This is a genomic window from Anaeromyxobacter sp. K (assembly GCF_000020805.1).
GTDB classification, from domain to species: domain Bacteria; phylum Myxococcota; class Myxococcia; order Myxococcales; family Anaeromyxobacteraceae; genus Anaeromyxobacter; species Anaeromyxobacter dehalogenans.
In genome coordinates this window covers 956,077-1,013,747 of sequence record NC_011145.1, presented here as the reverse complement: position 1 = coordinate 1,013,747, position 57,671 = coordinate 956,077, and the positions used below count along the sequence as shown (strand labels likewise).

Here is a 57,671-nt window from a genome sequence, read left to right as displayed (position 1 = left end):
TGCGTGCGCCGCCTCCAGCGGGCCCTGTCCTGGAACGGGCCGCTAGGTCGGCGCTCCGGGCGTTCGCGGCGGTGCTCGCTCCGCAAGGCCCGGGACGTGGATGGATGGCCGGAACCGGGGCCGTGGGATCGATGAAGCCGACGCACCGGACGGGCCAGCCGCGGGATCGGTTCCAGCGCCGGCTGCGCCGGTCCCTTCGCAGCGGCTGTCCACGGCGGTGCAGGTCTAAGATCCTGGGGACGTGCCGAACGCTTGCTGCGCTGCGCTCCGGCGCGAACGCCCGGATCGCCTCGGGGGCGGCCTGACGTGAATGGGAGGCGGTGGTGGGGACGCTGTCGCCGGGGGAAGTTCTCGTACTGATCCCTCGAAGCCGCCCCCACGGACCCCGTCCGCAGCGCGGACGCCCTCGCCCGCGACCGCGACTGTCAGCGCAGGCGCAGCACGCGACGATCACGGATCGTGCGCGTGGTCAGCCGGCGTGCGCGGCGAGCATGTCTGAGGCCGCACGTCGCGTTAGCGGTACGTGCGGCCGAGTTTGCGAGCGCGCCCAGGTGCATCGAACGCCGTCCGCGCGCGTCCTACGACCGAAGCCCCGCGCCGAGCATTCCGCCTCCACGTCGCGTGAGCGGGCGAGGGCGGGAGCGCACACGAGGACCCGCACCCACGGCCACCCGGCTTCGAGTCACGCGACCGAGATAGACGCACGAACGACGACGGGCGCGGCCCCGGAGGACCGCGCCCGCGAAGCGCTTCGATGACGAGTCGCGGACTACTTCGCGACCTTGGCGTCCTCGACGATGACCGGGTACGCGTAACCCGCGCCGAAGTCCTTGTCGACGCGGACGGTGCCCTTCACGGTCACCACCTCGCCGACCGAGGTGCGGTCGGTGGTCGTGACGGTGAGGTCGTTGTCCTTGCCGGCGGTGCCCGACCCGTCGCGCAGGTGCAGCCAGTTCTTGCCCATGATGCCCTCGTTGTACTTCACCACCTTGCCGCGGATGGTGACGGGCTTCTCCTTGAGCGTGACCTTCTGCGCGTGCACCTCGGCCACGGTGCGCGCGTCGGTGCCGCTGGCCTTCGGGACCTTCACGTCGCCGACCTCGGTCGGGCCGGCCGCGGCGGCCGCGTGCTGCGCCGCCATGTCCGGCTGGGCGCCACCGCCCATGCCGCCGCCCATGCCCGGGGGCATGCCGGCCGGCGCCGCGCCGCCCATGCCGGGCATGCCGGCCGGCGCGGCCGCGGCCTCGCCGCCGCCGAGCGTGCCGAAGTAGACCACGTCGAACTTGCGCTGCAGCGTCTTCGACTCGAAGCCGTTCATCGGCATGGCGCCGACGATCGAGACCTCGGCGCCGACCTTCACGTCCGACTGCGGGACGGCGGCCCAGGCGTCGCCGCTGGCGGTCTGCAGCTTGAGGTAGACGTACGGAGGCGCGTCGAGGCGCTCGAGGACCTTGCCCGCCACGGGCGCGGCGGGCGCGCCGGCCGGCTGGGCGGCGGCGGGCTGCTGCGGGGGCGGGGGCTGCTGCTTCTTGCATCCCGCCACGGCGAGCGCGGAGAGCAGGACGACCGACAGACGACGCATGTGAAGTGACCTCCGTGAATCGAGATTTCGCGTTCCCCCGGTCTGAGGGCGCCGTAGCATAAACCCAAGCCGGGCCGAATTCGATCCCGAAAAGCTCCGGATGGGGCGTCCACCCGACGTGGGAGGCCGGGGGCTCGCCCGCTCAGCCCCTCAGCTTGTAGCCGGACCGCAGGAGCGCGTAGGCGCCGCCCACCGAGACCGCCGCCAGCAGCGCCAGCAGCGCCGCCCCCACCCACGGCGCGGCGTCGGAGATCCCGAGCATCCCGAACCGCACCCCGTCCACCATGTAGAAGATCGGGTTGAGCGCGGTGAGCCGCCGGAGCGCCGGCGGGAGCATCTCGATCGAGTAGAAGACGCCGCCCAGGAACGTGAGCGGCGTGATGAAGAACGTCGGGAAGAAGTTCACCTGCTCGAACGTGCTGGCCCAGATGGCCGTGATCACGCCGAGCGCCGCGAACACGACCGCGACCAGCACCAGCAGCGCCACCGCCGTGAGCGGGTGCGCGAGCTGGAACCCGCCGAACAGGCCGGCCACCCCCCACATCACCCCGCCCACCAGGATGCCGCGCAGCACCGCCGCGCCCATGAAGCCGGCCAGCACCTCGCCGTAGGAGAGCGGCGAGACGAGCAGGTCCACCATGGTGCCCTGCAGCTTCATCACGAACAGCGACGAGGCGCTGTTGAGGTAGGCGTTCGTGACCACGCCGAGCGTGACCAAGCCGGGCACGATGAAGCGCGCGTAGGGCACGCCCTCGACGTCGGCGAGGCGGGCGCCCAGCGAGTAGCCGAACACCACGAAGTAGAGCGTGGTGGTCACGAGCGGCGAGAGCAGCGTCTGCCCCGGCACGCGCAGGAACCGGCGCACCTCCTTCGCGAACAGCGTCCGCAGCCCCAGGGAGATCATCGGCCCCCCCGCGCCTGTCCACCGGCCAGGAGCCGGACGAACACGTCCTCGAGCGTGGTGCGCCGCGTCTCCACGTCCTTCACCCCCAGGCCTGCCGCGGCCGCGGCGCGCAGCGCCGGGCCGAACCCCTCGCCGGCCGGCACCTCCACCGCCACCGCCGCGCCGCCCTCCTCCAGCTTGCCCCCCAGCGCCGCGAGCGACGGCGGGACCACCGCCCGCGGCACGTCCAGCACCAGCCGCAGCGTCTTCGCGCCGTGCTGGCGGAGCAGCTCGTCCTTGCGCTCCAGCGCCAGGAGGCGGCCGCGGTCGATCACGCCCACCCGGTCGGCCAGCTCCTCGGCCTCCTCGAGGTAGTGCGTGGTGAGGACCACGGTGGTCCCGCGCGCGCGCAGCGTACGGACGTACTCCCAGAGCGACCGGCGCAGCTCGACGTCCACGCCGGCGGTGGGCTCGTCGAGGAACAGGACCTTCGGGTCGTGCACCAGCGCCTTGCCGATGAGGAGGCGGCGCTTCATGCCGCCGGAGAGCGCGCGGCTGTTCACGGTGCGCTTCCCGAGCAGGTCGAGCGCCCGGAGGATCTCCACCAGCCGCTCCTCGGCGAGCGGCACGCCGAAGTAGCCGGCCTGGATGCGGAGCGTCTCCTCCACCGTGAAGAACGGGTCGAAGTTGATCTCCTGCGGGACGAGGCCGATGGCGCGGCGGGTGTGGCGGTAGTCGCGCACCACGTCCTTGCCCAGCACCCGCACCTCGCCCTCGGTGGCCCGGAGCAGGCCGGCGATGATCGAGATGAGCGTGGTCTTGCCGGCGCCGTTCGGGCCGAGCAGGGCGAAGATCTCGCCGGCGCGGATCTCGAGGTCCACGCGCTCCAGCGCGGTCAGTCCGCCGAACTGCTTGCGGACCCCGCGGATCTCCACGACGGGTTCCATGGGTCGCGCGAATCTAGCGTGCCCCGCGGGCGTCCGCTCGACTTCCTGCATGCGCGTCCGTGCGCCGCCCGTGCGCAGGAACGCCGCCCGTCGTATGGTGGTCGCGGCGAGCCGCCCCGCCCCCCGACGGATCGAGCAGATGCCACCGCCCGGCCACGACCAGATCCAGCGCGAGGAGCTGTCCCGGCTGTTCGGGCAGCTCGTCGGCGCGCGCCTGCTGCTGGTGCCGCTGCTGGTCGGCACCGGCGCCTGGATCGCCTGGGAGGAGCCGGCGGGGTGGCGGCGCGCGCTGCTCGGCGGGCTGCTGGTGCCGGTCGCGGCGTTCTTCATCGTCGAGTACGTCCGCTTCCGGCGGCGCGGCGGCCTCGCGCCCGGCCAGGTCCGGCTCAACCTCTCGGTGGCGGTGATCGCGCAGATGCTGCTCACCGCGGCGACGGGCGGCCTCCAGAGCCCGTTCGTCTACGTGTCGGTGCTCCTCGCGGTCATCGTGAACGTGTTCGTCCGCCCGCCGGTGTCCTCCTGGCTCACCGCGTTCCAGGTGGTGGCCGTCTGGGCGCTCGCCGCGGTCGGCGCCGCCGGCGCTGCGCCGCTCGAGATCGAGCTCCTCGGCGGGGCGGCGCGGCGGCCGGTGCCGGTGGGGCTGTGGCTGCACGCGGCGCTCCTCACCATCGTGCTGGTGGCGATCGCGTTCGCGGGACGCGCCGGACGCAAGGTGTTCGAGGCCATCATCCGGCGCGCGCTCGCCGCGCAGCAGGACTCGCTCCGCGCGTACGCCGAGCGCGCCGAGGAGCTGACCGCCCTCTCCGGCGAGATCGCGCACGAGCTGAAGAACCCGCTCGCCAGCGTGAAGGGGCTGGCCGGCCTGCTCGCGCAGGGGGTCGGCCCGGGCAAGCCCACCGAGCGGCTCGCGGTGCTCCGCCAGGAGGTGGACCGGATGCAGACCATCCTGGACGGCTTCCTCAACTTCTCCCGGCCGCTGGTGCCGCTCGTGCTCGACGACTGCGACGTGGCCGCGCTGGCGCGCGAGGTCGCGGCGCTGCACGAGGGGCTGGCGCGCGAGCGCGGCGTGGCGCTCGAGCCGCGCGGCGCCGGGGTCCGCGCGCGCTGCGATCCCCGCAAGGTGAAGCAGATCCTGGTGAACCTGGTGCAGAACGCGCTCGACGCGAGCCCGGCGGGCGCCGCGGTGGAGCTGGAGGCGACGCCGGTGCGCGGCGGCGGGGCGCGCATCCTCGTGCAGGACCGCGGCCCGGGGCTCGACCCCGCGGTGCGCGACGCCGCGTTCTCGCCCGGCTTCACCACCAAGGCGAGCGGCTCCGGGCTGGGCCTCACCATCGCCCGGTCGCTGGCGCGGCAGCACGGCGGCGACCTGGTCCTCTCCCCGCGCACGGGCGGCGGGATGGTGGCCGAGCTCACCCTGCCCGCGACCCCCGCCGGCGCGGGGACGGGAGCGGTGGCATGAGCGAGCAGCCGGAGCGGCGCGGCGGGGCGCGGGTGCTGGTGGTGGACGACGATCCGGGCGTCCGCTACACGCTGCGCGAGATCCTCGCGTCGGAGGGGCTGGAGGTGGAGGAGGCGACCGACGGCGAGGCGGCGCTGGAGAAGCTCGGCGCGCAGCCGTACCCGCTCGTGCTCACCGACCTGCGCATGCCGCGCCTGGACGGCATGGCGCTGCTCCGCAAGATCACCGCCGGCCACCCGGCCACGCGCGTGGTGGTGATCACCGCGCACGGCTCGGAGCGGCAGGCGGTCGAGGCGGTGAAGGCCGGCGCCTACGACTACTTCAAGAAGCCGTTCGAGACCGAGGAGCTGCTGGCCGTGGTGCGCCGCGCGGTCGAGGCGGTGCGGCTCGCCGACGAGAACGAGCGGCTGGCCGGCGAGCTGGCCCTGTCGCGGTCGATGGTGTTCTCCTCGGAGGCCATGCGCCGGCTGGCGGTGCTGGTGGGCCGGGTGGCGCCGCGCGACGTCACCGTGCTCATCACCGGCGAGAGCGGCACCGGCAAGGAGCGCGTGGCCGAGGCCATCGTGCGCGCCTCGCGCCGGGCCGGCGGGCCGTTCGTCCGGTTCAACTGCGCCGCGCTCTCGCCGGAGCTGGCCGAGGCCGAGCTGTTCGGCCACGTGAAGGGCGCGTTCACCGGGGCGGTGCGGTCGCGGCCCGGCCTGTTCGGCGAGGCCGACGGCGGGACCATCCTGCTCGACGAGGTGGGCGAGCTGGCGGCGCCGGCGCAGGGGAAGCTCCTGCGCGTGCTGCAGGAGGGCGAGGTCCGGCCGGTGGGCGACGAGAAGGCGCGCACCGTGGACGTGCGGGTCATCGCCGCCACGCACCGCGACCTGCAGGAGCTGGTGCGCGCCGGCCGCTTCCGCGAGGACCTCTACTACCGGCTCGACGTGGTCCACCTCTCCATCCCGCCGCTCCGCGATCGCCCCGAGGACATCCCGGTGCTGGCGCGCCACTTCCTGGAGCGCTTCGCCGATCGCTTCGGCGCGTCGCCGCTGCACGTGCCGCCGCCGCTGTTCGACCGCCTGGCGGCGCACCGCTGGCCGGGCAACGTGCGCGAGCTGGAGAACGCCATCGAGGGGCTGGTGGCGCTCTCGCCCCCCGACGGCCTCGACCTGTCGCTCCTGCCGGGCGAGCCCGCCGCCGGCTCGCCCGAGGCGCCGGCGGCGGAGAGCGCGCCGCTCCCGCTCAAGCAGCGCGTCGAGGCGTACGAGCGCGGGCTCATCGTCGACGCGCTGCGCGCCGCGCACGGGAACCGGAGCGAGGCGGCGCGCCGGCTGGGCATGTCGCGCGTCACGCTGCACGACAAGCTCCGCAAGTACGGGCTCGCCGGGGGCGACGAGGAGGCGGGCGAGCGCTAGGGCTGGCGGCGCCGGCCCCGCGGGCGCGCGCGCGTGCCCCAACTTCCCTCCCCGCCGGAGGCGCCGCCGGACGCGCGCGCGCCGCATCGTGCCGGTGATGGCGCCTGCCCTCACCCTCGCCGCCGTGCTCCTCGCCGCCCAGCCGGCCGGCGAGCTGCGCGTCCCGGATCTCCGGCCGCCCGCGCCCGAGACGCTCCCGGGCGGCGTGCGCGTCCTCGATCGCGGCCCGTTCGGCACCGGGGAGCTGGCCGGCTCCGGCGCCGGGCTGCTGCTGGGGGACGCGGCCGTGATCGCGGCCACCTACGCCACCTTCAAGCTCTTCACCACCGGCACCGTCTCGGCGTCGGTGGGCAACTTCCGGCGGGCCGCGTTCGGGCTCGCGGCGGTCACGCTGTTCGTGCCGCCGCTCGGCGCGGTGCTGGGCGGGATGCTCGGGCGCAACGGGCCGTCGGCGGGGAGCGCGTGGAAGGCGTTCGCGCTCTCGCTGGTGGGGCACGCCGCGGCGCTCCTGGTGGGCTACCTCGCCGCGCCGGCCTACTGGGCGGTGCTGCCGGTCCAGCTCGCCACCATGACCACCGGGACCTCGGTGGGACTGCACTGGGGCCCCCGGGCGCGGACGCTCGACGCGCGCGACGCGCCGCGGCCGGGCGGCGGCGACCAGGCCGCGGCGCCGGCGCCGGTGGCGTTCCGCGGCCCGCCGGTCTGCCCCGACCCCGGCGCCTGACCTCCGGCGCCCGCCCGCCACCCGGCGGTGCTCCCGGCACGCGCCCCTGCCGCGACCTGGGCAGGATTCACCGGGAGGGGTTATGTTGCGCGCGCCCGAAACGGCCCTTGGAGGGTGGCACCGATGTCGAACGGCGCTTTCCGCATCCCCGATCCCCGCAACGAGCCGGTCCTCTCCTACGCGCCCGGCACCCCCGAGCGCGCCGCGCTGAAGGCGCGCCTCGCCGAGCTGTCCTCGCGGGAGCTCGAGATCCCGCTGGTCATCGGCGGGCGCGAGGTGCGCACCGGGCGCATCGCCGAGGTGCGCGTGCCGCACCGCCACGGCCAGCGCCTGGCGCGCTTCCACCAGGCCGGGCCCGCCGAGGTCCAGGCCGCCATCGAGGCGGCGCTCGAGGCGCGCAAGACCTGGTCCGCCATGCCGCCGCACGAGCGCGCCGCGGTGCTGCTCAAGGCCGCCGACCTGCTGGCCGGCCCGTGGCGCCAGACGCTGAACGCCGCCACCATGCTGGGCCAGTCGAAGACGCCCTACCAGGCGGAGATCGACTCGGCCTGCGAGATCATCGACTTCTGGCGCTGGAACCCGCACTTCATGGAGCGGATGCACCACGACCAGCCGGTCTCGCCCCCCGGCCAGTGGAACCGCACCGAGTACCGCGCGCTGGAGGGCTTCGTCTTCGCGGTCACGCCCTTCAACTTCACCTCCATCGCGGCGAACCTGCCCACCGCGCCGGCGCTCATGGGCAACACGGTGGTGTGGAAGCCGGCCTCGAGCGCGATCTACTCGGCCTGGCACGTGATGAAGGTGCTGGAGGCGGCCGGCCTGCCCCCCGGCGTCATCAACTTCGTGCCCGGCCCCGGCCGCGCGGTGGGCGATCCCGCGCTCGGCAGCGCCGACCTCGCCGGCCTGCACTTCACCGGCTCGACCGGCGTGTTCCAGCAGATGTGGCGCACCATCGGCGAGAACCTGCCGCGCTACCACGGGTACCCGCGCATCGTGGGCGAGACCGGCGGCAAGGACTTCGTGTTCGTGCACCCCTCCGCCGACGTGGACGCGGCCGCCACCGCGCTCGTCCGCGGCGCGTTCGAGTACCAGGGCCAGAAGTGCTCGGCCGCCTCGCGCGCCTACGTGCCGGAGAGCCTCTGGCCGCAGCTCCGCGAGCGGCTGCTCGGCATGGTGGCCGAGATCAAGATGGGCGAGGTGGAGGACTTCACCACGTTCATGGGCGCGGTCATCGACCGCGGCGCGTTCGACTCGATCCGCAAGCACATCGGCGTGGCGCGCGCGTCGTCGCAGGCCAAGATCCTGGCGGGCGGCGGCTGCGACGACTCGAAGGGCTTCTTCGTCGAGCCCACCGTCATCGAGACGGTGAACCCGCACTTCAAGCTCATGGAGGAGGAGATCTTCGGGCCGGTGCTGACCGTGTACGTCTACGCGGACATCCGCCTCGACGAGGCGCTCGAGCTCTGCTCCACCACCTCGCCGTACGGGCTCACCGGCGCGATCTTCGCCCGCGATCGCGACGCGGTGGCCGACCTCACCCGGCGCCTCGCCGACACGGCCGGCAACTTCTACGTGAACGACAAGCCGACCGGCGCGGTGGTCGGCCAGCAGCCGTTCGGCGGCGCGCGCGCCTCCGGCACCAACGACAAGGCCGGCAGCATCGCGAACCTGTACCGCTGGGTCTCGATCCGCTCGATCAAGGAGACGTTCGACCCGGCGGTCCGCTTCGAGTACCCGTACATGCGCGAGAAGTAGCGCGGCGCGGACCGGCCGGGCTTGTCCCGGCGCCGGCTTCGGGCTACTTCCTCGCCCCCGTGAGCCTCGTCTCCGCCAGCCGGCTGTCGCTCGCGTACGGCCCCAAGGTCCTGTTCGATCGCGCCGCCTTCTCCATCGGGCCGCACGATCGCATCGGGCTGGTGGGCGCGAACGGCACCGGCAAGTCCTCGCTGCTGCGCATCCTGGCCGGCCAGATCGCGGCGGACGAGGGGGACCTGGTGTTCCGCCGCGGCGCGCGGGTGGGCTACCTGCCGCAGGACGTGTCGGAGCTGGCGGACCTGCCGCTGGTGGACGCGGTGCTCGCCACCGTGCCCGGGCGCGCCGCGCTCGAGGACCGGCTGGCCGGCGCCGAGGCCGCGCTCGCCGCGGCGGCCACGCCGGAGGAGCAGCTCGAGCAGTCGCAGGCGCTCGCCGAGCTGCACGAGGAGCTGGACCACTTCGAGGAGCACTACGGCCGGCGCCGGGCCGAGCGGATCCTCTCGGGCCTGGGCTTCCAGCCCGGCGACCTGGACCGCCCCGCCCGCACCTTCTCCGGCGGCTGGAAGATGCGCGCGGCGCTGGCCGGGCTCCTGCTGCAGGCCCCCGACCTGCTGCTGCTGGACGAGCCCACCAACCACCTCGACGTGCCGACGCTCACCTGGTTCGACGCGTTCCTGCGCGGCACGCGCAAGGCTGTGGTGCTCATCTCGCACGACCGCGACTTCCTGAACCGGCAGATCGACCGGGTGCTGGCGCTCGAGCCGGAGGGGCTGCGCGCCTACGCCGGGAACCACGACGACTACCGCCGCCAGCGGGCCGAGGAGGAGGAGCGGCTGCTCGCGCAGGCGGAGCGGCAGGAGGCGAAGCGCGCCCAGCTCGAGGCCTTCATCGAGCGGTTCGGCGCGAAGGCCACCAAGGCGCGGCAGGCGAAGTCGAAGGAGAAGCTGCTCGAGAAGATGGAGGAGGTGCAGGTCCTCGAGCACCGCGCCACGCTGCGCTTCCGGTTCGCCGAGGCGCCGCGCTCCGGGCGCGAGGTGCTGCGGCTCGAGGGCGTGCGCAAGGCGTTCGGGCCGCGGGTGGTCTACCGCTCGCTCGACGCGGCCATCCAGCGCGGCGAGCGGGTGGGCGTGATCGGGCCGAACGGCGCGGGCAAGTCCACGCTGCTGAAGCTGGTGGCGGGCGAGCTCGCGCCGGATGGCGGCGAGGTGAAGCTCGGCCACGGCGTGCTCGCCGGCTACTACGCCCAGCACCACTTCGAGCGGCCCGAGCACCCGGAGGACGCCGCCGGCGCCATGCGCACGTTCGGCACGCTCGCCCCGGACCGCACCGTGCTCGACACGCTCTGGGACCTCGTGCCGGACCGCGGCGAGGCCTACGTGCGCAGCGTGGCCGGGTCGTTCCTGTTCTCCGGCGACGACGTGGAGAAGCGCGTGGGCGTGCTCTCCGGCGGGGAGCGCGCGCGGGTGGCGCTCGCGAAGCTCCTGCTCGTGCCGGCGAACCTGCTGGTCCTCGACGAGCCCACCAACCACCTCGACCTCGACTCGTCCGAGGCGCTCATCGACGCGCTGAAGGGCTACGACGGGACGCTCCTGTTCGTCTCGCACAACCGGAGCTTCCTGAACCAGCTCGCGACGGTGATCTGGGAGGTGAAGGACGGCGGGATCGTCCCCTGCCCCGGCAACCTCGACGACTGGCTGTACCACCAGCGCCAGCTCGAGGCGGCCGGCGCCGCCGACGGCGCCCCCGGGGCGGCGGGCGGCAAGGGCGGCGACGGGGCCGCGCGGGCCGCGCCGGCCAGCGAGAAGGAGCGGCGCCGCGCCGAGGCGGAGGCGCGCAACGCGCGCGCCCGCCGCGAGAAGCCGGTGCGCGACGAGATCGCCCGCCTCGAGGCGCGCATCGCCGAGCTGGAGCGGGACGAGAAGGAGACCACCGCCCGGCTCGCCGATCCGGCGCTGTACCAGGACTTCGCGCAGGCGAAGCCGCTCATCGAGCGGCAGGCCGCCGCCCGGTCCGAGCTGGAGACGCGCTACGCCGAGTGGGAGGCCGCCCAGGAGCGGCTCCAGGCGATGCAGGAGGGGTGAGCGGGACGGAGACGACGACACCCCGCCCACCCGCGGGAGCGCGGGCGAGCGGGGCGCGGGGAACCCCGTGATCCGTCGGGCTACTGCTTCGCCGCGGCGAGCGCGGCGTCGTAGTCGGGCTCCTGCCCGATCTCCGGGACGAGCTGCCGGTAGACGACCTTGTCGGACTCGTCGAGCACCACCACCGCGCGGGCGGTGAGGCCGGCCAGCGGGCCGTCCTGGAGCAGCACGCCGTAGTCCTTCGCCATGTGCTTCCCGCGGACGAGCGAGAGCGGGACCACGTTCTGCAGGCCCTCGGTGGTGCAGAAGCGCTTCTGCGCGAACGGCAGGTCGGCGGAGACGACCAGCACCACGGTGTTGGGGAGCTTGCCCGCGTTCTCGTTGAACTTGCGGGTGGAGGTCGCGCACACCGCGGTGTCGAGGCTGGGGACGATGTTCAGGATCTTCCGCTTGCCCTTCCACTCGGCCAGCGTGACGTCCTTCAGCTCGCCGGTGGTGAGGGTGAAGTCCGGCGCCTTGGCGCCGACGGCGGGCAGCTCGCCGTTCGTGTGGATCGGGTTCCCCTTCAGCGTCACCTGGGCCATGTCGGTCTCCTCGGGATGGGCGGACGCGCCGCGCCCGCGTGGACGGTTCACTGCCGGTCATGAGCGCCGGGGCCTCGGCCCGCGGCGCCAGCCGGATTCGGATGCTCGGTGCCCCGAATCTAGTCCGGCTGCTGAACGCTCGCTTACCCGTTCGACGCCCGCAGCCCCTTCCGGGACCGCGGCGCGCACGGTCAGCCGCGCGGCAGGCCGCGCAGCAGCGGCGAGGGCGTGCCCGGCGCCGCGATCCAGAGCTGGTGGGCGGCCCGGGTCACGGCCACGTGGAGCCGGCGGCGCGCCTCGTCGGTCTCGGGGTAGGCGCGGGCGGTGGCGTCCGGCACCACCACGTAGTCGAACTCGAGCCCCTTCACGCCGTCGACGTCGGTGAGGTCCACCCCCGGACGGAACGTGAACGCGCCGTCGAGCGAGAGCCTCGCCTCCGGCATGTCGGCCAGCAGCCGGTGCAGGCTGCGCGCGACCTCGGGCCCGCTGCACACCACCGCGGCGGACGCGCCGGGCTCCCGCTCCACCAGCTCGCGCAGCGCGCCCGCCAGGAACAGGTGGGCGTGCGCCTCGGTGGGGAAGTCGAAGCGCGACACGGGCGCGCCGCGCCGGCCGGCGCGCGGCCGCTCCGGCGGGGCGATCGGCCCGAGCACGGCGTGGGCCAGCGCCGCCACCGGCTCCGGGCAGCGGTAGGTCGTCGCCAGGCGCACCGTGGCCGCCGCCGGCGCGCCGAGCGCGGCGAGCGCCTGCGGCCAGCCGGCGTAGGACGCGAAGGTCTGCTGGCTCTCGTCGCCGGCGAGCGTGACGCTGGTGCCGGCGAGGTGGCGCCCGAGCACGTGCAGCTCGAAGAGCGTCACGTCCTCCGCCTCGTCCACCACCAGGTGCGCCGCCTTCCGCGCCGGCGCGCCCGCCCGCAGCGCCGCGAGGAACAGCAGGATGGGCAGGTCCTCGACGTCGAGCGTGCCGGCGGCGGCCTCGGGCGTGTCCTCGTCCACCGCCTTCCCGTCCAGCGTCTGGAGCCGCTCCGGGTCCACGCCCGCCAGCAGGTCCTCGGTGGAGGAGGAGAGCTGCAGCCGGGTGTGGCGGAGCGTCTCGTCGACGGCGGTCGCCGGCAGCGTCCCCGCGGCCGCCTTCACCACCGCCTCCAGGAACCCGCGATCGACGAACAGGTCGCCGAGCTCGCGGCGCAGCCGCGCCAGGGCCGGCCGCTCGCGGGCGACGTGCGGCCGGCGGCGGAGCAGCTCGTAGAGCGCCGGGTGGCGCTTCAGCCGGGCCACGAGCGGCGGCGTCTCCGGGAACAGGCGCGGCGGCGGGGCGCCGAACACGCTCTGGAACGCGCCGCGCGACCAGGACTCGAGCGTCCGGACCGGCGACCGCTCCAGGCCGAGCGGCTCGAGCAGCCGCGCCGCGAGCCGGGCCAGGCCGAGCTCCGGCACCACCACCTGCAGCCGCGCCGGCGGGAAGCGCCGCGGGTCCTCGAACGCGATCCGGGCGAGCCGGTGCAGCGCGACGGTGGTCTTGCCGCTGCCGGCCGAGCCCAGCACGAGCAGCGGCCGGTCCGCGGGCGCGGCGACCGCCTCGTACTGGTCCGGATCGAGCAGCGCGGTGATGTCGGCCGGACCCGCGCGGCCGGCCGCGCCGGCCCCGGTGCCGAGCGCGCCGGCGCGCGCCGCCGACCCCGCCCCGCCGCCCAGCGCCGCCGCCTCGGCCGCCAGCGCGCGCCACCGCCCGCCCTCGCGCACCAGCGTCAGCGGGCCGGCCGCGATCCGGGTCAGCACCCCGCGCTCCACCACCACCACCCGCCGCGCCTCCACCGTGCCGGTGGCGACGCGGCCCGGGAACGCCTCCTCGAACTCCTCGCCCTCCCGGTAGCGGTAGAAGATCCCGGCCACCGGCGCGAACCGCCAGTCCACCACGCGCACGCCGGCGGGCCGGTCCACGAACGTGTGGCGGCCGAGGAAGTAGTCGCGCCGCTCGCCGCCCTCGTGCACGCGCAGGTGCGCGAAGTACGGCGCGGCGGGGTCCGGGAGCTGGTCCGGGCGGACGCGCTCCATCACCGCGCGCAGGAGCCCCATCTCCTGGAAGACCGTGGGCAGGTCCTTGGGCGTCGCCTCCAGCGCCTCGTCGCGCAGGTCCCGCAGGCGCCCGACCAGATCGCCCTCCCCGCGCGCCGGCGCGAGCCGGGCCGCGAGCGCCCGCTGCACGGTGGCGAGGAGCGCCTCCTCCTCGGCCACGATGGCGCGCGCCGCCGCGGTGAGCGTGTCGCCCTCGAGATCGGGCGCGGGGCTGGCAGGGATCGCTCGCAAGCGGTCTAGCTTAAGCGGGCTCTCCGACGGGCGCACGACGCGCCCGCGCGCAGCGCTTGCGCGGCCGCGCGGCGCCGCCTGCCCACCGGAGCAGCACCGCTCACGGAGCGGCCAGGAGGACGGATGTGACGGACCCGAAACGTCCCGCCCGGACCGCTGCGTCCGCGGCGCGGGTCCATTAGCTTCGCTCGCGAGCTGCCGGGTCACGGCGGCGGCTCCCGGGGCGCGCGACCGGACCGCCCGGCGCGCGCCCCACCTCCGCTCTTTTCCGCCCCCGCGGGCGGCCGCTCCGTTACCTTCCCGCCATGGAAACCTCCCTCAGGCGCGCCGCCGCGCCGGCGGGCGCCGTGGCCGAGCGGACGGTGCTGCGAAACGGCGGCACCGTGCGCGACGCCGTCGCCGTCGAGGAGCCGCTCGAGATCCGCGTGGACGGCGACCGGCTCGCGACGACCATGCGGACGCCCGGCGCGGACGGCGACCTGGCGCTCGGCTTCCTGTTCGCCGAGGGCATCATCTCCGGCGTCGAGGACGTGGGAACGGTCATCCACTGCGGCCGGCCCGGCGAGGAGGGGTACGGCAACGTGATGGACGTCCGGTCCGCCGCCGGCATGCGCATCGACCCCGAGCGGATCCTGGAGGGCCGCCGGTTCGTCCCGGTGAGCGCCGCCTGCGGCGTCTGCGGCCGGCTGAGCATCGACCACCTCATGGAGCGGATCCGCACGCTGCCCGCGGGCGAGCCGGTCGCGCCGGCGCTCGTGGCGGCCGGCATGGAGATCCTGGCGCGCAGCCAGCCGGTGTTCGAGCGCACCGGCGGGCTGCACGCCGCGGTGCTGGTGGGCCGCGACGGCGCGCCGATCGCGTCCGCGGAGGACGTGGGGCGGCACAACGCAGTGGACAAGGTGGTCGGCGCCGCGCTGCGGGCGGGGCGCGTCGGCCCGCGCGCCGCGGCCGGGCCCGCGCCGGCGCTGCTCGCGGTGAGCGGGCGCGCCGGCTTCGAGATCGTGCAGAAGGCCGCGGCGGCCGGCGTGCCGGTGATCGCGAGCGTGTCGGCGCCGTCCAGCCTGGCCGTGGACCTGGCCCGCGCCGCGGGCGTGACGCTCTGCGGCTTCGTGCGCGGCGAGCGCATGAACGTCTACGCGAACGGCGAGCGCCTCGGGCTGACCGGGCCCTGAGCGCACGCGCCCTGGCGGCGCGGGGCCGGTTGCCGCTGCACCGGCCGAGACGGAGCTTCAGCGCAGGAGATCCCTGCGATGCCGAAGCTTCCCGTCCTCTCGGACTGGCCCGTGCTCCGCCAGCTCCACGACCGCGATCCGTCGGGCCTGGGCTCGACGGCCGCCTCGCCGCGCACCCGCTCGCTCGCGCCACGCACCGCGTCGGCGGATCGCGTGGCGCGGTCCGTCTGCCCGTACTGCGCGGTCGGCTGCGGGCAGCTCGTCTACGTGAAGGACGAGAAGATCATCGACATCGAGGGCGACCCCGACTCCCCGGTCTCGCAGGGCTGCCTCTGCCCCAAGGGCGCGGCCACGTTCCAGCTCGTGGCCGGCGCGCACCGCCTGGAGCAGGTGCTCTACCGCCGGCCCGGCGGCACGTCGTGGGAGACCCTGCCGCTCGAGCAGGCCATGGAGATGGTGGCCCGGCGGGTCAAGAAGGCGCGCGACGAGACCTGGCAGGAGCGGATCGAGGAGCAGGGGGCCGAGCACCACGGCGATCAGGTGCGGCGCACGCTCGGCATCGCGCACCTCGGCGGCGCCACGCTCGACAACGAGGAGAACTACCTGCTGAAGAAGCTCTTCACCGCGCTCGGCGTGGTGCAGGTGGAGAACCAGGCGCGGATCTGACACAGCTCCACGGTCCCCGGTCTGGGGATCTCGTTCGGCCGCGGCGGCGCCACCACGTTCCCCGGCGATCTCCAGAACTCCGACTGGATCGTCGTGCAGGGGTCGAACATGGCGGAGTGCCACCCGGTGGCCTTCCGCTGGGTGATGGAGGCGAAGAACCGGGGCGCCACCGTCATCCACGTGGACCCCCGCTTCACCCGCACCAGCGCGGTGGCCGACCTGCACGTCCCCATCCGCCCGGGCAGCGACATCGCGTTCCTGGGCGGGATCATCCACCACGTGCTCGAGCACGACCTCTGGTTCAAGGAGTACGTGCTCGCGTACACCAACGCCTCGACGATCATCGACGAGAACTTCCGCGACACCGAGGAGCTGGAGGGCTTCTTCAGCGGCTTCGACGCGCAGTCGAACAGCTACTCGTGGGAGACCTGGAAGTACCAGGGCGTGGACGGCGTCGTGCCCGCCGCAGGCCACAAGCTCGTGTACGGCGAGAAGGGCGCCGGCCGCAGCGACCTGCGCGGCACGAAGATGCTCGAGCGCGAGACCGACCCGACGCTGCAGCACCCGCGCTGCGTGTTCCAGCTCCTCAAGAAGCACTTCGCCCGCTACACGCCGGAGCGGGTGGAGGAGACCTGCGGGATCCCGCAGGCGCTCTTCCTCAAGGTCGCCGAGACGCTGGCCCGGAACTCCGGGCGCGAGCGCACCGGCGCGTTCTGCTACGCGGTGGGCTGGACCCAGCACACCGTGGGCGTGCAGTACATCCGCACCGCGGCGATCCTGCAGCTGCTGCTCGGCAACATCGGGCGGCCGGGCGGCGGGATCATGGCGCTGCGCGGCCACGCGTCGATCCAGGGCTCGACCGACATCCCCACCCTGTTCGACATCCTGCCCGGCTACCTGCCCATGCCGCACGCCTCGCTGCCCGACCGCGGCCTCGACCAGTACGTCAACAACAACGCCTCCGCGACGCACTGGTGGAGCGAGTTCCGCAAGTACGTGGTCTCGCTGTGCAAGGCCTGGTTCGGCACCGCCGCCACGCCGGAGAACGACTTCCTCTTCGACCTCCTGCCCCGCCTCACCGGCAACCACTCGCACATGGTGACCGTGTCCGAGATGGCCGACGGGAAGCTGAAGGGCTACTTCGTGATGGGCGAGAACCCGACCGTCGGATCGATGCACGGCGCCCTGCACCGCAAGGGCCTGCGCGAGCTCGACTGGCTGGTGGTGCGCGACTTCACGCTCACCGAGACGGCGGAGTTCTGGCGGACCGCCCCGGAGATCGCGCGCGGCGAGGTGCGGCCGGAGGAGATCCGCACCGAGGTGTTCTTCTTCCCGGCCGCCACCCACACCGAGAAGGACGGCTCCTTCACGAACACGCAGCGCATGCTGCAGTGGCACCACCGGGCGGTGGAGCCGCGCGGGGACTGCCGCAGCGAGTTGCACTTCACCTACCACCTCGGCAGGCGCCTCAAGGCGCTCTACGCCGGGTCGGGCGATCCGAAGGATCGGCCCATCCAGGCGCTGACCTGGGACTACCCGACCCGCGGCCCGCAGGAGGACCCCGACGCCGAGGCGGTGCTGAAGGAGGTGAACGGGTTCACGGTGGCGGACGGCAAGCCGGTGCCCGGGTTCGCCGAGCTGAAGGACGACGGCTCCACCGCGTGCGGCTGCTGGATCTACTCCGGGTGCTTCAAGGACGGGGTGAACCAGACCGCGCGCCGCCGGCCCGAGCGCGAGCAGCACTGGGTGGCGCCGGACTGGGGCTGGGCCTGGCCCGCCAACCGCCGCATCCTCTACAACCGCACCTCCGCGGATCCCGAGGGCCGGCCCTGGTCCGAGCGGAAGCGCTACGTCTGGTGGGACGAGGACAGGCGGCAGTGGACCGGCTACGACGTGCCGGACTTCGTCAAGGACCGGCCGCCTTCCTACCGCCCGCCGCCCGGGGCCCGCGGCACCGCCGCCATCTCCGGCGACGACGCGTTCATCATGCAGGCGGACGGCAAGGGCTGGCTGTTCGCGCCGTCCGGCCTCCTCGACGGTCCGTTCCCGACGCACTACGAGCCGGAGGAGTCGGTCCTCGAGAACCCGCTCTACCCGCAGCAGTGCAACCCCGCGCGCATGGAGTGGCACCGCCGCGACAACCCGTACCACGCCGCCTGGGGCGACCCGCGCTTCCCGTTCGTGCTCACCACCTACCGCCTCACCGAGCACCACACCGCCGGCGGGATGAGCCGCTGGCTGTCGTGGCTGTCCGAGCTGCAGCCGGAGATGTTCTGCGAGGTGTCGCGCGAGCTCGCCACCGAGCGCGGCCTGCGCAACGGCGGCTGGGCCACCATCACCACCGCGCGCGGCGAGATCGAGTGCCGGGTGCTGGTCACCGACCGCGTGCGCCCGCTGAAGGTGAAGGGCGGGCGGACGGTCCACACCATCGGCCTGCCCTACCACTGGAGCTTCGTGGGCCGGGTCACCGGCGATCCCGCGAACGAGCTGATCGGCTTCGTGGCGGATCCCAACGTCAGCATCCAGGAGTCGAAGGCGTTCACCGGCGACATCCGCCCCGGCCGCCACTCGCACGGCCGCCGCTCGGTCACCGACGGCGTGGCGCTGCGCGAGCCCGAGCCGCGGATCCACGCACCGCGGGACCTCCCTGGCCTGCACGCGAAGCAGCGCAGCCCGCCGGTGGAGCCGCCCGAACCCCGCTGATCGCCGCAAGGAGGCGTCCCGTGCAGGAGATGGGGTTCTTCACCGACACGACGCTCTGCATCGGCTGCAAGGCCTGCGAGGTCGCGTGCAAGCAGTGGAACCAGCTCCCCGACGACGGCTTCTCGCTGACCGGGATGAGCTACGACAACACCGGCACCCTGGGCGCGTCCACCTGGCGGCACGTCGCGTTCGTCGAGCGGACCGAGCCGCTGCCCGGCCAGGGCAGCCCGCGCGACGGGATCGAGGCGGGCGCGGGCGCGTTCGCCGAGCTCCGGCCGCTCGGCCAGCCCGCGCCGACGTCGCTGCTCCACGACCTGGCCCCCACCCACCTCGCCGACGTGCCGGTCGCGCTCGGCCCGTCGCAGCAGGCGCTCGGGAAGTTCGCCTGGCTGATGATGAGCGACGTCTGCAAGCACTGCGAGCGCGCCGGGTGCCTGGAGGCGTGCCCCACCGGCGCGATCCTCCGCACCGAGTTCGGCTCGGTGTACATCCAGCCGGACGTCTGCAACGGCTGCGGCTACTGCGTGTCGGCCTGTCCGTTCGGCGTGGTGGACCGGCGCGAGGACGACGGGCGCGCCTGGAAGTGCACGCTCTGCTACGACCGGCTCGAGGGCGGCATGGTGCCGGCCTGCGCCAAGGCCTGCCCCACCGCCTCGATCCAGTTCGGCTCGCTCGCGGACCTGCGCGAGCGGGCCCGGAACCGGGTCGAGCAGCTCCGCGCGCGCGGCGTCGCCGACGCCCGCCTGTACGGCGAGACCGCGGAGAGCCAGCCCGGGACCGAGGGGCTGCACGCGTTCTTCCTGCTCTGCGACCGGCCCGAGGTGTACGGGCTCCCGCCGGATCCGGTGGTGCCGACCGCGAAGATCGTGGCCAGCTGGCGCGCCATGGCCACGGGGGTGCTGTCGCTCGCGGCGCTGGCGCTCGGGGCGGTGCTCTCGGCGAGGAGGGCGTGATGATGGGGACCCGCACGGATCCCGCCCGCGAGTCGGCCCGCCCGCGCGACGGGCGCAACGTGGACCCGCGGCTGGGCGAGCTGCTGGGAGAGGGCTCGGGCCAGCAGGTGCGCGAGCTGGAGGGGGCGGCCACCGGCCACGACCGGCCGGCGGAGCGCGCCTGGGGGGAGCCGCCCGCCGAGGCGCTCGCGGCGCCGGAGGGGCCGAGCTACTACGGCCAGCCGGTCCTCAAGGAGCCGGTGTGGCGCTGGGAGATCCCGGCCTACTTCTTCGTGGGCGGGCTGGCGGGCGCGTCCGCGGTGCTGGGCGCCGCGGCGTCGATCGCCGGCGGCGAGGGCACCGCCGCGCTGGTGCGCCGCTGCCGGCTGGTGGCCGCCGGCGGCGCCGCCGCGAGCGCGGTGCTCCTCGTCCGCGATCTGGGCCGCCCCTCGCGCTTCCTCAACATGCTGCGCGTGTTCCGGCCCACCTCGCCCATGAACATGGGCACCTGGGTGCTGACCGGGTTCGGCGCGCTCTCCGGCGCCGCCGCCCTGCCCGCGCTCGTGGCGACGCCGCGCGCGCTCGAGCGCTCCGCCGGCGTCGCCGCCGCGGGCGCGGCGGTGCTGGGGCTGCCGCTGGTGGGCTACACCGGCGTCCTCCTCGCCAACACCGCGGTGCCGGTCTGGCAGGCCACCCGCAACACGCTCCCGGTGCTGTTCGCGTTCTCCGGGGCGGTGAGCGCGGGCGGCCTGTTCGACCTGTGGCGCACGCCCGGGCCGGGCGGGGAGATGGCCCACCGGTTCGGGCTGGTGGCGAAGGGGGCAGAGCTGGCCCTGTCGCGCGCGCTGCACCGCGAGGCCGGGGCCGTGCCGCGGGTCGAGCGGGCGCTCCGGCGCGGCCGGGGCGGGCTCCTGCTGCGCACCGCCCGCGGCCTGCTCGTCGCCTCGGCCATCGTGGACCTCCTGCCGGAGCGGGCGTGGCGGCGACGACACGCCGCGTCGGGCGCGCTGGCCCTGCTGGGCACCCTGGCGCTGCGCTTCGGGGTGGTGGCCGCGGGCCGGACGTCCGCCCGCGACCCACACGCGACCTTCGAGATGCAGCGCGCCGGGCGCGGGGCGGCGGAGCTGGCTAGGAAGGAAGGGGCCCGCCCTCGCATGCCGTCCCCTCCCGGCATCGATCCCACGGGCAAGGAGACCGCCGAGCATGGAGCAGCTCCGTGAACCCACGCCCGCCGCGCCGCGCAAGGGGCCGGCCCTGGCCGACGCCCAGGGGCGCCTCATCCGCTACCTGCGCGTATCGCTCACCGACCGCTGCAACTTCCGGTGCACCTACTGCTCCCCGGCCGAGCACGAGGCCCCCGACGCGCTCCTGCAGCGCCCCGAGATCGCGCGGCTGGTGCGCGTCTTCGCCGGGCTGGGCGTCCGGCGCGTGCGGCTCACCGGCGGCGAGCCCACGCTCCGCAAGGATCTGGTGGAGATCGTCGCCGACGCCGCCGCCACCCCGGGCATCGAGGAGGTCGCGCTGACCACGAACGGCCACCGCCTCGACGAGCTGGTGGCGCCGCTCCGCGCCGCCGGGCTGGGCGCGGTGAACGTCTCGCTCGACACGCTGGTGCCGGAGCGGCTGGGCGGCGTGTCCGGGAAGGGCGCGCGCCTGGACCGGATCCTGGCCGGCATCGACGCGGCGGCGGGCCGCTTCCGGTCGCTGAAGCTCAACACGGTGGTGATGCGCGGCGTGAACGAGGACGAGCTGGGCGCGCTGGTGCGGTACGCCTGGGACCGCGGCGCGCTCCCGCGCTTCATCGAGCAGATGCCGTTCGGCGGGGGCGTGCCGGTGCCGCTCGCGGAGGTCCGCGCCGGGCTCGAGGCGCAGGGCTTCGCGCTCGAGCCGGACGGCTGGAAGGGCTGGGGGCCGGCCCGGCACATGCGCGCGCGCGACGCCGCCGGGCGCACCGGCCTCGTCGGCTTCATCGGCGCCATGACCGAGAACTTCTGCGAGGACTGCAACCGCGCGCGGGTGGCGGCGGACGGCGGGTTCCAGGCGTGCCTGGGGGGCCAGGACCGGGTGAACCTGCGCGACCTGATGCGCGGGGGCGCGGAGGACGAGGGGCTGGCGGAGGCGGTGCGCGGCGCGCTCTGGCGCAAGGCGCCCCGCCACCACATGGAGGACGCGGGGGCGGGGCTGGTGCTCCTGCCCATGCGCGGCCTCGGCGGGTGATCGGGCCCGGCGGCGCAGGGGGTGCCGCCGGTGAGGGGAAGGGGGAGGGACATGACGTCGAACCGCTGGTTCATCGCGGTGGCCGGCACCATCACCATGGCGTGCCTCGGCACCGTCTACTCGTGGAGCCTGTTCACCCAGCCGCTCATCGCGGCGTTCGGCTGGTCCAGCACCACCACCACCTGGGCGTTCGCGCTCTCGATCTTCTTCCTGGGCGTGGGCGCGATCCTGGGCGGCCGCTGGCAGGACCGCTCCGGCCCGCGGCCGGTGGCGGTCACGGGCATCGTGCTGTGGGGCCTCGGGAACGTGCTCGCCGGGCTGGGCACGGCGCGCTTCGGGGCGCCCTGGATCTACGCCACGTACGGCGTGATCGGCGGCCTGGGGCTCGGGCTCGGCTACGTGACCCCGGTCGCGGCGGTGACGAAGTGGTTCCCGGACAAGCGCGGCTTCGGGACCGGCATGGTGGTGATGGGCTTCGGCCTGGGCGCGTTCATCTACAACAACCTGCTGAAGAACGTCGCCGCGTTCGCCGAGGCGTCGCGCGAGGCCGGCCGGGTGATCGCGGCGCGGCACGCGGGCGACGCGGCCGCGGCCATGTCGCCGGGCGCGATCTCGACCGTGATGCAGACGTTCCTCTGGTCCGGGGTGGTGTTCGCCGTCGTCGGCGGCATCTGCGCGCTGGCCATGCGCAACCCGACCGCGGTGGTGCCCGCGCCCGCCGCAGGCGCCACGCCGTCGCCCGCGCCCGCCGCCGCGCCCGCGGTCCGCGTGGCGCGCGACTACCCGCCCTCGGAGGCGCTGCGCACGCCGCAGTTCTGGGCGCTCTGGGCGATGCTGTTCCTGAACGTCACCGCCGGCATCCTGTTCATCTCGAACGCGGTGCCCATCATGCGCGAGCTCACCGGCGCCTCGCCGGAGAGCGCGCTGGCCGTCTACGGCTTCATCGCGCTGTTCAACGGCCTGGGGCGCTTCTTCTGGGGCGCGATCTCGGATCGCATCGGCCGCAACCTCGCCTACCTGCTCATCTACGGCTCGCAGGTCGTCATCTTCTTCGCCGTGGGCGGCGTCCACTCGCTGCCGCTGGTCGCGCTGCTGTTCGCGATCGTCCTGCTCGACTACGGCGGCGGCTTCGGCACCATGCCCTCGTTCACCGCCGACTACTTCGGCACGAAGTACATGGGCGTGAACTACGGGTGGATCCTGCTGGCCTGGGGCGTGGGCGGCATCGTCGGCCCGATCTTCGTGGCGCGGGTGAAGGACCTCACCGGCTCGTTCTCCGGCGCGCTGCCGGTGATCGCGGTCATGCTGCTCGTCGCGGCCATCCTGCCGATCGTCACGCGGCGCCCGGGGGCGGCGCGCGACGAGGGCAGCCGCTGGCGTCACCTGATGCCGCCGCGGCGCGTGCACGCCTGAGCCCTCGCCGCCGCCGGCGAGCCGCCGGACCGCCGGCGCTCGGGGCGAACGGATCTCCCGAGCGCAGCGCCGCACGCGCGGCGCGCGGTCGAGGGAGCCCTGCCCCTCCGGCCCGCGCGCGCGGCGCACGGTGCGCGCGTGCGCGGGCGCCCGCCCGGGCCCTCCGCACTCGCGTCCCGCGGTCCCCGTTCCCACCTTGAGCGCCGGTGCCCCAGCAACGGCGCCGGGAGGGGAACGACATGGACGTGAGTCGCGGATTGGGCCTGGCCCTCGGGGCGGCGGCGCTGCTCGTCACCGCGGGTTGCCAGGACAGGGGTGATCGCACGCAGCAGGGCTCGGCCCCGGGCGCCACGGCGTCGCGGCAGGCCGAGCGCAGCCAGGAGCAGGCGGCCGACGAGTCGAAGCAGGCCGCGAAGCGGCACGACGAGGCGGCCGACGCGCAGAAGGACGTGCGCGAGTCGCAGGAGAAGCTCGCGGAGGCGCAGCAGAAGGCCGGCCAGAAGACCGGCGAGGCGCAGCAGCACGAGCAGGCGGCGCAGCAGCAGTCGCAGACCGCGACGGCCGAGTCGGAGCAGGCGCGCCGCGAGTCCGCGCAGGCGGCCGGCACCGGCAGCGCCGCGGGCACCGCGGGCGCGACCGCCCAGGCGGGCGAGCAGAAGACCGCCACCGGGCAGGTGGTCAGCGCGAGCAGCCAGGAGCTGGTGCTGCGCGATCAGGCCGGCGGCCAGGAGCTGAAGCTGAAGGTCGGCGCCGACACGCCGGTGATGAAGGACGGGAAGCGGGCCTCCATCTCCGACGTGAAGGAGGGCGCGCAGGTCCGGGCGTCCTACTCGGAGCAGGGTGGGCAGCCGCAGGCCATCCGCATCGAGGTGCAGGGCGGATCGACGACGCGGTAGCCGCCACGGCGAGCGTGGCCCCGCCCACCCCGGGCGCGTTCCCGGGGCGGGCGGGACCTCGCGTCTCCGGGTCAGGGGGGCAGGACCGTCTCGCCGTGCGAGAGGAACTGGTCCACCGCCTGCGCCGCCTGGCGGCCCTCGCGGATGGCCCACACCACCAGCGACTGCCCGCGGGCCATGTCGCCCGCGGCGAACACGCCGGGCACGCTCGTCATCCGGTGCTCGTCCGTCCACACGTTGCCGCGGTCGTCCAGCTTCACGCCGAACTGCTGCAGCATGGGCTTCTCGGGGCCGACGAAGCCGAGCGCGAGCAGCACCAGCTCGCCGGGGATGATCCGGTCGGTGTGCGGGATCTCCTTCGGGCCGGAGCGGCCGTCGGGGCCCTTCACCCACTCCACCTCCACCAGGTGCAGCTCCTTCACCTTGCCCTGCGCGTCGCCGATGAAGCGCTTGGTGAGCGCGCAGAACCGGCGCGGGTCGTGCCCGAAGACCGCCTTCGCCTCCTCCTGGCCGTAGTCGGTCTTGAGGACCCTGGGCCACTGCGGCCACGGGTTGTCCCGCGGCCGCTGGTCGGGTGGGCGCGCCATGATCTCGAGCTGGGTCACGCTGCGGGCGCCGTGCCGGATGGCGGTCCCGACGCAGTCGGTGCCGGTGTCGCCGCCGCCGATGACGACGACGTGCTTGCCCTTCGCCGAGATGTACCGGCCGTCCTCGTGGTTCGAGTCGAGCAGCGACTTCGTGTTCGCGTGCAGGAACTCCATGGCGAGGTGGATGCCCTGCAGGCTGCGGCCCTCGATGGGCAGGTCGCGCGCGTGCGTGGCGCCGCCGGCCAGCACCACCGCGTCGTAGTCCTTCACCAGCCGGTCGGCGGTGATGTGCCGGCCGATCTCGGTCTCGGTGACGAAGCGCACCCCCTCGTCCGCGAGCAGCTTCACCCGCCGCTCCACCAGCGCCTTGTCGAGCTTCATGTTCGGGATGCCGTACATGAGCAGCCCGCCCACCCGGTCGGCGCGCTCGAACACCGTCACCGCGTGCCCGGCCTTGTTGAGCTGCTGCGCGGCGGCGAGGCCCGCCGGCCCGGAGCCGACGATCGCCACCCGCTTGCCGGTGCGCTCCGGCGGCGGCTGCGGGCGCACCAGCCCGGCGGCGAACGCCCGGTCCACGATCTCCGCCTCGATGGTCTTGATGGTGACGGGCGGCTCGTGGATGCCGAGCGTGCAGCTCCCCTCGCACGGCGCCGGGCAGACGCGTCCGGTGAACTCGGGGAAGTTGTTGGTCTTGGCGAGGCGGATGTACGCCTCCTCCCACTGCCCGCGGTAGACGAGGTCGTTCCACTCCGGGATGAGGTTCTGCACCGGGCACCCGGCCGCCATGCCGGCGATGATCTTGCCGGTGTGGCAGAACGGGATGCCGCAGTCCATGCACCGCGCGCCCTGCTGCCGGAGCGTCTGCTCCGCGTAGGCGGGGTGCGCCTCGCTCCAGTCCGCGATGCGCTCCAGCGGCGGCCGCTCGTGCTTCGGCTCGCGCGGGAACTCCATGAATCCGGTCGGCTTGCCCATGTCTAGTTCCCGCCCACGCGCGCGGCGTCCTGGGTGTTCTCCTCGAAGGCGGCCAGCTCCGCCTGCTCCGGCGTGAGGCCCTTCTCGCGCATTCGCGCCTGCGCCTCCACCACCCGCCGGTAGTCGTTCGGCATGACCCGCACCAGCCGCTTCAGCGTGCCGGCCCAGTCGTCGAGCAGCCGGCGGGCGTGCCCGCTCTCGGTGAGGGCGGCGTGCTTCTCCACCAGCGCCCTCACCTGCGCCGCCTCCTGCGGATCCGCCACCGGCCCGAGCGTCACCATGTCGCGGTTGCAGCGGCGCGCGAACGCGCCGTCCGCGTCGAGCACGTACGCGACCCCGCCCGACATGCCGGCCGCGAAGTTGCGGCCGGTGGGGCCGAGCACCACCACCTTGCCGCCGGTCATGTACTCGCAGCCGTGGTCGCCCACGCCCTCCACCACCGCCGACACGCCCGAGTTGCGCACGCAGAAGCGCTCGCCGGCGATCCCGCGCACGAACGCCTCGCCGGCGGTGGCGCCGTAGAACGCGACGTTCCCGATGATGACGTTCTCCTCCGGCACGAACCCGGCCTGGCGCGGCGGGAACACCACCACGCGGCCGCCCGACAGCCCCTTGCCCACGTAGTCGTTCGCGTCCCCCTCCAGCAGCAGCGTCATGCCGGGCGGGACGAACGCGCCGAAGGACTGGCCCGCCGAGCCCTGGAAGTGCAGCCGGATCGTGTCGTCCGGCAGGCCGGCCGGGCCGTGGCGCCGGGTGATCTCGGAGCCGACCATGGTGCCCACCACCCGGTTGGTGTTGCGGATGGCGAGCGTGGCGCGGACCGGCTGGCGCGACTCGATGGCCGGCCTGGCCAGGTCGAGCAGCACGGTGGCGTCGAGCGTCTTGTCGATGCCGTGGTCCTGCGGGATCTGGCAGGTCCGCCCGTAGTGCTTGGGCACGGTGGGCTTGAACAGGATCCGGCTGAAGTCGAGGTTGCGCGCCTTCCAGTGGTCCACCGCGCGGCGCATCTCCAGCCGCTCCGAGCGCCCCACCATCTCCTCGATGGTCCGGTAGCCCAGCTCGGCCATGTACTCGCGGACCTCCTGCGCGATGAAGCGCATGAACGTCACCACGTGCGCCGGGTCGCCGGTGAACTTGGCGCGGAGCCGCGGGTCCTGGGTGGCGACGCCCACCGGGCAGGTGTTGAGGTGGCAGGCGCGCATCATCACGCAGCCGAGCACCACCAGCGGCGCGGTCGCGAAGCCGAACTCCTCGGCCCCGAGCAGCGCGCCGATCACGACGTCGCGCCCGGTCTTGAGCTGCCCGTCCACCTCCACCGCGATGCGCGAGCGCAGGTCGTTCATCACCAGCACCTGGTGCGTCTCGGCCAGGCCGAGCTCCCAGGGGATGCCGGCGTGCTTGATGGAGGTGAGCGGCGAGGCGCCGGTGCCGCCGTCGTGGCCGGAGACCAGCACCACGTCGGCGTGCGCCTTGGCCACGCCGGCCGCGATGGTGCCCACGCCCACCTCGGCCACCAGCTTCACCGAGACGCGCGCGCGGTGGTTCGCGTTCTTGAGGTCGTGGATGAGCTGCGCCAGGTCCTCGATCGAGTAGATGTCGTGGTGCGGCGGCGGCGAGATGAGTCCCACGCCCGGCGTGGAGTGCCGCACCTTCGCGATCCAGGGGTACACCTTGGTGCCGGGGAGCTGCCCGCCCTCGCCCGGCTTCGCGCCCTGCGCCATCTTGATCTGCAGCTCGCGCGCGTTCACCAGGTACTGGCTGGTGACGCCGAAGCGGCCGGAGGCCACCTGCTTGATGGCGGAGTTCTTGGAGTCGCCGCCCGGCAGCTTCTCGTAGCGCGCCGGGTCCTCGCCGCCCTCGCCGGTGTTCGACTTGCCGCCGATCCGGTTCATGGCGACGGCGAGCGACTCGTGCGCCTCCTTGGAGATCGACCCGTAGCTCATGGCGCCGGTCTTGAAGCGGCGCAGGATCGACTCGACCGGCTCGACCTCGTCGATGGGCACCGGGCGCGGGCCCGGGACGAGGTCCATCAGGCCGCGGAGCGTGCACAGGTTCCGGGCCTGGTTGTCCACCAGCGCGCTGTACTCCTTGAACAGCGCGTAGTTCCCGGTGCGGCAGGCGTACTGGAGCTTGTGGACCGTCTCCGGGTTGAACAGGTGGTGCTCGCCACCGTTGCGCCACTTGTACTGGCCGCCGGCGGGGAGGCTGGTGTGCACGATGGGGCGCTTGGGCGGGAAGCCGCGCTCGTTGCGCAGCCGCGCCTCGCGCGCCACCACGTCGATGCCCACGCCGCCCACGCGCGTGGCGGTCCAGGTGAAGTACTCGTCGATGAAGTCCTGGTTCAGGCCGATGGCCTCGAACACCTGGGCGCCGTGGTAGCTCTGGATGGTCGAGATGCCCATCTTCGAGATCACCTTCACGATGCCCTTCGCCACCGCCTTCACGTACTTCTTCTCGGCGTCGGCGGCCGGCCCGGGGATGAGCCCGAGCTGGACCTGGTCGTGGATGGTCTCGAACGCGAGGTACGGGTTCACCGCCGACGCGCCGTAGCCGATGAGCAGCGCGAAGTGGTGCACCTCGCGCGGCTCGCCGGACTCGAGGACGATGCCGCAGCGGGTGCGGGTGCCCTCGCGGATGAGGTGGTGCTGCACCGCCGCCACCGCCAGCAGCGACGGGATGGGCGCGTCCTCGGCGTCGTGGCCGCGGTCGGAGAGCACGAGCAGGTTGTGCCCCTCGGCGATCGCCTCCGAGGCCTTCCAGCGCAGGTCCTCGAGCGCCTTGCGCAGCCCGTTGCCGCCGTCGGCGGCGCGGAACAGGATGGGCAGCGTGATGGCCTTCAGGCCCTTCGAGGCCGGGCCGCCGTCGAGCGCGCGGATCCGCTCCAGGTCCTCGTTGCGGATCACCGGCGCGGGCAGCGCGAGCTGGCGGGCGCACTCCGGACCGGGCTCGAGGAGGTTGCCCTCCGGCCCGACGGAGGTCTCCACCGCCATGATGATCTCCTCGCGGATGGCGTCCACCGGCGGGTTGGTCACCTGGGCGAAGAGCTGCTTGAAGTAGTTGAAGAGCGGCTGCGGCTTCTCCGACAGCACCGCCAGCGGCGTGTCGGTGCCCATCGAGCCGATGGGCTCGGTGCCGTCGGTCGCCATGGGCGTGACGATCATCTTCACGTCCTCGGCGGTGTAGCCGAACACCTCCTGGCGCCGGAGCACGGTCTCGTGGTCGGGCTCGATGACGCGCGCGGGCTTCGGGAGCTGGTCGAGCCGGACGGTGTACTGGTCCAGCCAGGACGCGTACGGCTTCTCCCGCGCGATGCGCTCCTTCAGCTCGTCGTCGCCGACGATGCGCTGCTCGCGGGTGTCCACCAGGAACAGCCGGCCCGGCTGCAGCCGGCCCTTCTTCAGGATCCGGTCGGCGGGCAGGTCGAGCACGCCCACCTCGGAGGCCATCACCACCAGGTCGTCCTTGGTGACGTAGTAGCGGCTCGGGCGCAGGCCGTTCCGGTCGAGCACCGCGCCCACCCGGACACCGTCGGTGAACGCGATCGAGGCGGGGCCGTCCCACGGCTCCATCAGGCAGGAGTGGAACTCGTAGAACGCCCGCTTCTCCGGGCTCATCGCCTCGTGCCGCGCCCACGGCTCCGGCACCATCATCATCATGGCGTGCGGCAGCTCGCGCCCGGACAGCGTGAGCAGCTCGAGCACGTTGTCGAACATGGCCGAGTCGGAGCCCTCGGTGTCGATGACGGTGAGGATCTTCTGCAGGTCCTCGCCGAACAGCGACGAGCGCATCATCGACTGGCGCGCGTGCATCCAGTTGATGTTGCCGCGCAGCGTGTTGATCTCGCCGTTGTGCGAGATGTAGCGGTACGGGTGCGCGCGCGACCAGGACGGGAACGTGTTGGTGGAGAAGCGCGAGTGCACCATGGCGAGGCCGGTGACGACCTCGGGCCGCGACAGGTCCAGGTAGAACTCGCGGAGCTGCCCGGCGTTCAGCATCCCCTTGTAGACGACGGTCTTCCAGGAGAGCGACGGGACGTAGAAGTGCGTGCGGCCGGGGATGGCGGAGCGGCTCACCCGCTTCTCCACCAGGCGCCGGACCACGTAGAGCTTGCGCTCGAAGGCCGCCTCGTCGGCGCAGCCCGCGCCGCGACCGACCAGGATCTGCCGGATCACCGGCTGGCTGGACCGGGCGGTGGGGCCGAGCGTGGCGGGGTCGGTGGGGACGTCGCGCCAGCCGATCACGTCGAGCCCCTCGGCGCGGACCCCCTCCTCGAAGATGCGGACGCAGGCGGCGCGGCCGCCCTCGTGCGGCGGCAGGAAGACCATGCCGGCCGCGTAGGCCCCCGGGGCGGGCAGCGCGAAGCCGAGCCGCTCCGCCTCGGCGCGGAGGAACGCGTGCGGGGTCTGGAACAGGATGCCGGCGCCGTCGCCGGTGTTCGCCTCGGCGCCCGCGGCGCCGCGGTGCTCGAGGTTCACGAGCACGGTGAGCGCGTTCTCGAGGATCTCGTGGGACGCGCGCCCCTTGATGTCCACCACGAACCCGAAGCCGCAGGCGTCCTTCTCGTTCTGCGGATCGTACAGGCCCTGCCTCGGGGGATAGCCGGTCTCGGTCATCTTCACCTTCAGTCGTACGGGAAAGTCGTCACCAGCCCGGCACGCGCCCGTGGCCGGTCGAGCCGTTCGATGGATGTTCGGGATGCATCGACCACGCACCAGGGAGCGATCCTTCCCGCCGGGATCCCCTGGCGCCGCGCCGCAGCCGCCGGCGCGCGCACCGCGTCTCTGACATGGACCGGCGAGTGTCCCCGAGCCGGGACGAGCGCGTCAAGGCAGCGGGCGTGAAACTCGTGATGCGCGCGCCGCGCGGGCGGCGGTGCACGGAAAGCGTGCACGCGGGCGCCCGGTAATCGTGCACCGTGCCGCCTCGGCGGGCAGCGGATTGCGCGCGGAGGCTGTGGGCTGCAACGTCGATGGGAGCGCTCCCGTGGCCTGGCCACCCCTCGATCTCCCCGTGCTGCCGCCGTTTCCGCCCATGGAAGCGCGCCTCGCGGACGTGCTCCCGGCGGACGACGGCTGGCAGTTCGAGCCGAAGTGGGATGGCTTTCGCTGCCTCCTATTCAAGCAGGATGCCGAGGTGGTGCTGCAGTCCAAGGCAGGCCAGCCGCTCGGCCGCTACTTCCCCGAGCTGGTGGCCGCCGGGCGCTCGCTCCGCGCGCCACGGCTCGTGCTCGACGGCGAGATCGTGGTGCCCTCCGGGCTGGGCCTCTCCTTCGACGCGCTCCTGCAGCGGATCCACCCGGCCGAGTCCCGCGTGCAGCGCCTCGCCCGGGAGACCCCGGCGCGGCTCGTCGCGTTCGATCTCCTGGTGGACGGCGACGGCCGGCGGCTGGTGGAGTCGCCGCTGGAGGTGCGCCGCGCCGCGCTGCTGCGCGAGGCGCCCGGGTTCCCGCCGGAGCTCTCCGTGTCGCCGGCGACGCTGCGGCGCGCCGACGCGGAGGCCTGGCTGGCGACCCCGTCCGGCACCGACGGCGTGATCGCGAAGCGCCTCGGCGTGCCGTACGCGTCCGGCGAGCGGGACGCGATGGTGAAGGTGAAGCGGGTGGTGACGCTGGACGCGGTGGTGGGCGGGTTCCGGCGCGGGCAGCGCGGCGGGCCACCGGCCTCGCTGCTGCTCGGCCTGCACGGCCCCGACGGCCGCCTCCACCACGTGGGGCACGTCACGCTCGCGCCGCGGCAGCGCGAGCGGTTCGCCGCGCTGCTCGAGCCGCTGGCGGCGCCGGGCGCGCCGGGGTTCACCGGCGAGGCGCCGGGCGGCCCGTCGCGCTGGGCGCGCGGGCGCTCCACCGAGTGGATCCCGGTCCGGCCGGAGCTGGTGGTGGAGGTGGCCTACCGGCACGCGGCCGGCGGCCGCCTGCGCCACGGCGCGCGCCTGCTGCGCGTCCGCCCGGACAAGGCGCCCGGGCAGTGCGTGATGCGCGACCTGCCCGGCGGCGAGGCCCGCTTCGGCTGATCGCGGGGCGGTCGCCGGGGGCCGCCCGCGGGGTCATCTCCGGCCGCGCCGCGCCTGCACCGCCGCCGCCGGCTGCTCGACGAGGATGCCGCGCTCGCTCGCGGAGGTCGGGTGGCGCGCCGAGACCCGCGGCGTCGCGTCGGCGAGCTCCTTCGCGCCCGCCTGCGCGAGCACGAGGTCCACGCGCACCGTCCCCTCGGGGACGTCCTTCGCGAGCAGGAAGCCGTTGCCGTCGGCGCTCGGCACCACGCGGCCGAGCGGCTTGCGCGTGCCGTCCTTCGCCCGCGCCGCCACCACGTACTCCTCGCCCTGCGGCGGCGCGACCAGCCCGTAGAGGATCACCCGCACCGCCTTCTGGTCGGGCATGGCCACCACGATGCCGCTCTCGGTCGGCTCCTTGGCCTTGGGATCGGCGAACAGGAGCGCGGCGGCCTGGCCCGAGCTGGTGAGCAGCCCCTCGTCGGCCCGCGCCTGGGTGAGGAGCTTGTCGCGCTCGTCGATCGTCTTCTGCAGCTCGGAGACCTGCGCCTGGCTGCGCTCGGCCTCGGTGCGGTACGTGTCCGCCTTCGACACCGTGGCGGCGGCCCAGACCACGCCCGCCGCCACGAGGACGATGAGCGGGATCACGACGAGCCAGACCTTCTTGTCGGAGCCCTCCTTCGCGAGGACGCTCCCGAACTCGATGCGGTCGCTTGGCATGCTCCAAAGGTAAGGAGCGTGCCGGCGCGGGCGGGAGGCGGCCTCGCACCGTCCGTGCGGGTCGATCCGGCAGCCGGGCCGGCCGCCCACCGCCCGCCGGGAAGAGCCGCGAGCCCTCGCCGGTTCGGTCCTCGAGGGCGGGGCGATGGCCTCCCCCGCCCTCACGCACCGTTTGCGCCGAACCAAGCCAAGGTCGCTTTTCCTGCGGTGCGTACCCGCCGGGACGGCCGGGTCTGCCCGCGATCCCGCGGTGTTGGCCGCTTCGGACGGGGCACGGCGATTGCTCAGGGTGCGCGTCGAACGGCCGCATCGGAGGTGCCAGTGACCGACAGCCCGACCCGCCCCACGCCCAGGCCCGCCGGCGCCGCCGAGGCGCCCGCCGTGATGGAAGCGCGCCTCACCGCGCTGCTCGTCACCGGCGCGCTGCTCGCCGGCGCGCTGCTCCAGGTCTGGGTCCCGCCGGGCGCGCTCACGCTGGTGGTGGCGAGCGGCATCGCGGGCGCGGTGGTGCTCGCGGTGGCCCTGCTCACGCCCGGGCGGCTGCGCGCCACCATCGCCGGCTTCCGCTTCACCTCCACGCTGCTGGTGGCGCTGGCGGTGTTCGCGATCGTCGGCACGCTGGTGCTCCAGGGCAAGCCGGCCGAGTTCTACCGGCTCCGCTACGGCGCGGCCGCGCCGCTGATCCTCGGCCTGCACCTCGACGACGTCTTCCACGGCCTGCCGTTCGCGGGGCTCATGGCGCTGTTCGGCGCGGCGGTGATCGCGTCCGCGGCGCAGCGCTGGCCGCTCCGCGCGCGCAACGCCGGCTTCTTCCTGTGCCACCTCGGCCTCGTCACCTCGCTGGGCGGCGCGGCCGCGTCGGCCGCGCTCTCCATCCGCGGCCGCATCGACCTGCACGCCGGCGGCGAGACCGCCACCCACGTGCGCGTCACCAAGGCGGGGATGGACACCGGCGGCGCGGCGCCGCTCGGCTTCGACCTGCGCCTCGATCGGTTCGACCTGGTGAACTACGAGACCGAGTACCGCGTCGGCTACTACCGCCAGGAGCTGGTCCGGGACGAGCACGGCACGCACAGGCAGTGGAAGCTCGCCGCCAGCTTCGACCCGGACCTCGAGCGCCACCTCCTGCCCGGCGGCGACACGTTCCGCCTGAAGGAGATCTGGCCCGACTTCACGCCGCAGGACCAGGTGGCGCCGGTCGCGGCGGGCGGGCAGCCCGCGCTGCAGGCCACGCTGGAGGGGCAGACGCGCTGGCTGCTGCCGGGCGAGCGGCTCGCCACCCCCGACGGCCGCGCCGCGGTGGTGTTCGGCTGGGAGCGCCCCGCCGCCCCGCCGGGCGCGCTCACCGCGTTCCTCGTCTCCGGCGCGGAGCGGAAGGTGGTCGTCCACACCGCCGACGGCGAGTCGGAGGTCCCGCTCGCCGAGGGGCTCGCGCTCGCCGGCGGCGCGGTGAGGCTCGGCGCGCTCGTGCCGCAGGCGCAGCGGACGCAGGTGCCCGCCACGGCGTCGGCCGAGTGGAAGCGCCCGGTGGTCCGCCTCGAGGCGGTGCGCGACGGCACGGCGGCCGAGAAGGTGATGGCCGCGGACCGGCCCGAGGCGCTGTTCCTCGACGCCGATCACGCGCTCGTCTTCGAGCGCCGCGACGGCGAGGTGAAGGCGTTCCTCTCGACGGTCACCGCCACGCGCGGGGACGAGTCGCTGCGCACCGTGGTGGCGGTGAACGAGCCGGTCACGTTCGCGGGCTGGACGCTCTACCAGGTGAACTACAACCCGCAGGACCCGAGCTACTCCGGCCTGGAGGCGGTGCACGACCCCGGGGTGGCCTGGGTGTTCGCCGGGTTCGCGCTCATCAGCCTGGGCGTGGCGTACATGTTCTACGTCGAGCCGCGCCTGAAGGCGCGCCGCCGCGCCCAGCCCGGCGTCCCCACCTCCCCCGCGCAGGCCGCCTGAGGAGAACGCGATGCTCCAGTACATCCTCGCCGAGCACCCCTTCTTCGTGGCCACCGGCGCGCTGTACGCGGCCGCGGCCGGCTTCTACGCCGCCGCCTGGCGCTCCACCCGCGCGCTGGTCGGGCGCGCCGCGACCGCGCTGCTCTGCGCCGCGCTGGCGTTCAACGCCGGCCTGATCGTGGAGCGCTGGATCGAGGCGGGCCGCGCGCCGTTCAAGTCGCTGTTCGAGTCGCTGGTGTTCTTCGCGTTCACCACCGGCGTGGTGTACCTCGCGTTCGAGCGGCTCTACCGCACCCGCGTGTTCGGCGCGCTCGCGGCGCTCCTCACGCTGGCGCTGCTCGGCTACGCGCTCGGCAAGTGGGACGCCGAGATCGTGAAGCTGCCGCCGGCGCTCCAGTCCGCCTGGTTCGTGCCGCACGTGGTGGTCTACTTCGTGGGCTACGCGGCGGTGGCGCTCGCGGCGCTGCTCGCCGCGGTGCAGCTCCTCGCCCCGCGCGTGCCGCTCCTGCAGCGGCTCACCACCCTGCGCGCCGGGACCATCCTCACCGGCAAGGCGCTCGACCTCGAGCAGATGACCTACGAGCTCATCCGCTTCGGGTTCGTGCTGCTCACGGTCGGCCTGCTGGTCGGCTCGGTGTGGGCGAAGAGCGCCTGGGGCGACTTCTGGGTGTGGGATCCGAAGGAGAACTGGTCGCTCGTGACCTGGCTCGTCTACGGGGCCTACCTGCACCTGCGCAAGGTGCGCGGCTGGCGTGGCGACCGCGCCGCGTGGCTGGTGCTCCTCGGCTTCGCGGTGGTGATGTTCACGTACCTCGGGATGAGCATGCTGCCCACCGCCGAGGAGAGCGCGCACGTCTACACCGGGTAGGACCGATCTCCAGGGAGAGCGCGCGCCCCCGCGCGCTCGGGGCCGCCCGGCACACCACTGCCGGGCGGTCTTTTTTTCGGGCCCGCGCGCGGGCGGGAAGGGAGCGGGGCTCGGGCCGGCGGCGCGCTACTTGTGCGCCTCGGCGTAGGCGTCCTCGAGCTCGGGGGGCCGGCGTCCCGGGACGCCGCTCCGGTACTCCTTCAGGCGGTACTGGATCTTCCGCACCGAGACGCCCAGCACCTCCGCGGCGCGGGCGGTCGAGCCGCCGCACTGCTCGAGCGTGCGCAGGATCGCCTCGCGCTCGATCTCGAACAGCGTGGCGCCGGGGATGAGGGCGGAGGCGCCGCTCTCCTCGGGGCGGGCGCCGTGCAGCACCGGCGAGAGGTCCTCCGCGGTGATCTCGCGCCCGCGCGCCACCGACACCGCGTGCTCGACCACGCTCGCCAGCTCGCGCACGTTGCCCGGCCAGTCGTAGGCGAACAGCGCCGAGAGCGTCCCCGGGGTCACGCCGACGACCTCGCTCCCCTGGGTGCGGGCCGCCACCTCGAGGAAGTGGTTCACCAGCGCGGGGATGTCGCCCTTGCGCTCGCGCAGCGGGGGCAGCGCCACCGCCACCACGTTGAGCCGGTAGTACAGGTCGTCGCGGAACCGGCCGGCGCGGACCTCCTCGGCGAGGTCGTGCTGCGCGCCCGCCACCACGCGCACGTCCACCCGCAGCGTCTCGCGGCCGCCCATCCGCTCCATCTCGCCCTGCTGGAGCACCCGGAGCAGCTTCACCTGGACCGGCGGCGGCAGGCTCCCCACCTCGTGCAGGTACAGGGTCCCGCCGTCGGCGAGCTCCAGCTTGCCGACGTGGCGCTCCTCGGAGTCGGCGAACGCCCCCGGCTCGTGGCCGAAGAGGTCGGACTCGAGCAGCGCCTCCGAGAGCGCCGCGCAGTTGACCCGCACGAACGGCCGGTCGCGCCGGGGCGAGGCCTCGTGCAGCGCCTGGGCGACGTGCTCCTTGCCGGTGCCGGACTCGCCCAGCACCAGGACCGTCGCCTTGGTGGGCGCCACGCGGCGCACCAGCTCGACCACGCCCTGCATCTCCGGCGCGGTGCCCACCAGCGCGGCGCGCGCGCGGACGCGCTCGCGCAGCTCGGCGCGATCGCGGCGCAGCCCGCGCTTCTCGAGCGCCTTCTGGAGCACCACCAGCGCCTGGCCGGCGTCCACCGGGCGGACCAGGAAGCTCTCGGCCCCGGCGCGCAGCGCCTGGACCGCCGCCTCCAGCCGGTCGTGCGGCGCCGCGACCACCACCGCCGCGTCGGATCCCAGCTCGCGCAGGCGGCCGACCAGCTCGCCGGCCTCGCAGCCGGGGAGCGTCACGTCGGCCAGCACCGCGGCGGGCTGGAAGCTCGGGACGAGCCCGAGCGCGCGCTCCGCGCTGGCGGCCTCGACCGCGTCGAAGCCGCGCTCGCACAGGGCGGCCCTGAGGCCGGCCCCGTCGAGCGGGTTGCCGTCGATGACGAGGATGCGGTCGCGCTTCATCTTGCCGGGGCGGGGGATAGCAACTCCCGTACCCGGGAATCAACCGGCTTTGCGTGCACGAATTGCGCGCCCCCGGCCGCACGCTGCGTGCGCCACGGCGCGCCCGCCCGCACCTTCGCGGCCCGGCGGTGCTTTTCCGAGGGCGGGGCGGCGCCGGGCCAGGCGCGGGGACCGTCCCGGGCCGGCGCGCATTCCGTGCGGCCGTGCCCCGGTGCGCGCCTGCGGCCGCGCGGCGCAGGGTTCTCCCCCCGCCCGCTTGCCGCGGGCGCGGCACGTGGCTACGACGGCAGCATGGAACGGACCTGGCTCGACGGCCGCATCGCGCTCGTGCAGGGGGACCTCACGCGCCTGCAGGTGGACGCCATCGTCAACGCGGCGAACGCCTCGCTGCTCGGGGGCGGCGGCGTGGACGGCGCCATCCACCGCGCCGCCGGCCCGGAGCTGCTCGAGGCGTGCCGGGCGCTGGGGGGCGCGCACACCGGCGAGGCGAAGATCACGCCTGGCTTCCGCCTCCCGGCGCGCCACGTGATCCACGCCGTCGGCCCGGTGTGGCAGGGCGGCGGCGCGGGCGAGGACGCGGCGCTCGCCTCCTGCTACCGCGCCTCGATGCGGCTCGCCGCGGAGCACGGGCTGCGCTCCATCGCCTTCCCGGCCATCTCCACCGGCGCGTACGGCTTCCCCATCGAGCGGGCCACGCCCATCGCGGTGGCCGAGGTGCGGCGCGCGCTCGAGGCGGGCGGCCCGGTCCGCCGGGCGGTGTTCTGCTGCTTCTCGACGGAGGACGCCGCCGCCTACGAGCGCGTCCTCGCGGCCCTGCCCGCGTAGGCGATCGCGGCGAGCGCGGCCGCGGCGGCGCCGAGCAGCGCCGCCTCGCGCAGGACGTCCCGCGCCGCCCTCCGCGGCCGCCGTCCGCGCGCCCACGCCTCCGCGTCGAGCGCGGCGGCGCCGGGCTCCGCCGCGAGCCGCAGCGCCTCGGCCAGGTGGAGCCCGCGGCGGCCGGTGCCCTGCTCGATCTGCGTCCGGCAGGAGAACCCATCGGCGAGCACCAGGTCCTGCGCCGGCGCGCGCCGCACCGCCGGCAGGACCCCGCGCTCGCCAACCGCCATCGACACCCGGTACCGGTCGCCCGCCTCGAAGCCGAACGAGCCCGCCATCCCGCAGCAGCCCGCGTCGAGCACCTCGGCGTCGAGCCCCATGCGCGCGAGCACCCGCCGCTCGGCCTCCTCGCCCATCACCGCATGGTGGTGGCAGTGCACCTGCACGAGCGCGCGGCGGTCGAGCCGCGGCACCGGGAAGGCGTCGCCCGCCTCGTCCACGAGCTCGGAGAGGAGCCGGGTCCGGCCGGCCAGCGCGTCGGCGCGCCGGTCCCCGTGGAGCAGGTTGGGCAGCTCGTCCCGGAACACCGCCGCGCAGCTCGGCTCGAGCACCACCACCGGCGTCCCGGCCTCGGCGGCGGGCGCCAGCGCGTCCAGGTCCTGCCGGAGCAGCCGCCGCGCCAGGTCGAGCATGCCGTGGTCGTAGAGCGGGCGGCCGCAGCAGAGGCGCCGGCGCGGGATGCGCACCTGCCAGCCGGCGGCCTCCAGGACCTCCACCGCCGCGATCCCGATCTCCGGGTGGAAGAAGTCGGTGAACGTGTCCGGGAACAGCACCACCGAGCGCCCGCGCCCGCGCCCGGCGGCCGCGCCCGGCGCCGCCGCGCGCCGGCGCGCGAACCAGCGCCGGAACGTCACCGGCGCGAACGCGGGCAGCGCGCGCTCCGGGGCGATCCCGCCCGCGCGCCGCGCCAGCGCGGAGAGGCCCGGCGCGCGCGCGAGCGCGTTCGCCACGCCCGGCGCGAGCGACGCCGCCCGGGCCCACCAGGCCACCAGGCCCATGGCGTAGGCCGCGCGCGGTCGCAGCCGGCCGCGGTAGTGGTGCGACAGGAACTCGGCCTTGTAGGTGGCCATGTCCACGTTCATCGGGCAGTCGCTCTTGCACCCCTTGCAAGCGAGGCACAGGTGCAGCGCGTCGGCGACCTCGGCCGAGCGCCAGCCGCCGCGGAGCGGATCGCCCAGCATCAGCTCGTGCAGCAGGTGCGCCCGGCCGCGGGTGGAGTGCTTCTCCTCGCGCGTCACCCGGTAGCTCGGGCACATCACGCCGCCCTCGTCCCGCCGGCACTCGCCCACCCCGACGCAGCGCGCCGCCACCCGGCCGAAGCTGCCCTGGTCCTCCGGGTAGGCGAACGCGGTGCGCGGCCGGAGCTCCACGTAGCCGGCCCCGAGCCGCAGGTTCTCGTCGAGCCGGTAGGCGTCGATCTTCTTGCCCGGGTTCATCCGCCAGTCGGGATCCCAGAGCCGCTTGAAGTCGCGGAACGCGTCCACCAGGCTCGGCCCGAACATCTTCACCAGCAGCTCGCCGCGCGACTGGCCGTCGCCGTGCTCGCCCGAGAGCGAGCCGCCCAGCGAGACCACCAGGTCGGCGGCGGCCTCCACGAAGGTGCGGTAGCGCGCGATGCCCGCCGCGGTGGTCAGGTCGAAGTCGATGCGGGTGTGGACGCAGCCCTGGCCGAAGTGGCCATAGAGCGCGCCGTGGTAGCCGAACCCGTGCAGCAGGCCGTCCAGCGCCCGCAGGTACTCCCCGAGCCGCTCCGGCGCCACCGCCGAGTCCTCCCACCCCTCCCACGCGTCCGGCCGCCCCGGCACGCGCGCGGTGGCGCCCAGCCCGGACTCGCGCACCTTCCAGACGATCGCCTCCTCCGCCGGGTCGTCGTAGAGCTTCATCGCGGGGGCGCCCGGGCCGCGGCCGAGCGCGTCCATGCAGCGCCGCGCGCGCGCCTCGGCCTCGGCGCGCTCGGCGCCGCCGAACTCCACCAGCAGCCACCCGCGGCCGTCCGGGAGCAGCCGCAGCCGCTCCGGGTGGAGGCGCTTGCGGCGCATGTCCTCCACCAGCCGCTCGTCGATGCCCTCCAGGCCGATGGGACCGAGCGCCGCGACCTCCGGCACGCGATCCGCCGCGGCGAACACGTCGGGGAAGCCGAGCACGAGCAGCGCGCGCGCCGGCGGGCTGTCCACCAGCCGGACCTCCGCCTGCAGGATGGTGACGAGCGTTCCCTCGCTGCCGGTGAGCGCGCGCGCCAGGTGGAAGCCGCGCTCGGGCAGCAGCTCGTCGAGGTTGTAGCCGGACACGCGCCGGGGGATGCGCGGGAAGCGGGTCCGCACCTCGTCCCCGACCCGGTCCCGCAGCGCCGCGAGGCCGGCGTAGAGCGCCCCCTTCCGGCCGCCGGCCCGCACCACCGCCGCGCGCTCCGCGTCGGAGGTCTCGCCCACCCAGGTGCGCAGGCCGTCGGAGGTGAGCACCTCGAGCCGCCGCACGTTGTCGGCGGTCCGCCCTGCCATCATGGAGTGCACGCCGCAGGAGTCGTTCCCGATCATCCCGCCGAGCGTGCAGTGGTCGTGGGTGGACGGGTCGGGGCCGAACGTGAGGTGGTGGCGCTCCGCCGCGGCGCGGAGCACGTCGAGCACGCACCCCGGCTCGACGCGCGCCAGGCGTTTCCCCGGGTCGACCTCCAGCACGCGCGACAGGTACTTCGAGAAGTCCATCACCACCGCCACGTTGCAGCACTGGCCCGCCAGGCTGGTCCCGCCTCCGCGCGACAGCACCGGGGCCCCGTGCGCGCGGCAGGTGGCCACCGTGGCGACGACGTCGTCCACGCTGCGCGGCACCACCACGCCGATGGGCACCTGCCGGTAGTTGGATCCGTCGGTCGCGTACAGCGCGCGCGCGCCCTCGTCGAAGCGCACCTCGCCCTCGACCGCCCGCGCGAGGTCGCTCGCCAGCGCCCGCGCCGCCTCCGCCGGGAACGGCCCGCCGCGCCGGTACGGCTCGCGCTCGGCGCGCAGGCGCGCGGCCGGATCCGCCGACCGGCCCAGCCCGGGGATGAGATACCGTCCGCCCGCCTCCGGCTGCTCCATCGCCCCTCCCCTCAGGCCACCGCCCAGCGCTCCGCGTCGCGCGCACGGAGCTCGAGGCCGAGGCCGGGGCGCGAGAGGTCCGGCGCGAGCGCGCCGCCGGACGGGCGCGGCGCGCCCTCGAGCAGCAGCGCCTCGATGCGCTCGTGATCGTGGAACCACTCCAGGTGCGCGGCCCGCTCCACCGCGCACATCAGGGTCGCGTGGAGCGAGGGCGCGCAGTGCGACGACAGCGGCACGCCGAACGCCGCCGCCACCGCCGCCGCGGCCAGGAAGCCGGTCACCCCGCCGCAGCGGGTCGCGTCCGCCTGCAGCACGTCCACGGCGCCCGCCTCGAGCATGCGGCGGAAGTAGGCCGGGTCGTGCCCGTACTCGCCCGCGGCCACGTCCATCCCGGCCGGCGCGCGCTCGCGCACGAGGCGCAGGCCGGCCAGGTCGTCGGACGGCACCGGCTCCTCCAGCCAGGTGACGCCCTCGTCGGCGAACGCGGCGGCGAGCGCCAGCGCCTGCTTGCGCCCGTAGGCGCCGTTCGCGTCCACGAACAGCTCCGCCGCGCCGATCGCCTCCCGCGCCGCGCGCACGCGCTCCCGGTCCGCGCGCGGGTCGCGCCCGACCTTCATCTTCACCGCGGGGAAGCCCGCCGCCGCCCAGCCGCCGAGCTGCTCGCGCAGGCGCTCCGGCGCGTACGAGCAGAAGCCGCCGCTCCCGTAGGCCGGGACGGCCGGCCGCGCACGGCCCAGCAGCGCGAGGAGCGGCACCCCGAGCAGCCGCGCGTGGAGGTCCCAGAGCGCCGCGTCCACCGCCGAGAGCGCCATGCCGCCGACCCCTGCCGGCCCGGCGTTGCGCAGCGCCCGGCGCATGGCCCGGCTCGCGGCGGGCGCGTCGAGCGCGTCCACCCCCCGCACCGCCTCGGAGAGCAGGCCGTTCACCACCGCGGCGGCGGACGCGTCCGCGTAGGTGTAGCCGAGCCCGCGCGCGCCGCCGCCCTCCACCTCCGCCACCACCAGCGTGGTCGCGTCCCAGGCCAGCGTGCCGTCGGACTCGGGCGCGTCGGTGGGCACGCGGTACGCGGCCGCGTGCACCCGCTCCACGGTGGCCTCGCCGCGCGCCACGTCAGCCCTTCCGGTGGGGCAGCACGCCCTCCAGCGCGTCGCGCCACGAGCGCACGATCATGGCGCCGCGCTCCGGGTCGCCCTTCAGGATCGCCTCGAGGTAGCCCTTCGCCTGCTCCAGCGTGATGTGCGGCGGCAGCGGCGGCACGTTCGGATCCGTCCGCGCCTGCACCAGGCACGGGCGGTCGGCGGCGAACGCCCGATCCCAGGCCGGCCCGATCTCCTCCGGCCGCTCGACCTTCACCGCCCCGAGGCCGAGCGACGCGGCGAAGCCCGCGTAGTCCACCGGCGGCAGCGTCTGCGACGCCTCGAGCTTCGGATCCCCCTCCATCACCCGCTGCTCCCAGGTCACCTGGTTGAGGTCGCGGTTGTCGAGCACCAGGACCACCAGGCGCGGGTCGGACCACTCGCGCCAGTAGCGGGCGATGGTGGCCAGCTCGGCGAGGCCGTTCATCTGCATGGCGCCGTCGCCCGCCAGCGCCACCACCACGCGCTCCGGGTAGGCGAACTTGGCGGCGATCGCGTACGGCACCGCCGGCCCCATGGTCGCGAGGTTGCCGGAGAGCGAGGCCAGCATCCCCTCGCGCAGGCGCACGTCGCGCGCGTACCAGTTCGCGGACGAGCCGGAGTCGGCCGAGACGATGGCGCGCTCCGGCAGGCGCGGGGACAGCTCCCAGAACACGCGCTGCGGGTTCACCGGCGTGGCCGGGTTCATGGCGCGCGCCTCCAGCACCTTCCACCAGCGGCGCACGTCGGACTCGACCTTCTCGCGCCAGGACCCGTCCTCCTTGCGCCGCAGCAGCGGCCGCAGCGCCTGGAGCGTCTCGGCGGCGTCGCCCACCAGGTTCACCTCCATCGGATAGCGGATGGAGAGCATCCGGCCGTCGAGGTCGATCTGGACGCCCCGCGCCTGCCCCTCCTTCGGCAGGAACTCGGGGTACGGGAACGAGGAGCCCACCATCAGCAGCGTGTCGCAGCCGCTCATCAGGTTCCAGGAGGGCTTGGTGCCGAGCAGGCCGATGGCGCCGGTCACCCAGGGCAGCTCGTCCGGCAGCACCGCCTTGCCGAGCAGCGCCTTCGCGACGCCGGCCCCGAGCACGTCGGCCACCTCGGCGACCTCGCGCGCGGCGCCGAGCGCGCCGGCCCCCACCAGCATCGCCACGCGGCGCCCGGCGTTCAGCACCTCCGCCGCGCGGCGCAGGTCTCGGGCGGCCGGGACCACCCGCGGCGCCTCCCAGCCCACGCCGCTGTGGACCGTGGCGTGGGCGTGCGGGGGCGACGTGTACTCGAGGCCCTGCACGTCGTTCGGCACCACGATCGCGGTCACGGTCCGCTCCGCCCGCGCGATGCGCACGGCCCGGTCCACCAGGTGGCGGGCCTGCGACGGCACCATCAGCGTCTGCACGTACTCGTGCGCCACGTCCTTGAACAGCGAGGGCAGGTCCACCTCCTGCTGGTAGGAGCCGCCCATGGCGGCGCGCGCGGTCTGGCCCACGATCGCGACCACCGGCTGGTGGTCCATGCGCGCGTCGTACAGGCCGTTCAGGAGGTGGATGGCGCCGGGGCCGGAGGTGGCCAGGCACACGCCCACCTCGCCGGTGAACTTCGCGTGCGCGCAGGCCATGAACGCCGCCATCTCCTCGTGGCGGACCTGGGTGAAGCGCAGCGCGTCCACGGTCCGGAACGCGCCCAGGATCCCGTTGATCCCGTCGCCCGGATAGCCGAACACCCGGCGGACGCCCCACTCCACCAGCCGGCGCAGCAGGAACTCGCCGACGTTCATGCCCCCTCCTCGTCCGCCGCCCACGCGAGCGTCGTCATGAGCGCGCTCTCCGCGCGGCGCGCGTCGAGCCGGGTGTGCTGCACCACCACCGGCACGTCGGACCGGATCACCGTCGCGTAGTCGGTGCCGCGCGGGATGGGCTCCGGGTCGCGCAGGTCGTCGAGCCGCAGGTGCAGCGTGCGGCGGGCGCCCACGGTGAGCCGGTACGGTCCGGCCGGCTCGCGGTCGGCGAAGAACACGCGGAGCTCGAGGTGCGCGTCCTCGTCGCCGGCGTTCAGCACGCAGGCGGCCTCGTGGCTCTCCAGCGCGCGATCCTCCGGCCGCCCCCGGGGCGGCAGGTAGCCCTCCGGGATGGCCCAGGTGCGGTGACCGATGGCTCGCAAGGTGCGGCTCCCGCGCCCCGACGCGCGGCCCCGTGGCCGGCGCGCCGCGGGGCGCCGCATCAGAGATGCGAACGCGCGGGCCGGATCGCGAGCGGCGCGGGGCGGAGCGCCCGGGATGCGGACCGGGGGCGCGGCGGACGCCGGGCGCGGGCCGGGCGCGCCGGCGGCCGGGCGGGCCCCGGGACGGAAGCTCCCCGGCGGCGCGGGGCCACCGGGGAGCGGGAGCGTCGGGCGGGCCGGCGGCCCGGGCTACGGCAGCTTCGGGGGATCGCGATCCGCGCCACCCCAGGGCAGCGCGCCGGCGCTGCCGGGCGGGTTCGCGAGCGGGAAGCGGGTGGCGTTGTCGAGGATGGTGAGCCCGATGAGCAGCGCCACGAACGCGAGCGAGGTGACGAAGACCAGGCGGTTCGCGCCCCGCTGATCCCACAGGTGCATGAAGAACAGCGCCACCAGCGCGCCCTTCGCGATGGCGATGAGCAGCGCCACCGCCACGTGCCAGCCGCCGGGCAGGTGGACGCGCGAGGCGGCGTAGGTGACGACGGTGAGCACGAGCAGGGCGATCCACACCACCACGTAGCGCATGCCGTGCGCGTGGTGGGTCGCCTGGTGCTCCTCGTGCGCGATCGGTCGGGTGTCGGCCATGGAGGTGTGGCTCCCTACACGAGGTAGATGAGGGGGAAGACGAAGATCCAGATGAGGTCGACGAGGTGCCAGTACAGGCCGGCCAGCTCGACCGGCGTGTGGTACGCCGCCGTGTACTTCCCGCGCGCCGCCTTCACGCCCACCACCGCCAGGATCGTCATGCCGACGATCACGTGGACGCCGTGCAGGCCGGTGATGAGGAAGTAGAGCGCGAAGAACAGCGACGCGCCCGGCGCCTGCAGCTCCTGGAACGAGTAGTAGCGGCCCGGGAGCTGCCCCTCGTGGAAGTGGTGGCTGTACTCGACCGCCTTGAGCGCGAGGAACGCGACGGCGAAGGCGACCGACACGGCGAACCACAGCCCGGTCTTCTTGCCGTTCCCCTTCACCGCCTCGTTCAGCCCGAGCGCGACCGTGAACGAGCTGGTCACCAGGATGATGGTGTTGACCAGGCCGAGCCAGGTCTCGATGGCGCGGCTCGCCTCGGCGAACGCGTCCGAGTACAGGTACCGGTACACCGCGTAGGCCGCGAACAGCGCGGTGAACAGCAGCACCTCGGAGGCGAGGAACAGCCACATGCCGAGCCGCTCGGCGTGAGACTGCTTCTCGATGTTCTCGAAATGGTGTGCGAGCGGGCTAGCTTGCATGCTTCGGCTCGGGGGCGACCGGGGGAGGGTTGGCGTAGGAGTCCTCGTCGTACTCGTGCGGTCCGCGCGTGTAGACGGGGGTCTCCTCGAAGTTCTCGGGGAGCGGCGGCGAGGCCGTGTCCCACTCGTAGCCGCGCGAGTGCCACGGGTTCGAGCCGGCGATCGGGCCCCACTTCAGCGCCACCAGCAGGTAGACGAGGATGATGACGAGGCCCATCGCCAGCACCGAGGCGCCGGCGGTGGAGGCGACGTTGAGCGCCCAGAACCGCTCCGGGTAGGAGAAGTACCGGCGCGGCATGCCCTCGTTCCCGAGCAGGAACTGCGGGATGAAGGTGAAGTTGAAGCCCAGGATCACCATCACCGCGCCCACCAGCCCCCAGCCCTCCGGGTACATGCGGCCGGTGATCTTCGGGAACCAGTAGTGGAGCGCGGCGAGGAACGCCATCACGGTCGCGCCCACCATGATGAAGTGGAAGTGCGCCACCACGAAGTACGTGTCGTGCCAGTGGACGTCGAGCGACACGGTGGCGACCGCCACGCCGGTCATCCCGCCGAACACCAGGAAGAACAGGAAGCCGACGAAGTAGGCGAACGGCGTCTTGAACGCGATCGACCCCTGGTACAGCGTGGCGGTCCAGTTGAAGACCTTGATGGCCGTGAAGATGCCCACGAACATCGAGAGGATCCCGAACACGCCGGCGTCGAAGGCCGACTGGCCCGAGACGAACAGGTGGTGGCCCCAGGTGAAGAAGCCGACGAACGCGATGCCCAGCGAGGAGTAGGCGACCGCCTTGTAGCCGAAGATGTTCTTGCGCGAGAACGCGCAGACCACCTCGGAGATCACCGCCATGGCGGGCAGCACCATGATGTAGACGGCGGGGTGCGAGTAGAACCAGAAGAAGTGCTGGAACAGCACCGGGTCGCCGCCGCGCGCCGGATCGAAGATGCCCCAGCCGAACGCGTGCTCCACCGCCACCAGCAGCAGCGTCATGCCCAGCACCGGCGTGGCGAGGATCTGGATGATGCTGGTCGCGTAGATCGACCACACGAACAGCGGCACCCGGTTCCAGCCGATCCCCGGGGCGCGCATGGTGTGCGTGGTGACGATGAAGTTCAGGCCGGTGAGGATCGACGAGAACCCCAGGACGAACGCGCCGAGCAGGATCGGCACCACCTTGGTGGCGGTGGTGGTCGAGTACGGCGTGTAGAACGTCCAGCCGGTGTCCGCGCCGCCGTGGATCATCCCGTACAGCGCGATCGCGGCGCCCAGCAGGTAGAGGTAGAAGCTGAGGAGGTTCAGCTTCGGGAACGCCACGTCCTTGGCCCCGAGCATGAGCGGCACCAGGAAGTTGCCGAAGCCGCTCGGGATGGCGGGGATCATGAACAGGAAGATCATGACCACGCCGTGGAGCGTGAACATCCGGTTGTACGTCATCGCGTCCATGATCGTCGGACCGGGCGTGAGCAGCTCGATCCGGATGAGCATGGCGAACAGGCCGCCGACGGCGAAGAACACCGTGGCCGCCACCAGGAACATCACCCCGATCCGCTTGTGGTCCTGGGTCAGCATCCAGGACTTCAGGCCGGTCGCGGGCGAGTTGAGGTAGTTCCGCGGGTTGTACACGGGAACGTCACTTGCGTGGGATGGACTCATAGACCGGGCCCTCCGACGGACCGCTCTGGACCGCCGGGGTCTTCAAGGACTTGATGAACTCGACGATGGCCGCCGCCTCGGGCGGTGCGAGCTTGCCCTGGTAGGTCGGCATCACGTTCTGGTAGCCCGCCACGATGTCCGCGGCGGGATCCATCATCGACTTGGTGAGATACCCCTCGTCGGCCTGCACGCTCTTCCCGCTCTGGAGCTTCTCGTTCCGCTCGTAGAGGTCCACCCAGGTCGGCCCGATGTGCCGCGTGCCGTCCACCGAGTGGCACTTCAGGCAGCCCTGCTCGCTGGCCAGCCGCCGCCCCTCCTCGATGACGTTGGAGGCCGGGCGCACCGGCTCGCCGGGGACGGGCGTGCCGTCCTGCGACCCGGCCACCCCGCGCCCCTGCGTGGCGAGCCACTGGTCGAACTCCTCCGCCGGCATCACCACCAGCTCGCCGATCATCCCGGAGTGCGCGAGGCCGCAGTACTCGGCGCAGAAGATCTCGTAGCGGCCCGGCCGGTCGGCGTTGAACCAGGTCTGCGTGTAGCGGCCCGGGAGCGCGTCCTGCTTCACCCGGAGCGCCGGCACGTAGAACGAGTGGATCACGTCGCGCGAGGTGATGAGCAGCCGCACCGGCCGGCCGGCGGGGACGCGCAGCACGTCCACCGAGTTCGGGCCGCCCGGGTACGCGAACTTCCACATCCACTTCTTGCCCTGGACGTAGACGTCCATCGCGTCCTTGGGCGGCGTCTGCAGCTTCGCGAACTGCGGGAAGCCGATCGCGAACCACACCAGGAAGAACGCCAGCGGCAGCCCCACGAAGATGACCTCGTGGATGGCCTTCGGCTCGACGCGCGGGGTGACGTCGGTGTCCGCCCGCCGCCGGTACCGCACGAAGAAGTAGATCGCGGTGGCGAACACGCCCGCCGCCGCGAGCATGGTGGTGATGATGACGAAGTAGTGGAGCCCGTCCACCTGGCGCGCGTAGTCGCTCGCCTGGTCCGGGAGGAACAGCATTCTTCGCAGGAGGTCGTTCATGCCGTCTGCCTCGCCTTGGCCCGCCGCTCGCGCCAGACCAGCGCGGCGATCAGGCCGGTGAGGGCCACCAGCACCACGGCCGCGCCGGCGCGGACGATGCCGAACGCGTACGGCTCGTACTTCCGCGAGGCGGGGTCGTACCGGTAGCAGGTGAGGAGGAGTCGATCGAAGCTGGTGCCGACCTTGCCGCTGGCGGCCTCGACGACCGACAGCCGGAAGTCCTTGGGCGGGTAGTCGATGCCGTACAGGTAGCGAGAGACCTTCCCGTCGGGCGTGATGACGAAGATCGCCGCCTGGTGGGCCCACTCGCCGGAGGCCGGGTCCTTCTTGTAGTAGAAGCCGACCGCGTCGGAGACCTGGCGCGACGCCTCCGCCGTGCCGACCAGGAACGGCCAGTCGGTCCCCGCGTCGGAGCGGCCCATCGACTGCAAGTAGCCGCGGCGCCGCTCGGCGGCGAGCGCCGGCCCCTCCTCCGGATCGAAGGAGATGGTGACCGCCTGGTAGTCCCGGCCCAGCTCGAGCCCGTTCTCGCGCATGGCCTTGCCCATGCCCGAGAGGATGAGCCCGCACAGCATGGGGCAGTCGTAGTAGACGAGCGCGACCACCACCGGCTTCTTGCCGTCGAAGGCCTGGCGCAGCGAGAAAGGCTGGCCCTTCCAGTCGGTGAAGGACACGTCGAGCGGGACCGCCGCGCCGAGCTTCTCCTCGACGCGGACGTCCTCGAGGGCGACCGGCGGCACGTCCGGCGACGGGCCCGCCCCACCCTCGCGCTGGCGCCAGAACTGGGCCGCGGCCGGCGCAGGCGCGGCGAGCGCCGCGGCGGCCGCGAGCGCCAGGCCGGCCCCGGCGCGCCGGAGCATCGCGCGCGTCACGGCTGGCCTCCCGGGCCAGGCCCGAGGTCGGGCGCCTGCGACGGCACCGGCTCCACCGGCGGCGCGGGCATGGGGCGGATCCCCTGGACCACCAGGTCCATGGCGCGGTCGATGGGCAGGTGCACCACGCCGGCGCCCCGGTCCACCCAGCCGTACGACGCGAGCCGCTGGCGGCGGGCGGCGCGATCGCGCTCGCCGCGCACGGAGAGCTCGAACAGCTGCTGCTCCACCATGCCGATCTTGTTCTGGCCGATCTCCGCCGGGATGGGCGGCGCCTCGCGCGAGGCGCGCACGTCCCGCAGGTAGGCGATGGCGGCGTAGGAGCCGATGAGGAAGAGCACGAGCGCGGCCACGCCGACCGCGATGATCTTGCCGGTGTCGATCCGGTCCTCCTCGGACCGGACCCCGTGGGCGTGTTCGACGTGGTCGCTCATTGCGGCAGGTACCTCAGCGAGTCCTCGAGGTAGGGATCGCGGACCGGGACCGCCACCGTGCCGCGCATGCGGACCAGCGCGAACGCCACGGTGACGCCGCCCACGCCCACGAAGGCGGAGAGGTCCCACAGCGACGGCCGCGGGCCGCCCGGGTCGAGGTGGGGCATCAGCAGCCAGTAGAGGTCGATCCAGTGGACGAACAGGATCCAGACCGCGACCTTCGCCAGCCGGCCCGGGTTGCGGGTGATGGCGCGGTTCATGAGCAGGAAGAACGGCACCAGGAAGTGGAACAGCGCGAGGAACACGCCCACCGCCTTCCACCCGCCCTCGATGCGGAGGATGTACCAGGGCACCTCCTCCGGCACGTTCGCGATCCAGATGAGCATGAACTGCGAGAACGCGACGTAGGCCCAGAACGCGGTGAACGCGAGCAGGAACTTGCCGAGCGAGTGGAAGTGCTCGGTGTTCATGTGCGCGCCGAACTGGTTCGGATCGACCCGCGTGGCGTTGGCGGCGATGATCACCACCGCGAACGCGCCCACGAAGCTGCCGGCGAACCAGTACACGCCGAAGATGGTCGAGAAGAAGCGCGGGTCGAGCGACATCATCCAGTCGAACGCCGCGAACGTGAGCGTGAGCGCCACGAACGGCAGCGAGCCCGCCCCGAGCGCGCGCTGGCGGCGGGTCAGGTCGTGCCCGCCGACCTCGTCCTGGCGGAGCGACCAGGCGCGGAGCAGGTGCGCGACCCCGATCCAGCAGGCGAAGTAGATCGCGGCCCGGATCACGAAGAACGGCACGTTGAGCCAGGGCTTCTTGTGCTCGACCGCGTGGAGGACCTCGCCCTGCAGGCCGTGCGGGTCCACCCACGGGAACAGGTGGCCGCGGCCGAGCAGGATGGGGATGAACAGCACCACGAACAGCGGGATCACCGCCGGGAGGTGCTCGAGGAAGCGGCGCAGCACCACCGGCCAGCGCGCGTTCGACGCGTGCAGCGCGCCGAGCAGGATGAGCGCGCCGAGCGCCAGGCCCAGCCAGTAGACGAACGCGACGAGGTAGGCGTAGAGCGCGCGGCGCGGATCGCCGACCGCCGCGCCGAGCGCGGTGACGGCGAGGCCCGCGGCGCCGGCGGCGGCGGCGATCGTCATGAGGCGCCGGCCGCCCAGGTACGGGGTGAGGGTCATCGCCCCTCCTTCTGGAGCTGCTCGCGGGCGTCGGGGGGCACCTGGTCGAGCGATGCGTTCTGGCTGAGCTGGAGGGCGCGCACGTACGCCACGATCGCCCAGCGGTCCTGCACCGGGATCTCGGCGGCGTACGAGGGCATGAGCCCGAAGCCCTCGGTGATCACCTGGTAGATGTAGCCGTCCGGGCGATCGCGGTAGAGGTGCAGCGAGGGCGGCCGGCGCAGCGACATGTTCATGGCGACCTGGCTCTCGCCGTCGCCGAGCACGCCGTGGCACACCGCGCAGCTCACGTCGAAGCGCTGGCGCCCGCGCGCGAGCAGCTTCGCGTCCACCGCCACCGGCATCAGCTGCACCGGGCGGCCGTCGGGGCCGCGGCCGGTCGCGACGGCCGGGTCGAGCCGGGGGCCGTACGGCACGGTGCCGGCCGGCGGGTGCCGCATGGCGAGGCCGTTCGCGTAGTACTCGCTGGACTGGTAGGCCTTGTACTTCTGCTGGCGCTGCATCGGGTCGAGCCGCGGGCAGGCGGTCAGCGCGAGGAGCGGCAGGAAGAGGGCGAGGCGGCGGGTCATCTCACTTCCCCTCCGGGACGACCGAGACCTGGCGCGCGCCGAGCCGGCGCAGCTCCGCCGCGACCGCGTCGGCGTCGCCGCCGTCCACCTCGGCCGAGAGCCACAGGCCGTCGATGCTGGCGGAGCGGAACGCCTCCACCTCGAACACCGGGTGGTGGACGCGCGGGAAGCCGAAGTAGACGGCGAGCAGGCCGACGAAGATGCTCAGCGCGGAGAACAGCACGCCGAGCTCGAACGTGACCGGGATGAACGCCGGCGCGCTGTGCGGCGGCCGGTTGCCGACGTTGAGCGGCCAGTCGTAGCCGACCGTGTACCACTGCAGCAGGTACCCGGAGACCGCGCCGGTGATCCCGGCCACCAGCGCCACGAGCGGCACGGTGGACCTGCGCAGGCCCAGCGCCTCCTCGGCGCCGTGCAGCGGGTACGGTGAATGGAGGTCGAGGGTGGCCCCGCCGCGCGCGCGCAGCGTGCGCGCCGCGTCGAGGAGCGCGGCCTCGGCGCCGAACTCTCCCAGGACGTACGTCTTCATGCCCGCTCCGCGTGCGCGCCCTGCGCCACGGCCTGCCCGCCCTGCGCGGCGTGGTGATCCTGGTGCTCCAGCTCGCGGCGGAGCTCCTTCACCTCGGAGATGGGGATGGCCGGCAGGAAGCGCAGGAACAGGAGGAACAGGACGGAGAAGGTGGAGATCGACCCGAACAGCAGGCCCCAGTCGACCCACGTCGGCGTGTAGTTCGCCCAGGAGCCGGGGACGAAGTCGCGGGTGAGCGTCACCGCGATGATGACGAAGCGCTCCGCCCACATGCCGAAGTTCACCAGCACGGAGACGAGGAACAGCACCATCACGTTCCGCCGCAGCGCGGGCACCCAGAACACCTGCGGCGCCACCACGTTGCAGAAGATCTGCATCGCGTACACCAGCTTGTAGTCGCCGACGACGCGGTTGTAGAAGGCGAACCACTCGGCGTCGTTGCCCGAGTACCACGCGATGAACCACTCCATCACGTAGCCGTAGGTGACCATCAGGCCCGTTGCGAGGATCACCTTCGCCATGTTGTCGAGGTGGCGCGCGGTGACGACGTGCTCGAACTTGAACACCTTCCGCGCCGGGATCATCAGCGTCATCACCATCGCGAAGCCGCTGAAGATGGCGCCGGCCACGAAGTAGGGCGGGAAGATGGTGGTGTGCCAGCCCGGCAGCTGCGAGATGGCGAAGTCGAACGACACGATGGTGTGCACCGACACCACCAGCGGCGTGGACAGGCCGGCCATGAGCAGGTAGCCGATGCGCCAGTGCTGCCAGTGGCGCGCCGAGCCCCGCCAGCCGAAGGACATGATCCCGTAGACGACGCGCTGCGCCCGGGTCTTCGCCGCGTCGCGCAAGGTGGCGAGGTCGGGGATGAGCCCGAGGTACCAGAACAGGAAGGAGACGGTCGCGTAGGTCGAGATCGCGAACACGTCCCAGGGGAGCGCGCTCTTGAAGTTCGGCCAGATCTGCGTGGTGGCGGGGTACGGGATGAGCCACCAGAACAGCCAGGGCCGCCCGAGGTGGATGACCGGGTACGCGCCGGCCATCGCCACCGCGAACAGCGTCATCGCCTCCGCGAAGCGGTTGATGGAGGTGCGCCACTTCTGCTGGAACAGCAGCAGGATCGCGCTGATCAGCGTGCCGGCGTGGCCGATGCCGATCCACCAGACGAAGTTGGTGATGTCGTAGGCCCAGGCGACCGGGATGTTGTTGCCCCACACCCCGATGCCGACGAACAGGGTCATGTAGAGCGACAGGAGCCAGAAGGCCATCCCGCCGCCGAACAGGACCAGCATCACCAGCCAGCCCTTCTTCGTGGGCCCCAGCACCGGCTCGAGCAGGCTCTCGGTCAGCGCCCGGTCGTCGGGGCGGCCGACCAGCACGGGCGAGGTCTCGAGCGGATCGACGCGCTCGATCGTCTTGGTCGCGGTGGTCATGCGAGGTCGGGGTTCGGGTTGCGGAGCTTGACGAGGTAGGCGGTGCGCGGCCGGGTCCCGAGCTCGTGCAGCAGGTCGTAGCGGCGGGCGTCCGCGTGCCGCTTCGACACGGCCGAGCCGGGGTCGTTCAGGTTGCCGAAGACGATCGCCTCGGTGGGGCAGGCCTGCTGGCAGGCGGAGACCACCTCGTCGCCGCCGATCTTCCGGCCGCTCGAGCGGGCGTCGATGCGCGCGTGCTCGATGCGCTGCGTGCAGTAGGTGCACTTCTCCATCACGCCGCGCGCGCGGACGGTGACGTCGGGGTTGTGCACCATCTTCTCGGTCGGCTCGAGCGTCCCGTGCCAGTCGAGCCAGTTGAAGCGGCGCACCTTGTACGGGCAGTTGTTGGAGCAGTACCGGGTCCCGACGCACCGGTTGTAGACCATCTCGTTCAGCCCCTCCTCCGAGTGCACGGTGGCGTTCACCGGGCACACGTACTCGCAGGGCGCCGCCTCGCAGTGCACGCACGCGAGCGGCTGGGAGACGGAGGCGGGATCCTCGACCGGGCCCTCGAAGTAGCGGTCCACCCGCAGCCAGTGCATCTCGCGGCTGCGGAGCACCTGCTCCTTGCCGACCACCGGGATGTTGTTCTCGGCCTGGCAGGCGACCGTGCACGCGCCGCAGCCGATGCAGCGCGAGAGGTCGATGGCCATGCCCCAGCGGTACTCGTTCTTCGAGTAGTCCACCGGCTCGTGGATGGTGGCCTGCGGGCCGCGGTGCTCGTCCAGCTCGTGCTTCGCGTGCGCGAGCTCCGGCGCGTCGAGCGCGAGCGCGATGGCCCGGCCCTGCATCGAGAAGTGCTCCTGGGTGGTGGCGAGCGGGTGCCGCTTGCCGGTCTTGCGGACCTCCACGCCGCCGCCGAACCAGGGCGCGTCGGAGGTGCGGAGCGCGTAGGCGTCGTGGCCCACGCCCTTCCCCACCGGCCCGGACAGCGCCTGCCCGTAGCCGAGCGTGAGCAGCACCGAGCCGTCGGCGTGGCCCGGGACCACCAGGGCCGGCGCGGTGAGGGTGCGGCCCCGCCACGACAGCTCGACGAGGTCGCCCGACTCGACGCCGAGCTGCTTCGCGGTCGCGGCCGAGAGCTGCGCGGCGTTGTCCCAGGTCAGCTTGGTGATCGGGTGCGGGTACTCCTGCAGCCAGGCGTTCTCGAGGAAGCGGCCGTCGAGCACCTTGTAGTCGGCCGCGAAGCCCAGCTCGAGCGCCGCGCCCGGCGCGGCCACCGCGCGCACCGCCTCCGCGACCCGGGCCAGGTCCGCCTGCGCGGGCTCGGGCGGCACGGCGCTGCCCGCGACCACGCCCGCGGCGAGCCAGCCGTCCCAGCGGCCGTCGAACCCGGCCTCGCCGGCGCGGCGCCGCCAGCCCTCGCGCACGATGCGCCAGGTGCCGTGGTCCCCCTCGTCGAGGAACGCCGCGAGCAGCTCGAGCTCGCTCATCGACTCGTGCAGCGGCGCGATGAGCGGCTGCTGGATGGAGGCGGTGCCGTCGGCGGCGCGCAGGTCGCCCCAGGCCTCCAGCGGGTGGGTGGCCGCGATCTTCCAGGTCGCGAGCCGGACCGTGTCGTCCTCGCGGAGCGCGAGCGCGATCGTGTCCTTCGCCTTCGGGAGCAGCTTGCGGAGCGGGACGTCGGCCGGCGCGGTGTGCGCCGGGTTCCAGGCCGTCACCACCAGCGCGTCCACCTTGCCCGCCTCGAGCTCGCCGGCGAGCGCGCGGAGCCGGTCCGGCCCGGCGGCCGGATCGAGCAGCGCGGTGGGGCGGTACGCGACCGTCTTGCCGGCGTTGCCGAGCGCGTCGTTCAGCGCCGCCGCGAGCGCGTGCACCGCGGCGGGCTGCCGGTCGCCGGCGAGCACCGCCGAGCGGCCCCGCGCCCGCGCCAGGTCGGCCGCGACCGCCGCGGCCGCCTTCGCGCGCTCGCCCCCGGCCGGCGCGCCGAGCGGCGCGAGCTGGGAGAGGCCGTGCTTCGCGGCGAGCTCCGCGGCGACCGCGCGCCCGAACCCGAGCACGTCGGCGGAGCGCATCCGGAAGCGGTGGTCGGCGGCGCCGCCGGTCACGGTGTACGCCGACTCGGCCACGTAGAGCCGGTTCATCCGCTCGGCGGTGCGCCGCGCGCCGAACTCGCGCGCCAGCCGCAGGCTGTCGCCCTCGAGCGCGAGGAAGTCCGACTCGAGCGAGAGGATCACGTCCGCGTCGGCGAGGGAGGCCGCGGCGTCGAGCGGCTTGCCGAACGCGATCGCCGCGCCGGCGCGCCCCGCGTCGGCGCCCACCGGCGCCCACGCGTCGAAGCGGGCGCGCGGGAAGCGCTCCAGGATCCGGCGGCGGAGGTCGGCGACCGCCGGCGAGCTGCTCGGCTCGACCAGGAAGCGGAGCCGCGCCCCGCCGTCCTGCGCGTGCGACCGGGCCAGCGCCGAGACCTCGCGCAGCAGCGTGGCGAACCCGAGCGGGCGGCCGGCGCGGGTGAAGCCCTTCAGCCGGCGCGGGTCGTAGAGGTCGAGGATCGACGCCTGCAGCATGGCGTCGCTGCCGCCGCGGCTCGACGGGTGCTCGCGGTTGCCCTCGATCTTGGTGGGCCGGCCCTCGTGGCTGGTGACCACCACGCCCACCGCGTACCCGCCGCGCGACGCGACGGTGGCGTAGGCGCTCGGGAGGCTCGGGGTCACGCCGGCCGGCGGCCGCACGTACGAGACCACGTTCTCGCGCGGCGGCTTGCAGGCCTCCAGGCCCGCCAGCGCCACCGAGGCGCCGAGCACCTGGAGGAACCCGCGGCGCGTGAAGCCCTCCGGGACCGCGGCGGCGTCGTCCGGGAACTCGCCCGGCGGCACCTCCCTGGCCTCGGCGGCCTCCTCGACGCTGCGCCAGCGGCGCGCGTCGAGACCCGCACCCTGCTTCTGTCCGTAGATGGGAAGGCCTAGCGATGGCATGTGTAGCAGCTCGTGCGCGGTTTGACGTCGTACTTCTTCGCGATCTCCCTCCCGATCGCGGCGGGGTCACCGTCCGGCTTCCAGGCCATGTTGGTGACCTCCTCCGGCGGGCGGAGGCGGGGATACGGGTTGCGGTGGCAGTCGAGGCACCAGCCCATCGTCAGCGGCTGCACCTGCTCGATGGCGGCCATCTGGTCCACGCGGCCGTGGCACTCGACGCAGCCGACGCCCTTGTTCACGTGGATGGAGTGGTTGAAGTAGACGAAGTCCGGCAGCTTGTGGACGCGCATCCAGCGGATGGGCTCGTTCGCGAACCAGCTCGCGCGGACCACGTCGAGCAGCGGGCTCTTGTTCCAGACCTGCGCGTGGCAGTTCAGGCAGAGCTCGGTGGAAGGGATGCCCGCGCTCGCCGCCCGGTCCACCGTGCTGTGGCAGTACCGGCAGTCGATGAGGTCGTCCTGGACGTGGTGCCGGTGGTCGAACTGGACCGGCTGCGCCACCTGTTCCTGCTGGCCGGTGCCGTACGGCACGCGCCAGTACACCATGAACGCGGCGACCGTCCCGCCGGCGCCGGCGATCAGGAGGACGAGGACGAGGCGGAAGAGAGCGTTGGATCTCGGCGTGAACAGTGCGCTCATCGAGTGGGTCGCGCACCCCGAGGCAGACGTGTCCTGCTGCACCACGTTCCGGGGCCCGCGCCGGGGCGTAAACTGTTCGGCGCCTCCCACTGGCGGAAGGTCTCTGAAGGGGCGAGTCGCTTGCCTGCCCCCTAAACCCGCTCCGCCCTCGGTGCCCGGCGCCCCCGCCGGTCGAGCACGCCGGGTGCGCATCACGCTCAGTGAATGGAGGCCGGGCCGGACCCGCGACGACCGCGCGCTTGTGAGGGGATCGCGGGTGGACTAGGAAGGACGGGAGACACCATGGAAACCAGCGACGCCACCCTGATCGACCGCGCCCGGACCGGCGACCGCCGTGCGCTCGACGAGCTGCTCACGCGCCACCAGCGGCGCGTCTACCGCTTCGGCCTGAAGATGTGCCGGGATCCGGAGGACGCGAAGGACATCCTCCAGGAGACGCTGCTCGCGGCCGCACGGACGGTGAAGGACTTCCGCGGCGCGTCGTCGGTCTCGACGTGGATGTACACGATCGCCCGGAGCTTCTGCATCAAGAAGCGCCGCCGCTCGAAGTTCGCGCCGGCCGAGGAGACCTCCCTCGACCAGCGCGAGCCGGGGGCCGAGGCGCGGCAGGTCGCGGACCCCGGGCGCACGCCGGACGAGTCGCTCGCCGGGCGCCAGATCGAGCAGGCCCTGGAGACCGCCATCGGGCGCCTCGACCCGATGTACCGCGAGGTGCTGGTGCTGCGGGACGTCGAGGGGCTCTCCGCCCCCGAGGTCGCCGAGGTGATGGGCCTGAGCGTGGAGGCGGTGAAGAGCCGGCTCCACCGGGCCCGGGTGGCCGTGCGCGAGGCGCTGGTGCCGCTCCTCGGGATCCCGGAGGCGCCCGCCGCGGCCGCGCCCGCGGCGCGACCGGCCGCGCCGTCCGGTCCCGACGTCACCTGCCCGGACATCGTCCAGCTCTTCTCCCGCCACCTCGAGGGCGAGATCAGCGCGAACGTGTGCGCCGACATGGAGAAGCACCTGGCCGGCTGCCCGGCGTGCCAGTCGCGCTGCGACTCCCTCCAGCGCACCCTGGCGCTCTGCAAGGCCGCGCCGATGCCCGAGGTGCCGGCGAAGGTGCAGGCGTCCGTGCGCCAGGCGATCAAGAAGTTCGTCGAGCTGCACTCCTGAACGACGGTTCCTGCGCCGCGATCGCGGGGTCCCGTGCGCCGCCGCCGGCGGCTTCGCCGCGGGCCCGGCGGCGCCAAGGCGGGCTCGCTCCGCTCGCACTCCGAGCAGCGCCCGACCACGGGTGCCCTCCCTCGACCGCCCCGTCCGGTTTGCGCCTCGGCGGGGGCAGGCCCCAGCTTTGGGGTACGCGGCGCCCCGAGCGCCCGAGGGGGATGTATGAGGCTCGACAGGGGATCGGCGATCGTCGTCGCGGTGCTGGCGTCCGGCGCGGCCGGCGCGCAGGCGCCGCAGCAGCAGCCGCCGCCGTACTACCCGCCGCCGCAGCAGACCTACCCACCGTCCCAGCCGGCGTACCCACCGCCGCAGCAGGCGAGCCCGCCGCCGGCTC

The 57,671-nt window shown here is 74.0% G+C and carries 43 protein-coding genes (1 of these 43 running past the window's edge); 18 read left to right on the top strand and 25 right to left on the bottom strand.

The features are described from left to right. Positions 1-769 precede the first annotated feature (769 nt). The 3 genes from ANAEK_RS04405 to ANAEK_RS04395 form a co-directional block, all read right to left on the bottom strand. Positions 770-1,582, bottom strand: a complete 813-nt coding sequence (locus tag ANAEK_RS04405) for a hypothetical protein (protein ID WP_012524946.1) — start codon at positions 1,580-1,582, stop codon at positions 770-772. A gap of 142 nt (positions 1,583-1,724) precedes the next feature. Next, positions 1,725-2,486 carry an ABC transporter permease gene (locus ANAEK_RS04400; protein WP_012524945.1) on the bottom strand — a complete coding sequence of 254 codons (762 nt, stop codon included), beginning with the start codon at positions 2,484-2,486 and terminating at the stop codon, positions 1,725-1,727. Further along, on the bottom strand, positions 2,483-3,412 hold the full coding sequence (locus ANAEK_RS04395) for an ABC transporter ATP-binding protein (RefSeq protein ID WP_012524944.1): 930 nt from the start codon (positions 3,410-3,412) through the stop codon (positions 2,483-2,485). Before ANAEK_RS04395 ends, ANAEK_RS04400 begins: the two co-directional genes overlap by 4 nt. 139 nt (positions 3,413-3,551) lie before the next feature. Here ANAEK_RS04395 and ANAEK_RS04390 point away from each other — a divergent pair, with 139 nt between their 5' ends. The 5 genes from ANAEK_RS04390 to ANAEK_RS04370 all read left to right on the top strand — a co-directional run bounded on the left by ANAEK_RS04390 (position 3,552) and on the right by ANAEK_RS04370 (position 10,828). After that, a complete protein-coding gene (locus ANAEK_RS04390; protein ID WP_012524943.1) occupies positions 3,552-4,871 on the top strand; it encodes a PAS domain-containing sensor histidine kinase in 1,320 nt (439 codons plus the stop codon). Beyond that, positions 4,868-6,268, top strand: a complete 1,401-nt coding sequence (locus ANAEK_RS04385; protein ID WP_012524942.1) for a sigma-54 dependent transcriptional regulator — start codon at positions 4,868-4,870, stop codon at positions 6,266-6,268. Before ANAEK_RS04390 ends, ANAEK_RS04385 begins: the two co-directional genes overlap by 4 nt. Before the next feature lie 97 nt (positions 6,269-6,365). Beyond that, positions 6,366-6,992: a hypothetical protein gene (locus ANAEK_RS04380; protein WP_012524941.1), complete on the top strand. Its 627-nt coding sequence runs from the start codon at positions 6,366-6,368 to the stop codon at positions 6,990-6,992. 123 nt (positions 6,993-7,115) lie between these two features. Beyond that, the gene (pruA, locus tag ANAEK_RS04375; RefSeq protein ID WP_012524940.1) at positions 7,116-8,747 is read left to right on the top strand and encodes an L-glutamate gamma-semialdehyde dehydrogenase; all 1,632 of its coding nucleotides are present in this window, start codon (positions 7,116-7,118) and stop codon (positions 8,745-8,747) included. Between the two features lie 59 nt (positions 8,748-8,806). Further along, positions 8,807-10,828 (top strand): ABC-F family ATP-binding cassette domain-containing protein, encoded by a 2,022-nt coding sequence (locus tag ANAEK_RS04370; RefSeq protein WP_012524939.1) that lies wholly within the window; start codon positions 8,807-8,809, stop codon positions 10,826-10,828. Between the two features lie 80 nt (positions 10,829-10,908). Here the strand turns inward: ANAEK_RS04370 and tpx are convergent, their stop codons facing one another. Further along, positions 10,909-11,412 (bottom strand): thiol peroxidase, encoded by a 504-nt coding sequence (gene tpx / locus ANAEK_RS04365; RefSeq protein WP_012524938.1) that lies wholly within the window; start codon positions 11,410-11,412, stop codon positions 10,909-10,911. Between the two features lie 191 nt (positions 11,413-11,603). Further along, positions 11,604-13,718: an ATP-binding domain-containing protein gene (locus ANAEK_RS04360; protein ID WP_012524937.1), complete on the bottom strand. Its 2,115-nt coding sequence runs from the start codon at positions 13,716-13,718 to the stop codon at positions 11,604-11,606. 305 nt (positions 13,719-14,023) lie between these two features. On the opposite strand from ANAEK_RS04360, the gene fdhD reads away from it, so the two are divergent. The 7 genes from fdhD (at position 14,024) to ANAEK_RS04320 (ending at position 23,717) form a co-directional block, all read left to right on the top strand. Continuing rightward, complete coding sequence (gene fdhD / locus ANAEK_RS04355; protein ID WP_012524936.1) at positions 14,024-14,890, top strand: formate dehydrogenase accessory sulfurtransferase FdhD; 867 nt, start codon at positions 14,024-14,026, stop codon at positions 14,888-14,890. A gap of 78 nt (positions 14,891-14,968) precedes the next feature. Then, on the top strand, positions 14,969-18,259 hold the full coding sequence (gene fdh / locus ANAEK_RS04345; RefSeq protein WP_012524935.1) for a formate dehydrogenase: 3,291 nt from the start codon (positions 14,969-14,971) through the stop codon (positions 18,257-18,259). Between the two features lie 20 nt (positions 18,260-18,279). Beyond that, entirely contained in the window at positions 18,280-19,212 is a 933-nt protein-coding gene (locus tag ANAEK_RS04340; RefSeq protein ID WP_012524934.1) for a 4Fe-4S dicluster domain-containing protein, read from the top strand. Further along, positions 19,212-20,411, top strand: coding sequence for an NrfD/PsrC family molybdoenzyme membrane anchor subunit (gene nrfD, locus ANAEK_RS04335; protein ID WP_012524933.1), 1,200 nt, complete (start codon positions 19,212-19,214; stop codon positions 20,409-20,411). Before ANAEK_RS04340 ends, nrfD (ANAEK_RS04335) begins: the two co-directional genes overlap by 1 nt. Beyond that, a complete protein-coding gene (gene moaA, locus ANAEK_RS04330; RefSeq protein WP_012524932.1) occupies positions 20,395-21,408 on the top strand; it encodes a GTP 3',8-cyclase MoaA in 1,014 nt (337 codons plus the stop codon). Before nrfD (ANAEK_RS04335) ends, moaA begins: the two co-directional genes overlap by 17 nt. Positions 21,409-21,459: 51 nt before the next feature. Beyond that, positions 21,460-22,821: an OFA family MFS transporter gene (locus ANAEK_RS04325; RefSeq protein WP_012524931.1), complete on the top strand. Its 1,362-nt coding sequence runs from the start codon at positions 21,460-21,462 to the stop codon at positions 22,819-22,821. Positions 22,822-23,060: 239 nt separating this feature from the next. Beyond that, a complete protein-coding gene (locus ANAEK_RS04320) occupies positions 23,061-23,717 on the top strand; it encodes a hypothetical protein (RefSeq protein ID WP_012524930.1) in 657 nt (218 codons plus the stop codon). A 71-nt stretch (positions 23,718-23,788) separates the two neighbouring features. Here the strand turns inward: ANAEK_RS04320 and ANAEK_RS04315 are convergent, their stop codons facing one another. Beyond that, entirely contained in the window at positions 23,789-25,276 is a 1,488-nt protein-coding gene (locus tag ANAEK_RS04315; RefSeq protein WP_012524929.1) for a glutamate synthase subunit beta, read from the bottom strand. 2 nt (positions 25,277-25,278) lie between these two features. Continuing rightward, positions 25,279-29,889, bottom strand: a complete 4,611-nt coding sequence (gene gltB, locus ANAEK_RS04310; protein WP_012524928.1) for a glutamate synthase large subunit — start codon at positions 29,887-29,889, stop codon at positions 25,279-25,281. 370 nt (positions 29,890-30,259) lie between these two features. Between gltB and ANAEK_RS04305 the strand changes: the two genes are divergently transcribed. Beyond that, on the top strand, positions 30,260-31,285 hold the full coding sequence (locus ANAEK_RS04305) for an ATP-dependent DNA ligase (protein WP_012524927.1): 1,026 nt from the start codon (positions 30,260-30,262) through the stop codon (positions 31,283-31,285). 33 nt (positions 31,286-31,318) lie between these two features. Here ANAEK_RS04305 and ANAEK_RS04300 read toward each other — a convergent pair whose 3' ends face one another. Next, positions 31,319-31,984, bottom strand: a complete 666-nt coding sequence (locus ANAEK_RS04300; RefSeq protein ID WP_012524926.1) for a hypothetical protein — start codon at positions 31,982-31,984, stop codon at positions 31,319-31,321. 321 nt (positions 31,985-32,305) lie between these two features. On the opposite strand from ANAEK_RS04300, the gene ANAEK_RS04295 reads away from it, so the two are divergent. Both ANAEK_RS04295 and ccsB read left to right on the top strand, forming a co-directional pair. Next, positions 32,306-33,934 (top strand): cytochrome c biogenesis protein ResB, encoded by a 1,629-nt coding sequence (locus ANAEK_RS04295; protein ID WP_157376673.1) that lies wholly within the window; start codon positions 32,306-32,308, stop codon positions 33,932-33,934. A gap of 10 nt (positions 33,935-33,944) precedes the next feature. Next, a complete protein-coding gene (ccsB, locus tag ANAEK_RS04290; RefSeq protein WP_012524924.1) occupies positions 33,945-34,802 on the top strand; it encodes a c-type cytochrome biogenesis protein CcsB in 858 nt (285 codons plus the stop codon). Between the two features lie 126 nt (positions 34,803-34,928). Here ccsB and ANAEK_RS04285 read toward each other — a convergent pair whose 3' ends face one another. Beyond that, positions 34,929-36,329 carry a sigma-54 dependent transcriptional regulator gene (locus ANAEK_RS04285; RefSeq protein ID WP_012524923.1) on the bottom strand — a complete coding sequence of 467 codons (1,401 nt, stop codon included), beginning with the start codon at positions 36,327-36,329 and terminating at the stop codon, positions 34,929-34,931. 291 nt (positions 36,330-36,620) lie between these two features. Between ANAEK_RS04285 and ANAEK_RS04280 the strand changes: the two genes are divergently transcribed. Continuing rightward, positions 36,621-37,154, top strand: coding sequence for an O-acetyl-ADP-ribose deacetylase (locus ANAEK_RS04280; RefSeq protein WP_012524922.1), 534 nt, complete (start codon positions 36,621-36,623; stop codon positions 37,152-37,154). Here the strand turns inward: ANAEK_RS04280 and ANAEK_RS04275 are convergent. The 16 genes from ANAEK_RS04275 to ANAEK_RS04200 all read right to left on the bottom strand — a co-directional run bounded on the left by ANAEK_RS04275 (position 37,121) and on the right by ANAEK_RS04200 (position 56,134). Further along, positions 37,121-40,279: an FAD-binding and (Fe-S)-binding domain-containing protein gene (locus tag ANAEK_RS04275; protein WP_012524921.1), complete on the bottom strand. Its 3,159-nt coding sequence runs from the start codon at positions 40,277-40,279 to the stop codon at positions 37,121-37,123. The genes ANAEK_RS04280 and ANAEK_RS04275 overlap by 34 nt on opposite strands. An 11-nt stretch (positions 40,280-40,290) precedes the next feature. Beyond that, positions 40,291-41,388, bottom strand: coding sequence for an enolase C-terminal domain-like protein (locus ANAEK_RS04270; protein WP_012524920.1), 1,098 nt, complete (start codon positions 41,386-41,388; stop codon positions 40,291-40,293). Position 41,389: 1 nt separating this feature from the next. After that, entirely contained in the window at positions 41,390-43,171 is a 1,782-nt protein-coding gene (locus ANAEK_RS04265; RefSeq protein ID WP_012524919.1) for a thiamine pyrophosphate-requiring protein, read from the bottom strand. Then, positions 43,168-43,554 (bottom strand): sensory rhodopsin transducer, encoded by a 387-nt coding sequence (locus tag ANAEK_RS04260; RefSeq protein ID WP_012524918.1) that lies wholly within the window; start codon positions 43,552-43,554, stop codon positions 43,168-43,170. Before ANAEK_RS04260 ends, ANAEK_RS04265 begins: the two co-directional genes overlap by 4 nt. A 249-nt stretch (positions 43,555-43,803) precedes the next feature. Next, complete coding sequence (locus ANAEK_RS04255) at positions 43,804-44,196, bottom strand: cytochrome C oxidase subunit IV family protein (RefSeq protein WP_012524917.1); 393 nt, start codon at positions 44,194-44,196, stop codon at positions 43,804-43,806. A 14-nt stretch (positions 44,197-44,210) separates the two neighbouring features. Then, positions 44,211-44,840, bottom strand: coding sequence for a cytochrome c oxidase subunit 3 family protein (locus tag ANAEK_RS04250; protein WP_012524916.1), 630 nt, complete (start codon positions 44,838-44,840; stop codon positions 44,211-44,213). Further along, positions 44,830-46,494 (bottom strand): cbb3-type cytochrome c oxidase subunit I, encoded by a 1,665-nt coding sequence (locus ANAEK_RS04245; protein WP_012524915.1) that lies wholly within the window; start codon positions 46,492-46,494, stop codon positions 44,830-44,832. Before ANAEK_RS04245 ends, ANAEK_RS04250 begins: the two co-directional genes overlap by 11 nt. Continuing rightward, entirely contained in the window at positions 46,472-47,524 is a 1,053-nt protein-coding gene (gene coxB, locus ANAEK_RS04240; RefSeq protein WP_012524914.1) for a cytochrome c oxidase subunit II, read from the bottom strand. The genes ANAEK_RS04245 and coxB overlap by 23 nt, the downstream gene beginning before the upstream one ends. After that, a complete protein-coding gene (locus ANAEK_RS04235; protein ID WP_012524913.1) occupies positions 47,521-48,396 on the bottom strand; it encodes an SCO family protein in 876 nt (291 codons plus the stop codon). Before ANAEK_RS04235 ends, coxB begins: the two co-directional genes overlap by 4 nt. Beyond that, entirely contained in the window at positions 48,393-48,830 is a 438-nt protein-coding gene (locus tag ANAEK_RS04230; protein ID WP_012524912.1) for a hypothetical protein, read from the bottom strand. The genes ANAEK_RS04235 and ANAEK_RS04230 overlap by 4 nt, the downstream gene beginning before the upstream one ends. Then, positions 48,827-50,011, bottom strand: a complete 1,185-nt coding sequence (locus tag ANAEK_RS04225; protein WP_012524911.1) for a hypothetical protein — start codon at positions 50,009-50,011, stop codon at positions 48,827-48,829. The genes ANAEK_RS04230 and ANAEK_RS04225 overlap by 4 nt, the downstream gene beginning before the upstream one ends. After that, on the bottom strand, positions 50,008-50,580 hold the full coding sequence (locus ANAEK_RS04220) for a cytochrome c (RefSeq protein WP_012524910.1): 573 nt from the start codon (positions 50,578-50,580) through the stop codon (positions 50,008-50,010). Before ANAEK_RS04220 ends, ANAEK_RS04225 begins: the two co-directional genes overlap by 4 nt. A gap of 1 nt (position 50,581) precedes the next feature. Beyond that, positions 50,582-51,109, bottom strand: coding sequence for a DUF3341 domain-containing protein (locus tag ANAEK_RS04215; protein WP_012524909.1), 528 nt, complete (start codon positions 51,107-51,109; stop codon positions 50,582-50,584). Further along, positions 51,106-52,542: an NrfD/PsrC family molybdoenzyme membrane anchor subunit gene (nrfD, locus tag ANAEK_RS04210; protein WP_012524908.1), complete on the bottom strand. Its 1,437-nt coding sequence runs from the start codon at positions 52,540-52,542 to the stop codon at positions 51,106-51,108. Before nrfD (ANAEK_RS04210) ends, ANAEK_RS04215 begins: the two co-directional genes overlap by 4 nt. Then, entirely contained in the window at positions 52,539-55,496 is a 2,958-nt protein-coding gene (locus tag ANAEK_RS04205) for a Fe-S-cluster-containing hydrogenase (protein ID WP_012524907.1), read from the bottom strand. Before ANAEK_RS04205 ends, nrfD (ANAEK_RS04210) begins: the two co-directional genes overlap by 4 nt. Beyond that, on the bottom strand, positions 55,484-56,134 hold the full coding sequence (locus ANAEK_RS04200; RefSeq protein ID WP_012524906.1) for a cytochrome c3 family protein: 651 nt from the start codon (positions 56,132-56,134) through the stop codon (positions 55,484-55,486). The genes ANAEK_RS04205 and ANAEK_RS04200 overlap by 13 nt, the downstream gene beginning before the upstream one ends. A gap of 282 nt (positions 56,135-56,416) precedes the next feature. Here ANAEK_RS04200 and ANAEK_RS04195 point away from each other — a divergent pair, with 282 nt between their 5' ends. After that, a complete protein-coding gene (locus ANAEK_RS04195; RefSeq protein WP_012524905.1) occupies positions 56,417-57,283 on the top strand; it encodes a sigma-70 family RNA polymerase sigma factor in 867 nt (288 codons plus the stop codon). A 216-nt stretch (positions 57,284-57,499) separates the two neighbouring features. Then, a protein-coding gene (locus ANAEK_RS04190; RefSeq protein ID WP_012524904.1) for a hypothetical protein crosses the window boundary here: on the top strand, positions 57,500-57,671 show its start. It continues 566 nt past the right edge of the window; only the first 172 of its 738 coding nucleotides appear in the window; the start codon lies at positions 57,500-57,502; its stop codon lies beyond the right edge, outside the window.

Bases quoted from the DNA above. Each gene is read 5' to 3' on its own strand.
- ANAEK_RS04405 (WP_012524946.1), bottom strand. From the start codon at position 1,582: ATGCGTCGTCTGTCGGTCGTCCTGCTCTCCGCGCTCGCCGTGGCGGGA.
- ANAEK_RS04400 (WP_012524945.1), bottom strand. From the start codon at position 2,486: ATGATCTCCCTGGGGCTGCGGACGCTGTTCGCGAAGGAGGTGCGCCGG.
- ANAEK_RS04395 (WP_012524944.1), bottom strand. From the start codon at position 3,412: ATGGAACCCGTCGTGGAGATCCGCGGGGTCCGCAAGCAGTTCGGCGGA.
- ANAEK_RS04390 (WP_012524943.1), top strand. From the start codon at position 3,552: ATGCCACCGCCCGGCCACGACCAGATCCAGCGCGAGGAGCTGTCCCGG.
- ANAEK_RS04385 (WP_012524942.1), top strand. From the start codon at position 4,868: ATGAGCGAGCAGCCGGAGCGGCGCGGCGGGGCGCGGGTGCTGGTGGTG.
- ANAEK_RS04380 (WP_012524941.1), top strand. From the start codon at position 6,366: ATGGCGCCTGCCCTCACCCTCGCCGCCGTGCTCCTCGCCGCCCAGCCG.
- pruA (WP_012524940.1), top strand. From the start codon at position 7,116: ATGTCGAACGGCGCTTTCCGCATCCCCGATCCCCGCAACGAGCCGGTC.
- tpx (WP_012524938.1), bottom strand. From the start codon at position 11,412: ATGGCCCAGGTGACGCTGAAGGGGAACCCGATCCACACGAACGGCGAG.
- fdhD (WP_012524936.1), top strand. From the start codon at position 14,024: ATGGAAACCTCCCTCAGGCGCGCCGCCGCGCCGGCGGGCGCCGTGGCC.
- nrfD (WP_012524933.1), top strand. From the start codon at position 19,212: ATGATGGGGACCCGCACGGATCCCGCCCGCGAGTCGGCCCGCCCGCGC.
- moaA (WP_012524932.1), top strand. From the start codon at position 20,395: ATGGAGCAGCTCCGTGAACCCACGCCCGCCGCGCCGCGCAAGGGGCCG.
- ANAEK_RS04325 (WP_012524931.1), top strand. From the start codon at position 21,460: ATGACGTCGAACCGCTGGTTCATCGCGGTGGCCGGCACCATCACCATG.
- ANAEK_RS04320 (WP_012524930.1), top strand. From the start codon at position 23,061: ATGGACGTGAGTCGCGGATTGGGCCTGGCCCTCGGGGCGGCGGCGCTG.
- ANAEK_RS04315 (WP_012524929.1), bottom strand. From the start codon at position 25,276: ATGGGCAAGCCGACCGGATTCATGGAGTTCCCGCGCGAGCCGAAGCAC.
- gltB (WP_012524928.1), bottom strand. From the start codon at position 29,889: ATGACCGAGACCGGCTATCCCCCGAGGCAGGGCCTGTACGATCCGCAG.
- ANAEK_RS04300 (WP_012524926.1), bottom strand. From the start codon at position 31,984: ATGCCAAGCGACCGCATCGAGTTCGGGAGCGTCCTCGCGAAGGAGGGC.
- ccsB (WP_012524924.1), top strand. From the start codon at position 33,945: ATGCTCCAGTACATCCTCGCCGAGCACCCCTTCTTCGTGGCCACCGGC.
- ANAEK_RS04285 (WP_012524923.1), bottom strand. From the start codon at position 36,329: ATGAAGCGCGACCGCATCCTCGTCATCGACGGCAACCCGCTCGACGGG.
- ANAEK_RS04280 (WP_012524922.1), top strand. From the start codon at position 36,621: ATGGAACGGACCTGGCTCGACGGCCGCATCGCGCTCGTGCAGGGGGAC.
- ANAEK_RS04275 (WP_012524921.1), bottom strand. From the start codon at position 40,279: ATGGAGCAGCCGGAGGCGGGCGGACGGTATCTCATCCCCGGGCTGGGC.
- ANAEK_RS04265 (WP_012524919.1), bottom strand. From the start codon at position 43,171: ATGAACGTCGGCGAGTTCCTGCTGCGCCGGCTGGTGGAGTGGGGCGTC.
- ANAEK_RS04255 (WP_012524917.1), bottom strand. From the start codon at position 44,196: ATGGCCGACACCCGACCGATCGCGCACGAGGAGCACCAGGCGACCCAC.
- ANAEK_RS04250 (WP_012524916.1), bottom strand. From the start codon at position 44,840: ATGCAAGCTAGCCCGCTCGCACACCATTTCGAGAACATCGAGAAGCAG.
- ANAEK_RS04245 (WP_012524915.1), bottom strand. From the start codon at position 46,494: ATGAGTCCATCCCACGCAAGTGACGTTCCCGTGTACAACCCGCGGAAC.
- coxB (WP_012524914.1), bottom strand. From the start codon at position 47,524: ATGAACGACCTCCTGCGAAGAATGCTGTTCCTCCCGGACCAGGCGAGC.
- ANAEK_RS04230 (WP_012524912.1), bottom strand. From the start codon at position 48,830: ATGAGCGACCACGTCGAACACGCCCACGGGGTCCGGTCCGAGGAGGAC.
- ANAEK_RS04225 (WP_012524911.1), bottom strand. From the start codon at position 50,011: ATGACCCTCACCCCGTACCTGGGCGGCCGGCGCCTCATGACGATCGCC.
- ANAEK_RS04220 (WP_012524910.1), bottom strand. From the start codon at position 50,580: ATGACCCGCCGCCTCGCCCTCTTCCTGCCGCTCCTCGCGCTGACCGCC.
- ANAEK_RS04215 (WP_012524909.1), bottom strand. From the start codon at position 51,109: ATGAAGACGTACGTCCTGGGAGAGTTCGGCGCCGAGGCCGCGCTCCTC.
- nrfD (WP_012524908.1), bottom strand. From the start codon at position 52,542: ATGACCACCGCGACCAAGACGATCGAGCGCGTCGATCCGCTCGAGACC.
- ANAEK_RS04205 (WP_012524907.1), bottom strand. From the start codon at position 55,496: ATGCCATCGCTAGGCCTTCCCATCTACGGACAGAAGCAGGGTGCGGGT.
- ANAEK_RS04200 (WP_012524906.1), bottom strand. From the start codon at position 56,134: ATGAGCGCACTGTTCACGCCGAGATCCAACGCTCTCTTCCGCCTCGTC.
- ANAEK_RS04195 (WP_012524905.1), top strand. From the start codon at position 56,417: ATGGAAACCAGCGACGCCACCCTGATCGACCGCGCCCGGACCGGCGAC.